Annotated in this window: 45 protein-coding genes; 19 read left to right on the top strand and 26 right to left on the bottom strand. The window is 45.8% G+C overall.

What is annotated here, in order from left to right; all coding sequences use genetic code 11:
- Nucleotides 1-201 precede the first annotated feature (201 nt).
- From AC1DYT_RS21890 to AC1DYT_RS21875, 4 genes are all read right to left on the bottom strand, one after another.
- A complete protein-coding gene (locus tag AC1DYT_RS21890) occupies nt 202-1,392 on the bottom strand; it encodes an AGE family epimerase/isomerase (protein ID WP_477471644.1) in 1,191 nt (396 codons plus the stop codon).
- A 6-nt stretch (nt 1,393-1,398) separates the two neighbouring features.
- Nucleotides 1,399-2,583, bottom strand: a complete 1,185-nt coding sequence (locus AC1DYT_RS21885; RefSeq protein WP_477471643.1) for a glycoside hydrolase family 130 protein — start codon at nt 2,581-2,583, stop codon at nt 1,399-1,401.
- A 15-nt stretch (nt 2,584-2,598) separates the two neighbouring features.
- A complete protein-coding gene (locus tag AC1DYT_RS21880; RefSeq protein WP_477471642.1) occupies nt 2,599-4,446 on the bottom strand; it encodes a sodium:solute symporter family protein in 1,848 nt (615 codons plus the stop codon).
- 256 nt (nt 4,447-4,702) lie between these two features.
- Nucleotides 4,703-5,563 (bottom strand): AraC family transcriptional regulator, encoded by an 861-nt coding sequence (locus AC1DYT_RS21875; protein WP_477471641.1) that lies wholly within the window; start codon nt 5,561-5,563, stop codon nt 4,703-4,705.
- A gap of 584 nt (nt 5,564-6,147) precedes the next feature.
- Between AC1DYT_RS21875 and AC1DYT_RS21870 the strand changes: the two genes are divergently transcribed.
- Genes AC1DYT_RS21870 through AC1DYT_RS21860 form a run of 3 tightly spaced genes read left to right on the top strand, consistent with a single transcriptional unit; the run spans nt 6,148 to nt 8,665 of the window.
- Complete coding sequence (locus tag AC1DYT_RS21870) at nt 6,148-6,876, top strand: MlaE family ABC transporter permease (RefSeq protein WP_477471646.1); 729 nt, start codon at nt 6,148-6,150, stop codon at nt 6,874-6,876.
- Nucleotides 6,877-6,883: 7 nt separating this feature from the next.
- A complete protein-coding gene (locus AC1DYT_RS21865) occupies nt 6,884-7,657 on the top strand; it encodes an ABC transporter ATP-binding protein (protein ID WP_477471640.1) in 774 nt (257 codons plus the stop codon).
- Nucleotides 7,658-7,675: 18 nt separating this feature from the next.
- Nucleotides 7,676-8,665: an MlaD family protein gene (locus AC1DYT_RS21860; RefSeq protein ID WP_477471639.1), complete on the top strand. Its 990-nt coding sequence runs from the start codon at nt 7,676-7,678 to the stop codon at nt 8,663-8,665.
- Nucleotides 8,666-8,886: 221 nt separating this feature from the next.
- On the opposite strand, the gene AC1DYT_RS21855 is transcribed toward AC1DYT_RS21860, so the two are convergent.
- The 9 genes from AC1DYT_RS21855 to AC1DYT_RS21815 form a co-directional block, all read right to left on the bottom strand.
- Complete coding sequence (locus AC1DYT_RS21855; RefSeq protein ID WP_477471638.1) at nt 8,887-9,894, bottom strand: hypothetical protein; 1,008 nt, start codon at nt 9,892-9,894, stop codon at nt 8,887-8,889.
- A 5-nt stretch (nt 9,895-9,899) separates the two neighbouring features.
- Nucleotides 9,900-11,039, bottom strand: coding sequence for an AAA family ATPase (locus AC1DYT_RS21850; protein ID WP_477471637.1), 1,140 nt, complete (start codon nt 11,037-11,039; stop codon nt 9,900-9,902).
- A 2-nt stretch (nt 11,040-11,041) separates the two neighbouring features.
- A complete protein-coding gene (locus AC1DYT_RS21845) occupies nt 11,042-13,135 on the bottom strand; it encodes a winged helix-turn-helix domain-containing protein (protein WP_477471636.1) in 2,094 nt (697 codons plus the stop codon).
- Nucleotides 13,135-14,217, bottom strand: coding sequence for a DNA cytosine methyltransferase (locus AC1DYT_RS21840; RefSeq protein WP_477471635.1), 1,083 nt, complete (start codon nt 14,215-14,217; stop codon nt 13,135-13,137). Before AC1DYT_RS21840 ends, AC1DYT_RS21845 begins: the two co-directional genes overlap by 1 nt.
- On the bottom strand, nt 14,217-15,428 hold the full coding sequence (locus AC1DYT_RS21835) for a DNA cytosine methyltransferase (RefSeq protein WP_477471634.1): 1,212 nt from the start codon (nt 15,426-15,428) through the stop codon (nt 14,217-14,219). The genes AC1DYT_RS21840 and AC1DYT_RS21835 overlap by 1 nt, the downstream gene beginning before the upstream one ends.
- A 6-nt stretch (nt 15,429-15,434) precedes the next feature.
- On the bottom strand, nt 15,435-15,725 hold the full coding sequence (locus tag AC1DYT_RS21830) for a helix-turn-helix domain-containing protein (protein ID WP_477471633.1): 291 nt from the start codon (nt 15,723-15,725) through the stop codon (nt 15,435-15,437).
- A gap of 363 nt (nt 15,726-16,088) precedes the next feature.
- Nucleotides 16,089-17,705 carry a heavy metal translocating P-type ATPase gene (locus AC1DYT_RS21825; protein WP_477471632.1) on the bottom strand — a complete coding sequence of 539 codons (1,617 nt, stop codon included), beginning with the start codon at nt 17,703-17,705 and terminating at the stop codon, nt 16,089-16,091.
- Entirely contained in the window at nt 17,608-18,234 is a 627-nt protein-coding gene (locus AC1DYT_RS21820; RefSeq protein WP_477471631.1) for a hypothetical protein, read from the bottom strand. The genes AC1DYT_RS21825 and AC1DYT_RS21820 overlap by 98 nt, the downstream gene beginning before the upstream one ends.
- Nucleotides 18,235-18,448: 214 nt before the next feature.
- Nucleotides 18,449-19,960, bottom strand: coding sequence for a family 43 glycosylhydrolase (locus tag AC1DYT_RS21815; protein WP_477471630.1), 1,512 nt, complete (start codon nt 19,958-19,960; stop codon nt 18,449-18,451).
- A gap of 376 nt (nt 19,961-20,336) precedes the next feature.
- Between AC1DYT_RS21815 and AC1DYT_RS21810 the strand changes: the two genes are divergently transcribed.
- A complete protein-coding gene (locus AC1DYT_RS21810; protein WP_477471629.1) occupies nt 20,337-20,813 on the top strand; it encodes a DUF4126 family protein in 477 nt (158 codons plus the stop codon).
- A 1-nt stretch (nt 20,814) separates the two neighbouring features.
- On the opposite strand, the gene AC1DYT_RS21805 is transcribed toward AC1DYT_RS21810, so the two are convergent.
- Nucleotides 20,815-21,525 (bottom strand): peptidase associated/transthyretin-like domain-containing protein, encoded by a 711-nt coding sequence (locus AC1DYT_RS21805; protein WP_477471628.1) that lies wholly within the window; start codon nt 21,523-21,525, stop codon nt 20,815-20,817.
- A 225-nt stretch (nt 21,526-21,750) separates the two neighbouring features.
- Here AC1DYT_RS21805 and AC1DYT_RS21800 point away from each other — a divergent pair, with 225 nt between their 5' ends.
- From AC1DYT_RS21800 to AC1DYT_RS21790, 3 genes are read left to right on the top strand one after another with little or no spacing between them, the layout of a single operon-like run.
- Nucleotides 21,751-22,257 (top strand): sigma factor-like helix-turn-helix DNA-binding protein, encoded by a 507-nt coding sequence (locus AC1DYT_RS21800; RefSeq protein WP_477471627.1) that lies wholly within the window; start codon nt 21,751-21,753, stop codon nt 22,255-22,257.
- Nucleotides 22,232-22,387: a hypothetical protein gene (locus AC1DYT_RS21795; protein ID WP_477471626.1), complete on the top strand. Its 156-nt coding sequence runs from the start codon at nt 22,232-22,234 to the stop codon at nt 22,385-22,387. Before AC1DYT_RS21800 ends, AC1DYT_RS21795 begins: the two co-directional genes overlap by 26 nt.
- A 57-nt stretch (nt 22,388-22,444) precedes the next feature.
- The gene (locus AC1DYT_RS21790) at nt 22,445-22,606 is read left to right on the top strand and encodes a hypothetical protein (protein ID WP_477471625.1); all 162 of its coding nucleotides are present in this window, start codon (nt 22,445-22,447) and stop codon (nt 22,604-22,606) included.
- Here AC1DYT_RS21790 and AC1DYT_RS21785 read toward each other — a convergent pair.
- Both AC1DYT_RS21785 and AC1DYT_RS21780 read right to left on the bottom strand, forming a co-directional pair.
- Complete coding sequence (locus tag AC1DYT_RS21785; protein WP_477471624.1) at nt 22,603-24,783, bottom strand: ATP-binding protein; 2,181 nt, start codon at nt 24,781-24,783, stop codon at nt 22,603-22,605. The two genes, AC1DYT_RS21790 and AC1DYT_RS21785, sit on opposite strands and share 4 nt — an antisense overlap.
- 325 nt (nt 24,784-25,108) lie before the next feature.
- On the bottom strand, nt 25,109-26,647 hold the full coding sequence (locus AC1DYT_RS21780) for an alpha-N-arabinofuranosidase (RefSeq protein ID WP_477471623.1): 1,539 nt from the start codon (nt 26,645-26,647) through the stop codon (nt 25,109-25,111).
- 103 nt (nt 26,648-26,750) lie between these two features.
- Between AC1DYT_RS21780 and AC1DYT_RS21775 the strand changes: the two genes are divergently transcribed.
- Nucleotides 26,751-27,143 carry a hypothetical protein gene (locus AC1DYT_RS21775; protein WP_477471622.1) on the top strand — a complete coding sequence of 131 codons (393 nt, stop codon included), beginning with the start codon at nt 26,751-26,753 and terminating at the stop codon, nt 27,141-27,143.
- A 338-nt stretch (nt 27,144-27,481) separates the two neighbouring features.
- Here the strand turns inward: AC1DYT_RS21775 and AC1DYT_RS21770 are convergent, their stop codons facing one another.
- The 4 genes from AC1DYT_RS21770 to AC1DYT_RS21755 all read right to left on the bottom strand — a co-directional run bounded on the left by AC1DYT_RS21770 (nt 27,482) and on the right by AC1DYT_RS21755 (nt 31,627).
- Nucleotides 27,482-28,711, bottom strand: a complete 1,230-nt coding sequence (locus tag AC1DYT_RS21770; protein ID WP_477471621.1) for a multidrug effflux MFS transporter — start codon at nt 28,709-28,711, stop codon at nt 27,482-27,484.
- 351 nt (nt 28,712-29,062) lie between these two features.
- Nucleotides 29,063-29,455, bottom strand: coding sequence for a bactofilin family protein (locus AC1DYT_RS21765; protein WP_477471620.1), 393 nt, complete (start codon nt 29,453-29,455; stop codon nt 29,063-29,065).
- Between the two features lie 141 nt (nt 29,456-29,596).
- On the bottom strand, nt 29,597-30,460 hold the full coding sequence (locus tag AC1DYT_RS21760; protein WP_477471619.1) for a M23 family metallopeptidase: 864 nt from the start codon (nt 30,458-30,460) through the stop codon (nt 29,597-29,599).
- 312 nt (nt 30,461-30,772) lie between these two features.
- Complete coding sequence (locus AC1DYT_RS21755) at nt 30,773-31,627, bottom strand: peptidoglycan DD-metalloendopeptidase family protein (protein WP_477471618.1); 855 nt, start codon at nt 31,625-31,627, stop codon at nt 30,773-30,775.
- A gap of 216 nt (nt 31,628-31,843) precedes the next feature.
- Here AC1DYT_RS21755 and AC1DYT_RS21750 point away from each other — a divergent pair, with 216 nt between their 5' ends.
- The 4 genes from AC1DYT_RS21750 to AC1DYT_RS21735 all read left to right on the top strand — a co-directional run bounded on the left by AC1DYT_RS21750 (nt 31,844) and on the right by AC1DYT_RS21735 (nt 34,435).
- The gene (locus AC1DYT_RS21750) at nt 31,844-32,254 is read left to right on the top strand and encodes a BrxA/BrxB family bacilliredoxin (protein WP_133228932.1); all 411 of its coding nucleotides are present in this window, start codon (nt 31,844-31,846) and stop codon (nt 32,252-32,254) included.
- Nucleotides 32,255-32,372: 118 nt separating this feature from the next.
- On the top strand, nt 32,373-32,957 hold the full coding sequence (locus tag AC1DYT_RS21745; RefSeq protein ID WP_477471617.1) for a Crp/Fnr family transcriptional regulator: 585 nt from the start codon (nt 32,373-32,375) through the stop codon (nt 32,955-32,957).
- Between the two features lie 71 nt (nt 32,958-33,028).
- On the top strand, nt 33,029-33,259 hold the full coding sequence (locus tag AC1DYT_RS21740) for a hypothetical protein (RefSeq protein ID WP_477471616.1): 231 nt from the start codon (nt 33,029-33,031) through the stop codon (nt 33,257-33,259).
- Between the two features lie 204 nt (nt 33,260-33,463).
- Complete coding sequence (locus tag AC1DYT_RS21735) at nt 33,464-34,435, top strand: quinone oxidoreductase family protein (RefSeq protein ID WP_477471615.1); 972 nt, start codon at nt 33,464-33,466, stop codon at nt 34,433-34,435.
- A gap of 66 nt (nt 34,436-34,501) precedes the next feature.
- Here AC1DYT_RS21735 and AC1DYT_RS21730 read toward each other — a convergent pair whose 3' ends face one another.
- The 3 genes from AC1DYT_RS21730 to AC1DYT_RS21720 form a co-directional block, all read right to left on the bottom strand.
- Nucleotides 34,502-37,036, bottom strand: coding sequence for an ABC transporter permease (locus AC1DYT_RS21730; protein WP_477471614.1), 2,535 nt, complete (start codon nt 37,034-37,036; stop codon nt 34,502-34,504).
- A gap of 118 nt (nt 37,037-37,154) precedes the next feature.
- On the bottom strand, nt 37,155-39,560 hold the full coding sequence (locus AC1DYT_RS21725) for an ABC transporter permease (protein ID WP_477471613.1): 2,406 nt from the start codon (nt 39,558-39,560) through the stop codon (nt 37,155-37,157).
- Between the two features lie 187 nt (nt 39,561-39,747).
- The gene (locus tag AC1DYT_RS21720) at nt 39,748-42,129 is read right to left on the bottom strand and encodes an ABC transporter permease (RefSeq protein WP_477471612.1); all 2,382 of its coding nucleotides are present in this window, start codon (nt 42,127-42,129) and stop codon (nt 39,748-39,750) included.
- Nucleotides 42,130-42,467: 338 nt separating this feature from the next.
- Between AC1DYT_RS21720 and AC1DYT_RS21715 the strand changes: the two genes are divergently transcribed.
- From AC1DYT_RS21715 to AC1DYT_RS21685, 7 genes are all read left to right on the top strand, one after another.
- Complete coding sequence (locus AC1DYT_RS21715) at nt 42,468-42,824, top strand: hypothetical protein (protein WP_477457305.1); 357 nt, start codon at nt 42,468-42,470, stop codon at nt 42,822-42,824.
- A gap of 229 nt (nt 42,825-43,053) precedes the next feature.
- Nucleotides 43,054-43,425, top strand: coding sequence for a hypothetical protein (locus AC1DYT_RS21710; protein WP_477471611.1), 372 nt, complete (start codon nt 43,054-43,056; stop codon nt 43,423-43,425).
- A gap of 248 nt (nt 43,426-43,673) precedes the next feature.
- On the top strand, nt 43,674-46,022 hold the full coding sequence (locus AC1DYT_RS21705; protein ID WP_477471610.1) for a TonB-dependent receptor: 2,349 nt from the start codon (nt 43,674-43,676) through the stop codon (nt 46,020-46,022).
- Between the two features lies 1 nt (nt 46,023).
- The gene (locus tag AC1DYT_RS21700; RefSeq protein WP_477471609.1) at nt 46,024-47,469 is read left to right on the top strand and encodes a PepSY domain-containing protein; all 1,446 of its coding nucleotides are present in this window, start codon (nt 46,024-46,026) and stop codon (nt 47,467-47,469) included.
- A 7-nt stretch (nt 47,470-47,476) separates the two neighbouring features.
- The gene (locus AC1DYT_RS21695; RefSeq protein ID WP_477471608.1) at nt 47,477-47,689 is read left to right on the top strand and encodes a heavy metal-binding domain-containing protein; all 213 of its coding nucleotides are present in this window, start codon (nt 47,477-47,479) and stop codon (nt 47,687-47,689) included.
- A gap of 330 nt (nt 47,690-48,019) precedes the next feature.
- Complete coding sequence (gene ahcY, locus AC1DYT_RS21690; RefSeq protein WP_477457310.1) at nt 48,020-49,336, top strand: adenosylhomocysteinase; 1,317 nt, start codon at nt 48,020-48,022, stop codon at nt 49,334-49,336.
- A 260-nt stretch (nt 49,337-49,596) separates the two neighbouring features.
- Nucleotides 49,597-49,875 carry a hypothetical protein gene (locus AC1DYT_RS21685; RefSeq protein WP_477471607.1) on the top strand — a complete coding sequence of 93 codons (279 nt, stop codon included), beginning with the start codon at nt 49,597-49,599 and terminating at the stop codon, nt 49,873-49,875.
- 9 nt (nt 49,876-49,884) lie between these two features.
- Here AC1DYT_RS21685 and AC1DYT_RS21680 read toward each other — a convergent pair whose 3' ends face one another.
- The 3 genes from AC1DYT_RS21680 to AC1DYT_RS21670 form a co-directional block, all read right to left on the bottom strand.
- Nucleotides 49,885-50,751, bottom strand: coding sequence for a hypothetical protein (locus AC1DYT_RS21680; protein ID WP_477471606.1), 867 nt, complete (start codon nt 50,749-50,751; stop codon nt 49,885-49,887).
- Nucleotides 50,752-50,829: 78 nt separating this feature from the next.
- Nucleotides 50,830-51,231 carry a DUF5655 domain-containing protein gene (locus AC1DYT_RS21675; protein ID WP_477471605.1) on the bottom strand — a complete coding sequence of 134 codons (402 nt, stop codon included), beginning with the start codon at nt 51,229-51,231 and terminating at the stop codon, nt 50,830-50,832.
- Between the two features lie 236 nt (nt 51,232-51,467).
- A complete protein-coding gene (locus tag AC1DYT_RS21670; RefSeq protein WP_477471604.1) occupies nt 51,468-53,828 on the bottom strand; it encodes a PAS domain S-box protein in 2,361 nt (786 codons plus the stop codon).
- Between the last annotated feature and the right edge of the window lie 77 nt (nt 53,829-53,905).

Below are 53,905 nucleotides of genomic sequence, written 5' to 3'. Positions count from 1 at the left end.
GTGTTAGGATGTGGACAACGCTCCGCGTTCCCCACATCCTAACACGGCAAACAAACAATAATAGTTTTATCTTTATAAAATACTGTCAACCTTTCTTAGGACAAGACAAACTCGAATTAAACGAATTTTAAGAATGGGCAGAATTTTCTTTGCAATTTGCAAGGGATTCTGTCAATTCGTTTAATTCCTTGAAATTCGAGTTCAGACAATCCTCCTCATCACCTCCAAACAAGCCCTGCTGTTGTGGTAGGGGCATTTCCAGAGGCCGACCTTGTCTTCGGTGGTCATAACGCTGCCATCGGCGTAGATGCCCCAAAACCATTCGCCGTTCTTTTTATCGAGGATATGCTGTTTTACGAATTCCCAGCTGCGGGTGGACAAGTCGAGCCACTTTTCGTCGCCGGTAATTTGGTAGGTATTGTAGAAGCCTACCATGGCTTCCGCCTGTGGCCACCAGTGTTTTTCTTTCACCAAATGCTTTTGCGATGGCTCGTACTCGTACCACAGTCCGCCATCGGCATCCAGGCCTTCTAAAGTGGCTTCGGATATCTGTACGCAGATGAGTTTCAGCTGCTCGATGAGTTCGACGTGGTGGATAGCCTCGGCAGCTTCCAGCAAAAGCCAGGTGGCTTCAATATCGTGCCCGTAAGATACCGTATCAGATTTGGCGTTCCATTCCTCATCAAAAAACAGGATGAGGTGTTTGGTTTCGGCATCGATGATGTAATCGATAAAATTATGCAGCAGGGTTTCTATCTGCGCGCGCAGGCCTTCATCGGGCCAAATGGTGTAAAGCGTGGTGTAGGCCTCCAGTACGTGGAGGTGGGTGTTCATGCTCTTTTTCTCGTTGGCATCCTTGGCGCTCAGGCGCAGGTCGTCAATTGGTTGCCATTCGCGGGTAAAGGCCTCCAGGTAGCCGGTATGCCGGGTATCGTAGCTATTATCCACTAAAACCTGATAGAGTTTTTTGGCCTCGGCCAGTACCTCTTTATCCTTGGTGGCTTTATAAAACTCGCTGAAGGCGTAAATGGTAAAAGCAGATGCGTACACCTGCTTTTTGGTATCTAAAGGCTTGCCCTCATGGTCAACCGTCCAGTAAACGCCGCCATGCTCCAAGTCCATAAACCGATGCACAATGTAGCGGTAGGCAATAGCAGCTATGCCCAAATGCAGGGCGTTTTTACTATGGTTATAAGCGGCTGCGAAACTCCACAATATCCTTGTGTTCAGCACCGAACCTTTGGGCGAACCGGGGATAACCTTATTATCGTTATTTATCCTCCCCCAAAAGCCGCCGTCGGCTTCATCAAGGGTGTTATCCATCCAATAGTTGAGGGTGTTTTCCCGTTCTTTTTCGAGTTCTGCTTTATACGTGCTTAATGTATCGTCCATTACTTATTAAACCAATTCCTTCAGCTTTTTATTGTTGTTGATGATGGTATTCAGCGTATCGACAGATGCTGCCGAACGCAGGCCATCCGCCGGGGTGTTGGTTACATAATCGATAAGCTTATCAACCGTAGTAGTTGCCACGTGCATCCGGGTGTCTGATGAAGCGTAGTAGATAAACACGCTACCATCTTCATCCTTTATCCAGCCGTTGCAGAAAGCAACATTGCTTACATCACCTATGCGCTCTGCGCCTTCGGGGGCTAAAAAGTAGCCTGCGGGTTTATGGGTTACTTTGGTGAGGTCCGCCAAATCGGTCATGAACATATACAACGTATAGCGCAGCCCGGCAGCGGTATTGCGCACGCCATGGGCCAGGTGCAGCCAGCCTTTTTCCGTTTTGATAGGGGTGGGCCCCTGGCCGTTTTTGGCCTCGTAAACGGTATGGTATTGTTTATTGTCGATGATGGTTTCTTCGTCTACCACCGCGTTTTCCATGCTATCGCAAAGCCCGAAACCTATGCCTCCGCCTTTGCCTGCGCTGATGAAGCCATCCTGCGGACGGGTATATAGTGCGTATTTGCCATCAACGAACTCGGGGTGCAGCACCACATTGCGCTGCTGCGGCGAATTGGTTTTCAAATCTGCCAGGCGCTCCCAGGTAAGTAAATCCTTGGTGCGGGCAATGCCGCAGGCAGCAATGGCCAGGCTTTGGTCGTGTGCGGGGGCTGCAGGGTCGCGCCTTTCGGTGCAGAAAAGGCCGTATATCCAGCCGTCTTCGTGCGCGGTCAGTCGCATATCGTATAGGTTGGTATCGGGCTCTTCCGTTTCGGGCATGGTGACGGGGTTTTCCCAAAAGGTAAAATGGCTGATGCCATTGGGGCTTTCGGCTACCGCAAAGAAGGATTTCCGGTCGGCCCCTTCCACGCGCACTACCATCAGGTATTTGCCGTTGATTTTGATGGCACCAGCGTTGAATGCGGCGTTGATGCCGAAGCGCTCCATCAGGTAGGGGTTGGTATCGGGGTTAAGGTCGTACTTCCAGGCTACGGGAGCGTGTGCGGCAGTAAGCACCGGGTTTTTATACCGGTCGAAAACACCGTTGCCCAAACCGTCTATTTCGTTAGGCGTATCTATCAATTGCCGGTAGGCAGCGTTTAGCTGCTCCAGCCTGTTCTTAAAGGCAGGGGTCATAAATATATGTGTGTATTAATATTCCTTTAGTTTGTTCCACCAGGTGCGTTTCAGTATCAGCATCATTACCGCCAAAATGGCTATGGTAATCAGCAGCGGTGAGTGCTGCCCCAGTACCAGGTACATAGGCAATATGGTGAGGCAGCATTGGGCAATAGTGCCTATTACCACGTTGAACATATTGAGCTTGAAGTTTTTATTAGGTTGAAAGGATGGGTCGTTGGCTATGGCTATCTTTTTCACCGGTTCCCAAAAACCCCATGGGCGCACGTTGGTGTAGAAGGATTGCAAAACCGCGGCATCGGTGGGGGGCGCTGCATAGGAACCAACGATGGATCCGGCCAGGGATACACCAAACAGCACCGGGAACCAATTTAACAACTCGTTTTCCGGTATATAACCGTATTTAACGAGTACCGAAAACGCCATGGCCGCCAGGATGCCGGAGAGCATCCCCCAGAAAAAACCGCTGGCATTGAAGCGCCACCAATGCCATTTAAGCACATTGGCTGCGATGTAACCGCCATAAAGGGCAGATACGATCCATTGCAGCACGCTGTTGATATCCTTTACAAAAAAGCCAAGGAAAACACCTAAAGCCACCACAACCACGCCCACCAGGTAGTTCATGCCGATGATTTTTTTGGTGGATGCTGCGGGGTTTACGTATTTGATATAGATATCATTTACGATATAGGCCTGCGCCGCATTCATGGTGCCGCTGAAGGTGCTCATGAACGCGCCCAGCAAACCGGCAAGCAACAGGCCCACCAATCCAACGGGCAAAAAGTTATTGATAACTGCAGGCAGTATGCGCTCGAAATCGATGCCACCTGCGCCATCGGCCAGGTTCATCTGGTGATAATAGATGAGGCCTAAAGCAGTTAGGCTGATGATGAGCGTATAGCGGATAGGTAGCAGGATGACGCTTACGAAACCGTTCATCTTGCTGGCTTCCTCGGGCGAGCGGGTGCTCAATATCTTTTGCATATCGTAGTTGGGCGCTGGGCCGGCCAATGCGGCGAAGAAGCCCTTGAAGGTCATCATCATAAAGAAATAGGCGAACAGCGAGTAGCCGTCGCTCTTGATCTTCACGTTTACCTCTTTGACAATGGTGCTCCAATCCAGCCCCAGGTGCTTGCCGAAGAAAGGCGTGTACCAGCCGTTGGGCACATTCAATTTATGGCTGGCTATTTGTTCAGTAGCGATAACGCCTATCCAGATGCAGGCCACCGTCATGATGCCGTATTTTACCATATCGCCGGTTACGATACTGTGCATGCCGCCAATGATGGAGTAAAACATGGCAAACAGCGTAAAGATGATGCCGTACACATGCGGCACGTATTGTGGCGCGACATCAAAAGGAATGTAACCTTTTATCAGATCCCAGGGGATGAATATCTGGATGAATTTGCCCAGTCCGATGAAGCCATAGGCCATAAAACCCAGGCAGCTGAGTAATGCGAATGCAATTACCACCAAATGCGAGCTGGTTACGCCCGCACCTGTTTTGCCGAAGCGCGTTGCGAGCCATTCCGCACCGGTAGTGGCGTTTGAGCGGCGCAGCCAGCGCGAGAGGTACATCATCAAAAATACCTGGTTGAATACCGGCCACAGCCAGGGAATCCAGATACTCTTCATGCCGTACACAAAGCAGAGGCTTACCATCCACATGGTACCGCTTATATCGAACATATCCGAAGCATCGCTTAAGCCAAGCTTGTACCAGGGCAGCGATTTGCCGCCAAGCATATAGCTGTCCTTATTTTCGCGTGCTTTTTTGCGGTACCACAGACCGATGAAAATGGTACTGAAGAGGTACAGGACAATGATAGAAATATCAATCAGGGACAATCTCATTTATCAAAAAATTTATGCTACAGGAATCCTAAGAATACCACAGAAATTCAAAGAAAAACACCGATTTCTTTCCGATTTTCTCCGATTTTCAAGGTGTTTTCGCGTATTTCCGGTATGGCTAACTGGTTGATGCCAAAAGTAGGCAGTTGCTCATCCCAACCCTAATACTATTTTAACCAAGTATTAGTTTATCACGACAAAATCAAACCAATTCTGTAGCATCAATCTGCACATTTGAAATCTGAAATCCGCACATCTATATAAACACCCTGTTCCCCGTGTATGTTTCCCTGAACTCTTTGGGGATGCAGAATTTCTTGCGTTTGAAGATGCGGTTGAAGTTGGAGATATTGTTGAACCCGCATTTATACGCTATCTCGGCTACGGTGGTGGTGCTTTCTATGAGCATGCGCGAGGCGTGGCCCAGGCGTATCTCATTTAAACTATCGATAAAGGTTTTGCCGGTGCGTTTTTTGATGAAACGGCTGAACGAGGCATCGGGCATGTTGGCTATTTTGGCAACTTCGGCCAGGGTTACTTGTGTATTATAGTTGGCGTTCATGAAATCGAATACCTTCTCTATACGGCGGCTGTTGTAGTTGAACTGCTCGTTGGTGAAGCTGGCATCAGATAAAGTCTTCATATTGCGGCTGATGGAGAGATCGTGCAGGATGCTCATCAGCTCCAGCACCGAATCAAAGCCGTTTTTCTTATCCAGCGACTGCAGCCTGCCACGTATGGCGGCAATGGTTTCGGGCGGGAAGGTGATGCCGCGCTGCGCCCTATCCAGCATGTTCTTCACGAAACTCATCTGGTTGCGCCTCAGGAATTTATCGTCGAACAAATCCTTATGGAACTGTATGGTAACCTCGGTAATGGCCTCGCTTTTGGCCTGATGGGTAAACCAGGCATGGTACAGGTTGGGGCCAATGAGCACCAGTTCCAGGTCGTCGATCACCTCTATGCTGCCGCCAACCACCCGCTTCGCGCCTTTTGCGTTGATGATGAGGTTTAGCTCATATTCCTCATGGTAATGCATAGGGAAATCGAACCTGGTTTTCACCCTGCTGAAAATGGTAAAGCAATCGCTTGGGGTGAGGGGGGTAATCTCACGCATTACATTGTTAGGCATCTCAAAATCTAATTGGTTTTATCCGCAATAATACTGATACGAATTTAACATAATAAAATCAAAATATCTCCAAAAAAGCGTATTTTGAGCTGAAACAGCCATTTTTACCTTCGTAAATTTCCGTGTTTTTATAATAATACACCAAAAAAAGGTACAAAATTCCATCCCTTTTTATAAAAAGAGGCGGGCTATGTTTTGTCCCGCCCGGCCACCCTGTTACATCGCAGCCCGGGATCGTTTTCACAAGTCGGGGTGGATATGCCGGGCGACACGAAACCGAAATGAAGAGCACGGGTCATCGTCCGCCTGCCCTTAATTTCGTCCTTGCACATGTTGTACTTTTATTTCATTTTTACAGGCGTTTACGGCACCGCACCAAACGCCAAAATGGCATCGGTCTGTAATATGTAATAATAACTCCCCTTTAAAACATTTTGCAGCTTTACGCATTCTATATCTTCGTATTAGTTATACCTTTGCCCGCTTAAATGGATACCATAAAAAGTACAATAAAGCCAGTACCGTCCCGCTTTTCCAGAGCGAAGGATGGTATCAGCAATTTCTTCCTGATGCTGTATAATATCTACAGCTTCGTTATCCGCTTTTTTAAGGAAGTTTTGTTGCCTCCATACGATTTGAAGGAAGTTGTTCGCCAGTGTTACGAAACCGGCGTTCGCTCGTTCACCCTCATTACTTTAACCGGGTTTATCGTGGGTGTGATCTTTACCAAGCAAAGCCGGCCTTCGCTTACCGGTTTTGGTGCTACATCGTGGCTGCCATCGCTGGTGTCTATCGCTATCATGAAGGCCCTTGCCCCGCTGGTTACCGCGCTTATTGCTGCGGGTAAGGTGGGCAGCAGCATCGGGGCCGAACTAGGATCTATGCGGGTTACCGAGCAGATAGATGCTATGGAGGTATCGGGCACCAAACCTTTTAAATTTTTGGTGTGTACGCGCGTTATCGCTACCACTATTACCATACCCTTGCTGGCCACCTATGTTGCGTTTATCGCTTTATTGGGCGGTTACCTCAACGTTAGCGCTAACGAGGGCACCACCTATACTACCTTTATGGAGCAGGCCTTCGAGCCGCTTACCTTTGTGGATTTTTGGGCATCGCTAAGCAAGGCTATCGTTTTTGGCTTTACTATTGGTATAGTAGGCTGCTACCAGGGCTTTTATGCCGACAAAGGCACCGAGGGTGTGGGCAAGGCTGCCAATGGCGCGGTGGTTACGGCCATGTTTTTGGTTTTTATAGAGGAAGTTTTAATTGTACAGATAGCGGGCTGGTTCCGCTAATAACCATATGCAGAAGCAAAAGGTAAATATCGACAAGACCAACGAGGTTGTTAAGATACGCGGACTGGAGAAATCCTTCGGCGATTACGACGTACTGCGCGGTATAGACCTGGACCTGTTTCAGGGCGAGAACCTGGTGGTGCTGGGCCGTTCGGGCACAGGCAAATCGGTATTGATCAAGCTGATATCGGGTTTATTGATGCCTGATAAAGGCACCATTGATGTGCTTGGCCACGATGTGGCCAACATCAGCCAGCGCGAACTGGAGGCCCTGCGCATACGCATCGGCTTTTCGTTCCAGAACAGTGCTTTGTACGATAGCATGACCGTGCGTAAGAACCTCGAGTTCCCGCTGGTGCGCAACCGCAAGGGCATTACACGGGCCGAGATTGATAAGAACGTGGAGAGCGTGCTTGATGCCGTTGGCCTCTCGCAAACCATCAACCAGATGCCTTCAGAGCTTTCGGGCGGGCAGCGTAAACGTATAGGCATTGCCCGTACGCTTATCCTCAACCCCGAAATTATGATGTACGATGAACCCACCGCCGGTTTGGACCCCATCACCTGCATCGAAATAAACGACCTGATAAACGAGGTGCAGCAAAACTATAACACCTCATCTATCATCATCACGCACGATTTAACCTGCGCCAAGCAAACGGGCGACCGCGTTGCTATGCTTTTAGACGGGCAGTTCCAACGTGTAGGCACCTTCGAGGAAGTATTTAAAACCGACGACGTAAGGGTGAAACCTTTTTACGATTATAATTTTACAGAATAACATTATCACCATATACCAATGGATGCAGCAGAAAACAGGAAATCAATAACAGTAGGCGTATTCGTATTGCTCGGCGTAGCAGTATTTGTAATAGGCATACTCACGCTGGGCGGCCAGAACAAAAGCTTCGTAAAAAGCATCAACATCAGCGCGGTATTTACCGATGTTGCAGGTTTGAAAAAGGGCAACAACGTGTGGTTCTCGGGCGTAAAGATAGGCACCATCAAAAACGTGCGCTTCACGGGCACCTCGCAGGTTGATGTGGATATGGCCATTGAAGCCAGCACGCAGCAATACATACACCGCAATGCGCTGGCGCACATCAGCAGCGACGGTTTGATAGGCAATAAGATCATTGTGATAGATGGCGGCAGTCCGCAAGCCCCTATAGTGCAGAATGGCGACATACTACAGGCAGCCAAGCTATTATCAACCGACGATATTATGGCCACCCTGCAAAAGAACAACGAGAACCTGCTGGCCATCACCACCGATTTTAAAGCCCTTGGTCACCAGATACTGGCGGGCAAAGGCACCGTTGGTGCACTTTTAGCCGATAGCACCATGGCTATGCAATTACGCGCCGCTATGCGCAACCTGCAAACCACTACGGCAACAGCATCCAAAATGGCAGTTGCGCTCAACACCTTCAGCAACAAAATGAACACCAAAGGCGGCCTTGCCGATAAAATGCTTACCGATACCGTGGCTTACGCCCGCCTGCTGCAATCAATGGATAAACTGAAAGAAGCGGCCAATAACGCCACCATCCTTACCAATAACCTCAACACAGCCAGCAACAAGCTAAACAGCACCGATAACATACTGGGCGTGCTACTAAACGACCCTGCCGGCGCCAAAAAGGTACAAGCCACCATCGACAAGCTACAGCAAAGTTCGGTAAAACTAAACGACGACCTGGAAGCCGTACAAAGCAACTTCCTACTCCGCGGTTTCTTCAAAAAGAGAGAAAAGGCTAAGCAGGATAGTTTGAAGGGGAAATTGTAAAAGAAGGGATTATCCTCATGGGAAATAGCGATGGGTGAATGTCCATCACTTTTTTTTTGCGCTCACTTCACCACAAGATAATTACGAGGCACGAAGCAATCGCCGGGAGGCAGATTGAACATGCAAAGCATGTTGTCGATTGACTGACAACATGCGTAAATGGAAGCTGGCGATGTTTCGATAAGCTATATAAAATTATCGCCTTGAGATGTTACGCTTCATTAATCGTATAAAAATAAGTGCTTATGCTCCTTGGTTAATGAATGATCTCTTAATTCGTTGCGATTTGTATATTTTTTTTGTACCTCACCACTATATTTATAAGCCCCCAAATGATCTCCCGATAAACCTTCACATACTTCAAATGCTCCATTTTCTTCATCAATGCATATCAATAGCTTGGCATTTCCTACACCTGCTTCATACACATCTACATCGTATAAGTTTGAAATGCGTGTATTCTTAACATAGCCGTGCAATTCTAAAATAGCGCCACCTAATCGCATGTAGTTGGCTTTATTGGTTTCATAGTCCATATTCCTAATTTTTAAATTAGAGATTTTTTCTTTCAAAAATGGCTTTTGCAATGCAGGAAATGCCAGTTCACTACTTAACATTGATTTTATAATTGTTTTAGGCTCCCAATTAGTTTTATTGAATTCTTGATAAAAATCTAAGTACTCAATTTTAAATCTTTCAAAATCTTTTCCTAATTGAGGTTCAATTTCATTTATCAGCAAGAAAAAATTAATTATTTCTTGCCCTGTATTGAAATTAGGTATGTTGACCAAGATGTCAATATATTTCGAATCGTAAGGCGATTTTATAACAGCGATGTTGGGACGCTTACTGTACAACGAGATAGGAACTGTTAAAACCGCAACTTTTTGATTTTGCATCATTCTATTTGCTGCTATTGATATACTCGCAGTTGATATATTTTCACTTAAACCTAAAACAAAATCCTGGTGCCTGAAATGATAATAATAAAATTGCTCTGAATTTTCTTCACAATTGTAAACATTTTTAATTGCGGTGAGTAGCCCTTTCTCTAATTGTGTGTCGACATCACTCCATTTCTCAATCCAATTTTTGATGTCATCTAACTTCGAAAAAACTTTAATTTTACTTTTATAAAGCCTGTCTAAATGTTGATTTAAAAAATAGACAATATTCTCAGGAAATTCATCTCGTTCAGTTAAACATCTTTCATTAAAAAAAACAAGCATTATAGTTAATTTGACGGTGTGAAAAGAATCTCATTTAAATCTTTATTGATCTGATCAAAATATCCTCCTAATCCTGCGTCTTGCAGCACACTATCATCAATCCTACCATTTTGATCTACTTTAGCTTCATAAACATATGAAGCAATTTCCCTTTCTTTTTTTTGAAAAAAATAAAACTTCACATCTTGATTCCTTATATAATTTCTATGAAGCGCAACACATATACCGTTTAAAATGTGATCGCTGTGCGACTCGATAAAAACTTGCACCCCTAAGCCTGCAACCATAGCTATTAATCTACCAATTGCAGACTGACCTTGAGGATGGACGTGTGATTCGGGGTTTTCTATAATTAAAATATCTCCTGCTCGAGCGCTTAACAAAGCCACTATTACTGAAAGGGTATATGTTATGCCGAATCCAACATTTGTAGCAGTAAATTCATTACTGGCACCATCATTTGTCTCAAACTCATACCCTAGTTTCATGGCGTTAACTCCTGCAAGTTTTTGCATCTTCACTTTGGTGCCTGGGCTGATTTCATTCAGCCATGCGGAGACTTGGGCTTCTAAAGTATTTGTATTAGTATTCGGGTATATTAATGCGCTATGTATCTCCTCCGAACCGTAATATTCCAAATAGTGAGGCATAAATTCTCCATTTTTACCTAAACTCCTATTCTTCACTACCTGCAAATCAGATCTTTCATATTGATTCCTGACTAACCTTTCTGCATTCAAATATTGAAAATTAGTACTACTAAAAAGCGATATCGAATCTAAATTCTGTGGCGTCATCTCTGTATCATAAGGCAATATATCGGAGTCGGCCGAATATTCAAATTTCCATTGATAATTAGCTTGTGTTTGTTTTTCCCGGATTAGCAATTCGAAAATAATTTGATCCGTTTCGGCATTCTGAAAAAGAGCGTCTTTACCAGTTCCTATTTCCACTAACTCCCCATTTAACGCTAATCCATTTTTATTCAGAGTACCCTTTACATAAGATTGTCTTAACAATAATAACGCTTGAATTATTGACGACTTGCCCATTCCATTTAATCCGGTCAATAAATTTAAATTCGAACATTCGATATTAATTTCTTGGAGTGATTTAAAGTTTTGAATGGAGATATTTGAGATCATAGCTATAATATTGTCGTTTTTATGATGTTATTTATTTCATCGAATCTCTTTTTAACTTTTACCCTGTCGCTGGTTCCAGATGTTATAGCAAGATTGAAATCTTGATTTTTGTTAAGCAATTCGATAAAATTGTTTATCAGTGTGTTTTTTCTGTCAACTAAAGTTTTAATTTCGGATTCTTGCAAACGGCTTATCAACACTGACCAAACTTCAAATAAGGCCTTATTTATAGGCTTGCGTTTGTCCGTTTTGTTGTAACGTTTTCTGAACGCATCTTCACCAAATAATTTGAAAGCGGTTTGCATGGCAATATTAAATTGCACGGCAATTTCTTCAAGTCTGCTTTGCGACATATTGTTAATTGTATCCATTGCTGAATTAAGGAAAGAATCCATGTCTGATTTATATTCCTCTAATGGGAATATATAAAAAGCAAGAAAACGTGTCACAAATTCTCGATCAAGCATTCGGTCTTCGGAGATTGAAAATGTCGTGGCTATTTTAAAAGAACGCATATCAGCAAGTCTTCTAATAAAATCTGCGGACCTGCCTTGATTTAAGGCATTTCTAATTTCTTGTGACGTAAGTGTTAAACCGCCAGTATTAATCCGTTTAAAGACATTGAATTTAAGTACTTTGGGGGTGCCTTGTGCTATTATATAAGAAGTAATTTCAAACTCTTCGATTCTCCTTTGTAAATACGGCGGTAACTCATTAAACTTCTTTCCGTTAAACTGGCTTAGGAACTCCATTTTTTGTAAGCCGAATGTTCGTTTGTTTACATAATTATCTAATGAACTTAGACGTTGTAATCCATCCACTACAAGCCAATTATTATCGTCCGAACCATCGAAGTAAAAAGCTGGCAATGGAAACTTAACTAAAATTGATTCAATTAATCTGCTTTGTTTTATTATATCCCATAAACCTGCTTTTCTTTGAAAACTTGTATTTAAATTGATTTCTCCTCTATACAGTCTTTTCAAAATTAAATCCATAGACATGGTTCGAGTCTTAATATCTACTAGATTGGGATCAAAAGGATGTTCGATTTCGTTGTTCTCTTCATTTTTTTCTATTTCTATGTCATCTTCCCCCTCAACATTATTTAAAAAACTTATAATAAGTTCGTTAGTGACATCTCTTTCAGTGGTTATTTTTTTTATTTCCTCTTTATTAACGAACATGATATTTTGTCCGGCCTCTGTAAGCATCCAAATTGATCGCTTCGGACTTTCTATTAATCCTGCTCGTTTTAAATAATTTCTCGCCCAAGCCAAACGATACCCCAATTCTGTTCTATATCCCTCATCAGCATTATGAACAGTTTGACGAGCGGTATCTGTTAATTCAAAAATATCTGCTGCCTCCTCTTCCATTTCGCTCACACTGGCAATACCCTCGTGATTTTTTAAAATATCTATTATTACTTGAAACAGATCATCGAACTTAGGAATGCCATCACCTATTAATGAAAACAAATCGTCTTTTAATGTCGAGACGTTTCTTTCGTTAGTAAGGGGCTCTGGGTTTTCAATTATTCTTTTATGTAGATTGTCTTTGTTGTTTAGGTAATATAAAAACCATTCCGGTTTAAAGCAACATGCAATTTGACCAATAGAAGTTCTATGTTGTGCAAATCCAGTTTTAATAGATTGTGCTATAACCCTCACATCAATAAAACAATTAAAAGCACGGCCTTCATTATACCCCCAATCTTCTGTATCCCAAGCGCAAATGATTGTTTCCGAAGATTCGGAACTTTTATATAATGCTAATATTAGCTTAAATGTATTAGCAGACGATGTCGCTTTAAATCCTCTTCTGTCAAGTGCAGCAGAAAATTGTGCCCTTTTTTCATAGGGCCTGTTTTCTCTTCCCCCAAAAGTTACTTTTTTTAAATAAGTATGTAAGAAAGTTTGTTTTGAGTCAATAAAAACCTTAAATAAATAATACCCTCCTTGACCCTGACCTACTTCAGCTGGGTTCCAATTATTATCAATAAGAATTTTTTCAAATTCATTAAACTCATTAAAACGGGTAAAAGGCTCACCAGCTTCAATTCCTCCCTTTGAATTTGCTTCGTAACGATTCATTAAAATGTCTCTAAATTATTTTTGTCTACCACTAATTTATTTTGCGCTTGACTAAAATATTGTTTTTTTATTTGATTTGCTATTACATAAGCTAATAATGGTGGTACTGCATTGCCAACCTGCCGCCATTGATCTTTAAAGGAGCCTAACATAACATAATCATCTTCAAATGATTGAATCCTTTTTATCTCTTGTATTCGCAAAAATCTATTTTTCCAATGAAAAGGCCCCATGTTATTAGAATGGCTTGCCTGAATAGTCCAAGACGGCCGATCAGGAGAAAGTTTCAACAAAAATGACCAATACCTTGACCGCCATTTAAAAATCGGTTCCGTATGGCCCCTTTCTTCTGTGAAAAAAAGATAGTTATCCCCAGGAGGAACAAGCCTTAACAAGTCTTTATGCTTTGAACCAGCTTGCATATTTACATCTTCGGCAAGGTCAAAATCAATATCAGATAATACGTCTCCACACGTTACCCAACTTGCCGTTTTGTCAACTGCTTTATTTGGGTCTGAATGTGTTTGATCAGGAAATACAAAGTCTGCCATCTTGCGTTTAACACCAACACAAATAAATCGTTGCCTTTGTTGTGGAACGCCATAGTCGGCAGAATTAATAACCCTATGAAAAATTTTGTATCCAAGTCGTTGCGCTTCGGATGCTACAAACTCTAAGGCGGTTTTATGTGGACTAAACACAAACCCATGGACGTTTTCAAACAAGAAAAATTTGGGGTCTAATTCTTCAACTGTACGAAAATAATTTGATACAGTCATAAATCCATCCTCGTCGTCCATACCTCTTCCTTTTTCCTTTCTGTAAAATCTCGACTTAGAGAAAGGTGGGCACGGCGGCCCACCTACCAAACCATCAATTGTTCCGTGTTTTTGTTTTACAGAACTAAAATCAATTTTTTCGATGGTATCACATACTACCTCGGCACCAGGATAATTTATTTTTAACGACTCGCATGCCATACTCCAGATATCAGTCGCAAATACAGTTTCAAAGCCTGCTTTTTCGAATCCCGCATCTATACCCCCTACTCCTGAAAAAATACTTACTATTTTTAGACTCATTAAATATTGGCAATTAAGTATTCTACCATCGCTTTTCCAAGTAAACAAGGGACAGCATTACCAATCTGTTTTTGAATTGACCTTCTTGAGCCGACAAATTGATAATCCTCGGGGAAGGTTTGTAATGCGGCTATTTCTGATACCCGTAATCTTCTACCGGACCAATGGAAAGGACCAACCCATGGTCCAGGCTGTGCGGAGATCGTCCATGATGGCTGGTCGGGGTGTAATTTTAAAAGAAAACTCCAAAATCGAGTGCCGGCGGTAAAAGGGGGATTGGGGTAATTTTCTCTTGAGGTTAGTGCGATATAATTCTTTCCTGGCGGCACTGCCATAAGTTCCCTTGAGTACGTTTTTCCTAGCGTAACTTCCTCTTTTTCGAACAGGCTTGGACCGTCGAATTTATTGATCCAACTAAAAGCACTTTCATACGGAAGAAGATCCCTGTTTAAATCGATATCCTCTTTATTTCCATTTGTTTTTTTGGGTGCCCCTACCATAGCCTTTTTGCTGGCTATAAAAAACACCCTTTTTCTTTTTTGAGGAACGCCATATTCAATAGCATTTGCTTTAACAACATTTAATTGATACCCCATTTTGTCAATAGTTTCTATGAGGTCCTCAACAGCAATCTTATTTGTCGGGTGTAGAATGCTTTCAACATTTTCCAACAAGAAACCATCCGGTTTAATATCGTCAATCAACGTTAAATAATTCCCTATCATGTTTCTGGGGTCGGCATTTGCTTTTCGCCGTTCATGGGTAACCCAATAACCCGCTTTTGAAAATGGTTGACATGGCGGACCACCCACAAGAATTAATTTTTCAGGATTGTTAGCCTTAATTATATTATGGTAGTCATCTGCCGTAACATTTCTTATGTCGTTGTGTATATGCTCGGCATGGCTAAAATATTTATTTGCACTAATGGTAGAAACGCTATCCTTGTCAAAATCCAGGCTTGATATAATTTTTGCGCCAGCCAATTGGGTTCCTATATCTAAACCACCAGCACCAGAAAATAGCCCGATTGCATTAATTTTTGAACCTTGTATTTCCTCAACCTTATCATTTACACTAAAACCCCTTGAACTCGAAATTAATTCATTCGATTTTTTATCCGTATTCAGGAAATGACCTTCAGTTGCCAGGGATGGTTTTTCCTCGTCTATTGACAAAACCGTCTCTTCTAATTCACTAATATTACCCATCTATGCCTAATTGTTTTTCTTTGTTTTATAATCCAGCTTGATTATTTCTTCTGCTTGCTTCAATGCACCAAGAGCAATATCTTCACCTTTTATCTCCAAAATGAGCTTTTCGGAAAGCCAGATTGTTAATAATTCATTTTGATTTGCCTTAAAGTATTCTGAAAGTTTTACTACTTGCGCCCTCGTTGCATTGCGCTGTCCTCGTTCTATTTTGCTTAGAATTGCCTGATCTATATTTATACCTAAGGCAACAACTTTTAAAGGCAATTTATTGTCACCTCGTAATTTTCTTATCATGCTGCCTAGGTTTTGCATATAGAATTGACAGATTTTGTCAAATCTATTAATCATCTGCATTTGTAACAAAATTAATTATTCAAGTTATCAACAATTACCCGGTTTGTATAATTGAGTAGATTTTAAACTACAAAATATCGTTATGAAGTGTGAACTTTTAAACGGTAGTTTACCCGCCTATAAAGGCTTCCTCCGCTAAATGCAACTGTTTGTAAATCGTCCACGCTTACCTAACCCCAATGCCAGGGCCGCAAGCTTAGCCGCTTGGCATTTTCTTTCATCAAGTTTAGGCACTTGCCGATGCGGGGGCCTTAGCCCCTATGTTTTCTCCACCGCTTTATTTCTGAGGCGAACCTGCGAATGTTACTTCCTCCCGTTTTGATAAACCAGTAACCGCAAGCCATTAAATACAACAACCAGGGTTGAGCCCTCGTGCCCGATAACCGCCGGGCCTATGCCTGATATGCCCAATATGGTTAACGGAATTAATACAGCCACCATCCCTAAGCTGATGAACAGGTTTTGCTTAATAATGCGGCGCGACTGGCGGCTCAGGCCAATTGCGAACGGCAGGTTGTCCAACCTATCGGCCATTAAAGCGATATCAGCTGTTTCTAAAGCAACATCTGAACCGGCTGCCCCCATGGCAATGCCCACAGTGCTTTTTGCCATTGCAGGCGCATCGTTTACGCCGTCGCCAACCATGGCAACTCTTTTTTCTTTTTTTATCAAATCCTGAACGGCTTTCACTTTTTGCTCGGGAAGCAAGCCGCCCATGGCATCGGTGATGCCTATTTGTTTGGCTACGGCTTCGGCTACCTGCTGGTTATCGCCCGTTAGCATAATCATCCGCTTAATGCCAAGGTCCTTCAGTTCTGCCAGGGTTTTCTTTGCTTCCTTACGGGGTACATCCATCAGTGATATTAAGCCAACGATTTCGCCATCCTGCTCTATCAACATGGTTGTATTGCCTTCTTTTTCCAGCTTTTCAACCTGGGCATGCACGTCTTCCGAAAGTTTCTTAAAGAGGCTGCGGTTACCGATTACGATTTTTTTGCCATCCACCGTAGCTTTTACCCCATGCCCGGTAACCGCCTGTAAGTTTTTGGCCGATGGAATATCTTTCTGTTTTAATCTTTCTAAACCGCCCTTAACTATGGCCGCAGCTAAGGGGTGGTCGCTGAGTTTTTCAACAGCAATTGCAATCTCTAAAACTTCATCTTCGGAAAGCCTGGCTAATGCCATCACTCCGGTTAATTGCGGTTTACCCTCAGTTAATGTCCCGGTTTTATCGAAAGCTATGGCGGTTAAGCCGCCCAATTCTTCTAATGGCCCGCCACCCTTTATAAGCACACCACCTCTTGCTGCGCGGGCGATGGCACTTAATACCGCACTTGGTGTCGAAATAGCTAATGCACATGGGCTGGCCGCAACCAAAACCGCCATTGCCCGGTAAAAGCTTTTACTAAAGGGTTCATCAATAACCAAATAAGCAAAAAGTAAGAGCACTACCAAAATGAGTACCGCAGGAACGTAGAATTTTTGCAGCTTATCGGTAAACAGTTGCGTGGGCGATTTTTGCGCTTCGGTGTCGTTTACCAATTTTACCAATCTTGATAACGTTGAATCGGCGGCGAGTTTGGTTACTTTAACTTCCAGTACATGGCTGCCGTTTATCGTACCGGCGAATACCGTGTTCTCCGCTTTAAGTGTTTTATCATTGTAATCCTTGTCGGCGTTAGCCACCGGGGACTTATCTACCGGTACACTTTCCCCTGTAATCGGTGCCTGATTCACGCTGCTTTCTCCTTTTATTACGGCCCCATCTGCAGAAATCTTGCTGTTTGGCTTGATGATGATGATGTCGCCCAGAACCAGTTCTTCAATCGATACTTCGGTTTCTTTTCCATCCCGGCGCACTATCGCCATTTTCGGTGCGAGGTCGGCCAAGGCTGCAATGGATTTGGTAGCTTTCTCCATGGCGTAGTGCTCCAGCGAATGCCCGCGCCATTTTCGGTGCGAGGTCGGCCAAGGCTGCAATGGATTTGGTAGCTTTCTCCATGGCGTAGTGCTCCAGCGAATGCCCGAAACTGAACAGAAATAATAACAGCGCCCCCTCTGCCCATTGGCCTAAAAATGCAGCACCAATAGCGGCAACCAACATTAAAAAGTCGATTTCAAACTGCCCTTTGCTAATTGCTTCATAAGCTTCTTTTGTAGTAAAGAACCCACCGAAGAAATAGCCGGTACCGTAGAGTATAGTGCTGGTTAGTGGCGGCAGGGAGTGAACGAACGAAAGCCCGAAACCTAACGCCAGGAAGGCACCGGATAGCGCCGCAAATATGAGTTCGGTGTTCTTGCCGAATATGCCGCCGTGTTCATGGTCATGACCGGCTTCGTTTTCTTCATGGTTATGATTGTGCTTTTCTTCTTTATCTTTTGGGGTAGATATATCAACCCTCGGTTGTTTTTTTGCCGATGCGGCCGTATGTTGTGGTTGTTTTTTCATAGGGTGGTTGTACTCTTTGCCGTATTCACCGTTTTGGCCAGCACAAAGAAAGTCGTTTTAACGACGATTTTGTTGAGCGTTCCTTTATAGTGGTCACTTCCGTAAGGCCAACATCTGATACCTCCCCGGCTAAGTACACTTGTTCAAATACAATTTCATTTCCATCCTGTTTCTTTAGCCGGAAATATAGTTTCGTGTTCCCGAGAGTCTCAGCTTATTTGATGGGTTCATAAATAAAATTTTTAAATCTTACTGTACCCTCCCCAATTGAACAAAGCCCGAGCCGCAAACTGATAAACCCACCCAGCACATTATGGTTATAACTGGAAACTTCTACCGAATTTTCTATTTTGATCCACTCTTTTCCATCACGACTGTAGTACATGTCTACCGTGCTGTTAATGTTTTTAAGGCGAAGGAATACCTTTCTTTTTATGACTGAACGAACAGTTGGGAACTGCCAGCCTCTTAGGTTGGCCAGGATATTCTCTTTATCTGCCAGTATACCCGAATAGATTTTGTCATTATAAAACAAAACCAGGCCTCCCACCGCATCTCCTTCCATTTCCAATTCAACCTGCGTTGTGTAAGAATGACTGTAGGGGATACATAATAATGGTGAACAATCGGCAACCGAACTCCCTTTTGCCGTAACGGTTAACTGACGATCTTCTAAATGAAATCTGCTGGTATCGTAGCCACCCCAGAATTGCCATTGCGGTTGTAGTTCCTTACTGCTAAAATTGTCATTTAATGAAATTGAACTGGTTGATTGTGCTTGAACGATTTTATTAGCAGGTTTGCCCGCTTTGGTGTTATGGGGTATTCTATACCAGCCATCGGCGGTCCATTCAACAGGTTCCAGCAACGTTTGCCTGCCCATATTATAAAAACCTTTTTCATAAGCATGATACACCATCCACCACTGCCCGTTTGCATCCTCAAACAAGGTGCCGTGCCCTTTCGACCACCACTTTTCCGACTGGTCGTTCGTCCTGATGATGGGGTTATAGGGAGAATTTTCCCATGGTCCGAAAGGTGATTTTGAACGTGCCGATACCACCATATGACTGGTAGCCGGGCCTGCCGTGCCGCCTTCAGCTACAGTTAGGTAATAATAATCTCCTCGTTTAGCCATTTTGGGGCCTTCCATGCAAAAACATTCGATAGACCACTCGGCTGGTATTTTCCACCCGTCGTATACATGCTTGATCTCTCCGGCAACAGAAAGTCCATCGTCTGATAGGGGGACATATCCACCGTTATTGAAGTACAAATAACGTTTGCCTGCTGCATCCACAAAATGGCCCGGATCGATATAATTCATCTTCAACTCAACCGGTTCACTCCACGGCCCCTCAATTGATGGAGCGGTTACAACATAGTTTGTATTATTTGCAGGAAAATAGATGTAGAATTTGTTCTTATACTTCACCAGATCAGGCGCCCAAACAGAACCGACATATTTATGCAGGGCATGGGTGACCGGTTTCCAATGAATGAGATCGGTTGAATGCCAAATTAACAGGCCCGGATAATATTCAAAAGATGAATGGACCATATAATAGTCTTTGCCATCCCGCAAAATACTGGGATCGGCATAATCTCCGGCGAAAATGGGGTTCAGATAACTTACAGGACTTCTATGGCCGCGTTTATTCTGCGCGTACGCAGTCAGCGAAAAAAAGGTTAAAGCAAATATCAAAAACCTAAAATATATCTTCATCTCTTTAAATTGAAAAGTCTTACTGTTAACTGTTATTAAACGGATGGTTTTATAAAGTTCAATTTTGGATTGAACTGTTCTGCTTGTTGAATAGATTGCCGTTGATAATAATTGTGCAATATACACTTAAATAATGTTCAACAATTAGGGAATTCAATCGGCAGCTCACGGTATTACAAGGGCCGATCTGGCAGTATGGCTGGTGGGCCAACTGGATAGTGAAACTTATATAAGGCAGCCTGTTGTAGTTGTGAATGATTAATCGATAATTGATCCTGTCCGCTTAGTTCTGCCCATCCGGGCGTCCTCCGCCTGTATGCAACTAGGCGGCTTGCACTTATTCCAAACTATAACCCATCCCCCTTGTTGTAACATCATGAAAACACCTAATGTAATATGGCAAACTGTGGGGCTGGGCGCTGTTGCGGGTATGCGCGCTACTATTGCGCCCATGCTGGCTAGTCATTATTTAAGCAATCACCCCAATCCGGCCCTGTCGAGCTCTGCGCTGCGGTTTATACAAATGCCGGTTACTGCCGTTATTACCAAGCTGCTTTCTGTTGCCGAAATTGCCGGCGATAAACTGCCTACTGCGCCGGATAGGATTGGCATGCCGCAGCTACTGGGGCGCGTGGTATCGGGCGCGTTCGTGGGTGCAACCATATTCAAGGCCAACCGGCAAAGCGTTATAGATGGTATGCTGTTAGGCGGCGCATCGGCCTTAGCGGCCACTTTCGCCAGTTTTTACCTGCGCAAGTATGCCGATAAAATACCTCATGTAAAAGACCCGGTTGTTGGCGCGGTAGAAGATGTGGTGGCCCTTGGTACGGGCTTGTCTATCTTGAAGGGATAATTTAATTATTCAAAGTAGCTGGCTTCCGCTTATCGGGCGGCAGCGCCTGGTATTGCTTGTAGCTATCGCTCATGTAAGTTATCATATTAAAGTCCTTACGGTCGAAGACTTTCACGCTGGGGGTGTATAGGCTGATGAAGTTATCCAGTTCCTCGCCCTTAAGGGGTACGTATTGACCTACAGTTGCGGGCACAAAGAGCTCATGGATGCGGTCCATCATATCAAAATCATGCAGTTTTTTGGCCAGTTTAGCTTTATCGCGCTCGCCTTTTTTCCAGTAATGCACGCGAAAAACCGCGCCACCATCTAAGTTGCCCATGCGGTCGCGGTGGTAAACCATCGTCTGGCCATGGTATTCCTTATCGTAATCTTTGAACTTCTTCGCCAAATCGGTAGTGGTGATATCTACCTGCTTAAGCTGTATGTTCTGAGGCAACATAAATATTTCGGAATTGCCAAGGCTGGTAACCACTGCGGTATCGTTATAGTAGCCAAAGCTTTTGAATAAAACCAGGTCGCCAAGTTTGGCGGGGATCGAAAAGTTACCCTTTTTGTCTGATAGCGTATTCTGCTTATTGTTGAGGTTCTCTATCCAGATATTGCCGAGACCTACGCGTGTTTTATCCTCAAACACGCGCCCCTTGAATGTGCCCTGGGCCAACGCAGCCGAATAGGATAACAGGAGGGCAAAAATCAGCAGATATTTAGGCATGGCTTAAAAGTATAAAAAAAGGTAGCATGCTGATAATGAGTGCCGGGGATTTAACTAAATTTAACAGTTGAACATTGCGGAACACGGGCTTACACTGTCTGAATTATTATAGAAAGAAATTTTTTTAACCCCAGATTTGTATTTAAACAGTATATTTATTGGCATAAAAACCTAATATCCTTTCATTTTTGATTACGCTTATACGCATTTATACCCGACCCCATTTTGGAGAAGAACTTAACTAACCACGGCTCGGCTTTGCCAAATGGCGTACAAACCCGGCAAGATTTGTATAACAGCTACGGAAGTATGCTGCTTGGTTTCCTTTTTGAGGTCACAAAGAGCAAACCCATTGCCGAACAATGCCTGGTAGATATTTTCAACGGCTTGCAGTTTACCGATATACAGGCCATTACCAAACCCGGCGTAAATACCTTTTGCCAGTTGCAGATAATAGCGCGTAAAAAGCTGACTTCCTTTTTAGAAACCGTTGTTGAATGTGCCGACCAGGCCGCAAAACCTAATGCCTTGCCCGAACAGCGCAATAAGTTTACAGATTTGATGGAGCCCGAGCAACGCCAGGTATTTTGCGGCATCCATTATCATGGCAAAAGCACCGGCACGCTGGCAGTCGAACTGAATAAGTCGGAGGAAGCCATCAGGCAGATACTAAAAGAATCGTTCAACGTTATCAGGAACCAGCGCAATGATACAGCAGCAGTATATAGATAGTGGTATTTTAGAGGCCTTTGTTACAGGCACGGCCACCGAAGCTGAGGTGAGCGAACTGATGTACATGAGAGCCCAATACCCCAAGGTGAACTTTGCCCTGCAACAGCTGGAATATACCCATCTGCGTTAAGTTTTCGTAAACCTTTTACAACATGATAAGTTATTCTTTGATAAGGAGAATAACATTATGGCATCATCAACAGAAAAAGCTGGCAACAAAAGTAACGGCGCAATTAACCCAGCAGCCTCAAAACAAAAAGAATTGAAAACCGAAGGACCCCTAAGCGAAAAAGACGAGGTGAAAAAAGCAGAGCGCGCACTGGGCAAGGCCATTAAAAAGAACGCTTAGCTATTTACCATCACCGGCTCGCCGCTAAGGGCGGCTGCAACGTTATCAATAAGGTTACGTTCTGAGAATGGTTTCAGCACCACGCCGGTAATACCTACGGATAGGTACTTATCCCGGTCTTCTTTCAATACATTGGCCGTAAGCGCCAATATAGGTAGCGACGCTTTCTGCGGGTTGCCGTTTGCACGCACCAGTTGCGAAAATTCTATTCCGCCCATTTCAGGCATCTCGATATCGGTAAGGATGATGTCGTACGTATGGTCTTCAAAAAGCTGCAGGGCCTCGCGGCCATCGCAGGCTACATCGAAGATAAGGCCCCATTTTTTAAGGATGGTGCTTACCAGCAGCACGTTCAGCTTATTATCCTCGGCCACCAATACACGCTTGCCTGCAACCAATTCCCTGGGGTTAACTGTGCTTTGCGTTTCTGTTGCTTTGCAGGCGTCCGTAGCGTTTAACTGCATGGGTAACTTAAAACTGAATATAGAGCCCTTGCCAACATTACTGGTTACATTGATACTGCCGCCCTGTAGCTCTACTATTTTTTTTACGATGGCCAACCCCAGGCCGGTGCCCGGCGTGTTGGTTGCTTTTTGTGCCGATGACACCTGCGAAAACTCATCGAATATAAATGGCAGGTTGTCTTTATCGATACCCAAACCGGTATCGCGCACGTACACGTTCAGTACGTTGAAGCCGGGCTGCCGCCCATCGGTAATGAAAGCATTGATAAATACCGAGCCGCGGGGGGTGAACTTGATGGCATTGCTCACCAAATTCATAACCACCTGCTTCAGGCGGAAACAGTCGCCCTGTAAGCAAACATCCTTGTCGAAATCAATCTGGTGGTTAAGTACGATGCCTTTTTTCCCGGCTTGCACCTGCATGCTGTTAACCACGCCGGCAATGGCTTCATAAGGCTTAAAGGGTGCTGCCTCAAAGTTCATCTTGCCGGTTTCGTACTTGCTAAAATCCAGTATCTCGTTCACCACATCCAGCAGCATTTCCGATGAACTGCGGATGGCATTGATTTGCTCTTTTTGCGGCTCGTTCATTTCGCTTTGGGTAAGCTGTTCAGAAAAACCGATAATGGAGTTGAGCGGCGTGCGTATCTCATGGCTCATGCTGGCCATAAAACGGCTCTTCGATAAAGCGTAGTTCTCGGCTTTTTCGGTGTAAATCAACATTTCCTCCTCGTTCTTGAATATCTTCCAGATGTTGTACAGGATTATCGCCACCACCAGGGTAAGCAGGATAAACATCAGGCCCGACAGCTTCCTCAGCTCGTACAACACCGTAGAAACGTTGCTGTTCACATCCTGTTTGCTGGCGGTTATGTACTGTTGCTCGGCTACTTTATATTTCTTCAGGCTGCTGATGATCTGGCTAATGAGGCGGTTGTTTATCTCCAGCATCTCCAGTTCGTTCTTGCGCAGGTTGTTGTTGGCCTCGTAAAGCTTGCTGTAATAATTGTTGTACACGCGGGCCACTTTTGGCGTAGGCGTCATGGTGGTAATGGTGGTATCGGTAGTTCGCTGTACCAGCAGGGGGGCCATTTTGGCTTCTTGCTGCTTTTCTTTTTTACCGAACAAACGGCCTAAGAAGCCCTTTTTCTTTACCGGAGCCGACGCTGTAAGCAAGGGGCGTATGGTATCTACGTGTATCTCGGTTTTTACGCGCTTCACCACAGGCTGCATCAGGTATTTGTTATCGGCATTGCCTAAACCTGTGTTAATTTTGCGTGCCGACCTCAGCAAACTATCGGTAAGTGCCATCAAGCGGATGTAGCTGTCTGTCTTTAATGATTTCTCGCTGATGAGCCTGCCCAGCTCTGCATCCTGCGCAAGGCTGGAGGTAGCTCTGTTGCGGTGATTAATGGTATCAATAATACTGTGGATGCTGTTTATTTGCTTGTTGAACCGTACGAAGTAATCTTTTTTGGAGGTGAGGGCATACATGCGGCCGCTGTTATCGGCACTGTAAAGCTCTACAATGCAGCTATCTATCAGGGCCGAGTTTTCGCGGGCACTGATCATCTGCTGGAAACTACTGCGTATCTTTTCGGCTTTGTTGTAATGCAGGTACAAGTAAAAAGCACTGCCCGAAAGGACGACGATAAGCATTACAATAAGGCAGTAGCGTAATAGGGGGACTTTTTTTACACCGGCAATCATCATTCAGGTCTAAGTAATTTTTTTTAATAGCAAACGGCTTTATTTGTGATAGTTGAAATAGGCGTTAGCTTTGTGTTTTTTTTACACTTAGTGCAATGGTGATGCCACAGTCGGGTTTATTCCTTTTAAGAGTTGTTTTTAAACTACCGATAGCTATTTTTTCGTTTAAGGTAATTTTTTAAATGTGAAGTGTAGGAAATTGTGGGCAGGGTACATGTAAAATGCCCTATTTACAACAAACCCTACTGTTTGCTTGTTAAAGCTAACAGTAGGGCATTATACAGTGGACTGACAGCGTCGCCGGGTAACGGCGCCGCGCTTCAACCCCTTAGTTCAGTTCCAGCGTTACTATCGATTTAGATGGCAGCGTAACTACCAGCTTATCATCGTCTTTTTTGGCGCCGGTGAAATTTTTCAAGGTTAATTTATTGGGCTGCTCGAAGGTGTTTACATCGGTAATATTGGCCGAGGTAAGGATGGTGCCTTTCACGTTGGTCCATACGATATCCTTAAGCGCGGTGCTTATGGTAACGGTGTTGTGCAGATCCAGGTTTACTAAGGAGATGTGAATTTTACCGTTAGCATCCTGCGAAGCAGAAACGTTTACGGCAGCTATTTTTTTGCCATCCACCTCATAATCGGGCGAGTTGAGTTTGATGTTGAGGTATTTGGCATCCTGGTGCACCTGGTACATATCAAATATGTGGTAGGTAGGGGTGAGGATCATCTTCTCTTTTTGGGTGAGGATAAGCGCCTGCAATACGTTTACGGTTTGGGCCAGTTCGGCCATTTTCACCCTATCGCAGTGGTTGTTGAATATGTTCAGCGTGGTACCTGCTATCAGTGCATCGCGCAGGCTGTTCTGTTGGTACAGGACACCGGCGCTGGGGCCTGGTTCAGGGTCGGTCCAAATACCCCACTCATCAACTACAAGGGCCACTTTTTTATCCGGATCGTATTTATCCATTATGGCGGCATGTTTGGTAACCAGGTCGTCCATATGTATGCAGTTTACCATGGTGTTAAAGTACTCGGCTTCGCTAAAGCTGGTTGCCGAGCCCTTTTTGCCCCAGTTGCCTGTAGGGAGAGTGTAATAATGCATAGATACGCCCCACATCATATTGTTAGGGATGTTTTTCATAAGGGTTTCGGTCCAGTGGTAATCATCAGAGTTGGCGCCGCTGGCAATTTTCTTCAATTTCGCACCGGGGTAATCCTTAGCGAAGGACGCATAACGCCTAAACTCGTTGGCGTAGTATTCGGCAGTCATGTTTCCGCCGCAGCCCCAGTTTTCGTTGCCTACGCCCCAAAAAGATACTTTATAAGAATCGGCCTGGCCGTTTGCCTTACGTTGCTGTACTACTGTGCTGGTACTGTTGCTGTTAAGGTACTCTATCCATTTGCTCATCTCATCTACCGTACCGCTGCCCAGGTTGCCGGCAATGTATGGCTCGGTACCCAGCAGTTTGGCAAGTTCTAAAAATTCGTGCGTGCCAAAGCTGTTATCTTCGGTAACGCCACCCCAGTTGGTGTTTACCATGCGGGGGCGGTTTGCGGCGGGGCCAATGCCATCGCGCCAGTGGTATTCATCGGCAAAGCAGCCGCCCGGCCAGCGCAGGTTGGGTATTTTTATTTTTTTTAGGGCGGCTACCAGGTCAAGCCGTATCCTACCCTGCTTTTTCACGGGCAGGTTTTTATCTACCCAAAAACCATCGTAAATGCCACGGCCCAGGTGCTCTGCAAATTGACCGTAAATGTGCCTGCTGATGATTTCCTTAGAATCGTTGGAGATGGTGATGCTGCCGTTGCTTTGGGCAAACGCAGCCGACTGCCCCGCCATAAATAGCAAGAGTAAGTACTTCTTCATAATTGGTTATAATTAATAAGTGTTGTTTTAACAATTATAAAAGTAGGTATTTTTTTGGCTTATGCAAACGGATTGCGATAAATTTGGTGAATCATCTCATAACATGAAAAAATACGCCATCGCGATAGCTCTGATTCCTGTACTTTTTGCCGCTTGCAAGCCCGGGCTAAGTCCCGAACGCCTGTACGGCAAATGGAATTACATACGGGTAGAGAAACCCGCATCGCCCGGCGATAGCGTAACCCGCTTTGTTATTGCAGACGAAAAGCCTAGCATCGTTTTTAATAAAGACAATACCTTGCAGATATACTGGAGCGGCAAGGTGCTTTCGCAAGGGAAGTTTACTACCGCAGGGCAGGATATAAAATATACCGAGGACCTGGGCGAGGGCAAAACCCGCGATTTCCCTTTTTCGGTAAACGAATTATCGGATAAGAAGATCATCTTTGAAACGCTGGGAGCGGATGGTTCGAGGGTGACGGCGGTTAGGGAGTAGGCAGTGGCAGTTTGTAGTGGCAGTAGCAGTAACAGTTTGCAGTTAATTTCTGAACTCGAATTTTAGCGGAATTTTAAGAATTGCCAGAATCATCCCCGTCGGGATAAAGCAAAATTCTGAATATTCGTTAATTCGTTTAATTCGAGTTCAGACAATCGGTGAAATCAACCTAAATCAGCGTCTCCCGCATGCAAATCACCCAGGCAAATCGTCATTGCAAATCTGAGACGCAAAATATTGCGTCTCTACGGTGAAAAATCAAAGGAATTCTGTGGAATCAATACAATCGGTGCAATCGGCTCAAAAAATCGTGTAAATAGCTCAATCAATAAATCGTGTTAATGTGCCGCTACCACGCCGCCGCTTTGCTTAGCCTCCACTTTGGTTTTGATAAACCGCCTGCCAATTAACAATAAGCACAAAGCCATTGCGCTGGATACGATGATGACCGATGCCATGGGCACGGCCGATTTGGCTTTGAACAGGCTTATGCCAACCGATACTGCCGAGCCGATGGCCATTTGCGATGCGCCTAACAGGGAGGAAGCCACGCCTGCGTTCTTCTCGAAAGGTGCCAGCGCTAACGCCGATGTATTGGGGCTAAGGAGGCCCACGCAGCACAGTATGCTGAATATCATGATGATGGTACCCACCAGGCCCAGCCAGCCTTGCAGCGCGCCAATTAAAAACACCACAGCTATGCCTACCATGGCTATCATTACCGCGTTTACGATCTGTTCGCTTTTGTATTTCTTTACCAGCATACTGTTTACCTGGCTGGAGCCGATGAACCCGACGGAAAGCAGGGCGAATATCCAGATGTAGGTTTTGGCGCTCACCTTAAATACCTCCATAAAAACAATGGGCGATGCTGCGATATAGGCGAACAGGCCCGAAAATGCCAGAGCACCGCAAAAGCTATAAGTGTAAAATTGCGGCGTTTTCAGTACACCCCAAAAGCTGTTGATAATAGGCAAAGGCGCAAGCGAATAGGATGGATCTGGCGGGTAGCTCTCGGGCAGCAGGAATATCACGGCAAGGCTTATCAGCACCGCTATTACAGCAAGGATAAGGAATATTACGTGCCAGCCCAGCGTTGCGCTCACAGAACCACCCACCGTAGGTGCAATAAGCGGCGATGCGCCCAGCACCAGTATCAATAATGCAAAAACCTTAGCATTATCTTTCACCGGGAACAGATCGCGTACCATAGTCATTGAGGCTACGGCAGCCGCGCAACTACCTATGGCCTGCACAAAACGCAGCCCGATGAGCATCTCGATGCTGCCCGCAAAATAGCAGCCGATGGATGCGATGATGTATAATGCCAGCCCGAAATACAGCGGCCGTTTGCGGCCAAACCTATCCAGCAATGGCCCGTAAAGCAACTGCCCGGCCGATATACCGATGAAGAAACTGGCGAGCGAGAGCGCCACGTTCTCGGTAGTGGTGTGCAGCGATTTGGCGATGGCCGGGAAGCTGGACAAGTACATGTCTATAGAGAAAGGCCCCAATGCCGTTAGCGCACCCAATATCAGTATCAGCAGGAAATAGCGTTGCTTGGTCATGCCCGTAAATAACGCGCTTTAATTTGAGATGCAGGAAAGCGGAGGTAAATTATTGCATTAAAGTGAACCGCTGATTTTTCGCGAAGTATTAATTTTTTATTTAGTGCTCAAGATGGCTACGCCGTTTTAATGATTAAATGATGTCGCTGATGATTGAGCCTTGATTTTTAGGATGAAGGGGGTTATAGGATACCTTGCATCGTCAGGCAATCCTAAAATCCTTTCATCATGGTTCAGATAGATTGGCATTGCCTGCTGTCTGAACCTTGATTTACTTGATGAAGGGATGAAAGGATTTTGAAAATCCATCATGGCAATCCTTAAATCCCAATAATCATGGTTCAGACTGAATTACGCTGCTTTCTCGCCAATAGTTTTGCCGGCAACAATCGGGGCCATGCTCAGGCTGCCGTTGTGTACACCGCCCACTTCAACCTGCAGCGTAGCGGTTTTTATATCGCCTGCAATATTACCCGTGCTGCGGATCTCTAAAGATGATGCGGTTATATTGCCGGTAACTTTGCCATAAACCACAATTTCTTTGGTAATAATATTGCCTTTAACCACGCCTTTTTCGCCAAGGATGAGGCCTTCATCAACCGTGATGTTGCCGTTTACGGTGCCATCTATACGGGCAAAAGCGGGGGCTTTAAGGTTGCCGTCTAATACCGCGCCTTCGCTGATGAGGGTTGATATTGCCTGGAGGTCCAGCGCTACTTTTTCTTTTTTACTGAAGATTGCCATGGGGGGAAGTGATTGATTGGGTGAGTGGAGAGTGGTTAATATTGAGTGAATGGTTGATTAGGTGAGTGGTGAATGGTTTATAGCCGGTGAATGTTAGTTGCAAAACCACTCACCACTTAACTATTCACCACTCTCCACTCACTACTTATTCAGCGTTAAAAAATTAATAGGATTTATGGGTTTGCCGTTTTTGCGTACCTCGTAGTGCAGGTGCGTGCCGGTAGAGTGGCCGGTAGAGCCTATCTCGCCTACTTTTTCGCCTACGGTTATCTGCTGCCCTACTTTTACCGTAATGCGCGACAAGTGCCCGTACAGGGTTTGGAAATTGTTGCCGTGGTCTATCCTTACGCAGTTACCATAACCGCCGTACCAGCCTGCAAAAACAACTTTGCCGTTGGCGGTGCTTTTGGCCTCATCGCCACGGGCACCTTTAAAATCAACGCCGGGGTGGAACTCTGCACTGGCCGAGTTGAATGGGTCGCTGCGGTAGCCGAAGAACGAGGTGAATGAGCTTATTTTGGGGTATCCCATTGGGGTAAAGGCAACGTTGCCCACCAATTGGTTAAGATAATCGTTATAAAGGCTGTACACCTCTTTGTCCGATAGTTTTTTGCCTTCGGCATTGCCATCACCGCCTGTGCCATTGGTGCTGAAGCCCTTTAGGCCGCGGCGGCGCAGGTAATCGTTTATGGTTTTAAGTTTGCCTTCTATTTGTTGGATGTAGCCTTGTGCAGAATGTTGTTCGCCCGCTTTTTGCAGGTTTGCAGGTATCTCGCCCTTTAGTTTCACTATCTGCGATAGCAGCGCCATCTTCTCCTGTTCCTGCCGGGTATTTTGGGCTTTTAGGTAGAAGATAAAGCCCGCCAGCATTACAAATATGGCACCTACTGCGGCTGCATAATGTTTTATTCTTTTTAAATGTTTGGTTTTTACCTGCAACGACTGTGGGTTTCCATTGCGGTTCAAAATCATAATAGTACTTACATCAGATGGCTTTGGGTTCATCAGGTTAATTAATTGGGACTGCAAAATATGAAACAGAATCCAATTAATCAAATTAACATTACGTTAACTTGTACAGCTACAATTAATTATAAACAATTTCTTGCGTAGAAATTATCTTGCATAAAAAAGGCGGTGAGCTTTACAGTTGGCGGTTGCCAGTTTTCAGTTGGCAGTGTGCAACGCGAAACTGGCAAAGATGCATGTTAGCAATTTTACCTAAAAGTAGGTAGCGGCTTAAGCAAAGTTCCGCCTGTAACAACAGCGCTTTTACAGCAATCAAAAGATACTGCAAACCGGTAACTGCCAACTGGGTTACATATTCAAGCTTAAATATTGCTTCGGATTAACGGGGTGGCCGTTCTTGCGTATCTCGTAATGCAGGTGCGGGCCGGTAGAGCGGCCGGTTGAGCCAACCCTGCCAATTACATCGCCCACGGTAACGCGCTGACCTTCGTGCACGTTGATTTTTGATAGGTGGCCGTACCAGGTCTCCAGTCCGTTAACGTGCCTGATGCGCACGCAATTGCCGTAGCCGCCTGCTTTGGCTGCATATATTACGTTGCCGCTGGCGGTGCATTTTACGGCATCGCCTTTATTGCCTTTAAAATCTAAACCCGGGTGGAACTCGCTGTTGCCAAAATCGAAGGGATTACCGCGGTAACCGAAAAACGAAGTGAAGGAGCTTAAGCGTGGGTAACCCATTGGCATGTAGGCTATGTTGTTCACCAGCTTATCCAGGTAGGTATTAAACTCGCTGTACATTTTGGTGTCGCTTTTGGCTTTATTGCTACTCAGGTTAACGGTTTTGAAGCCGATGCTGTGCAGCCCGCGTTTGCTCAGGTACGTATTGATGTTTTTAAGCTTGGATTGTATGCTTTCGATATAGCTAACGGCCTGGCTGCGGTTGCCGTCTTTTTCGGAGTTTGCCAGCATAGCTTCTTCGGTGGTTTTGTCTACCTCGGTTTGCAATGCGGCAATTTGCGAGTGCAGGCGGGTGTTCTCATGAGCCTGCTCGGCCACCTGGCTGTTCAGTTTCATAATGGCGGTCATCAATACCATTACCATAATGATGCCTGCCGCAATTGCTAGTTTTAAGCTGTTGAAGTGCTTTACTCTTACTTGTACAACCCTGGGTTGGGTTTGATTTTTTTGCGTAAATATGCCCATTACCTAAACGTTCTGTTTTTAAGTTTTTTCTTTAGTTTATTAATCAGGGATCAGCGTTAACCGATTCCGCAATATAATGATTAAATTTAATTGCGGCGCAACATGAACTAATTATAACCCGAACGTCAATTAATCGGGTTTATTCTTTGTACTTATACCTTTTGTTAAATGATTTGGTATTTTTGTGTATAAATTAAGAATTAAGCTAACATACATATGTACCCGGAATATTTAGTTGCCCCGATGCGGGAAGAATTGACCAGAGTTGGTTTTGAAGAATTGAAGGATGCAGATGCAGTAAACCAGGCTATAAAAAGCGAAGGTACTGTATTTGTGATGGTTAACTCGGTTTGCGGCTGCGCTGCTGCCAACGCGCGCCCTGCTGCACGCATGGCAAGCGCCAACGAAAAACACCCCGACCGCCTGGTTACCGTTTTTGCCGGCATGGAGCGTGAAGCTGTTGATGCTGCCCGTAACCTGATGCTGCCTTACCCGCCGTCATCGCCATCGATGGCGTTGTTTAAAGATGGCAAGCTGGTACACATTATAGAGCGCCACCAGATAGAAGGCCGCCCGGCACAAATGATTGCTGATAACCTGATTGGCGCGTTTGAAGAATACTGCTAAGTTTCAGAGTCAAGATAAAAGAAAGGTTCGGTGCAAAACGCCGGACCTTTTTCTTTTTGGTCGAATTTTTAAATCCTGGTTCTTATTTCTTGTATCTTGACTCTATTAAAATAAAACCATGCTTTTCCAGTTCAAAGATCAGTTTCCGCAATTAAAACTTCACCTGGATAAGTACCTTCAATACCAGGAAAGGTTGGAACTTCCGGCAAAAACCATACTGTTAGAAGAAGGGAAGGTTTCGCATAGGTATATTTTTGTGGAAAAGGGTTGCCTCAGGCTCTACTTCAACAACAATGGCGATGATAAAACCGTGCAGTTCTTCTTCGAGAACGAGGGACTGAGCTCGCTTGAAAGTTTCGTGAATAATACGCCCAGTATGTTCACCATCGAAACCATCGAGCCATCGGTGGTGTATGTAATGCAGCAGAGACACGTGGGCAAATTGATGGAGGAGTTGAGTAACGAGCCCGGCTTTATGCAAATGATGTTACAAATATTTGCCCGCAGGCAAACGCATTACATCAACGAATTTGTTTCCTTTATCCGCGATACGCCCGAACAACGCTACCAAAACCTGCTTGCCGATAGGCCGCATATTGTACAGCGCGTACCACAGCATTATATTGCCTCGTACCTGGGCGTGAGTACCGTGCATTTAAGCCGCATCAAAAGCAAATTGGCAAAGTGTAAGCCGCATTTCTGAATTTACATAGCATAACCGGCAGAACTATTATAAAAAAGAAATCGTAAATTTGTTAGAAGGAGGGCCACACAATGGATAATGAAAACATCAAAACAGATATGGAAGAGCAAGTCCCCTTTTCTAAGATTAAGTCCTATTCTGTTTCAGAAATTATGGCCGGCGGAGGTCCCGAAGCTTTTGCTACGAAACTTGGAAAAGACACTAAAAGCCTTATCGCCCGTTTAAAAGAATTGCCCAAAGAAGCCTTTCTTACCGAAGAGGAAGCCGAAATAGCATTAGAAATGTTGAGGAATAGTAAATAACTTATTATTCGACACGGACATTCCGGTTCATCTCTCAAAAATAAAATTACTTCATTATTTACCACCGATAACGATTTCGATCACCTCAACGGAGTTTTCTTCGATGTGGTTAAGGTCAAGCCATCATCGCTCAAAACTTGATAACATATGTTATCGTCCGCTGCCTGCTTTCCACCCTAATTTTGGGTAAACAAAACAAAAGATATGAAAGCAGCAGTGATGTACCTTGAAGGGGGCTTACCCCGATACGCCGACTTCCCCGAACCCACCATACAAAACGACGATGAGCTTTTAGTTACGGTAAAAGCAGTTGCCATTAAGCATTTCGATAAAGGCCGTGCAGGCGGAACGCATTATTCCTCGGCCGGGCCGACAACCGGCGGCAAAGTTATTGGCGGCGATGGCGTTTGCCTGCTTACCAATGGCACCCGCGTTTATGGCATGGGCGTTAGCGGGATGCTGGCAGAAAAAGCTGTTATCTATAAAAGCCGTATTGTACCAATCCCCGCCGGTTTAGATGATGCTGTCGCTGCCGCCCTGCCCAACGCCGTCATCGGCGCAGCAATGGCCCTAAAGTTTAAAGCGGATATACAACCCGGCGATGTAGTGCTGATAAACGGCGCGACAGGGTTTACCGGACAAGTAGCCGTTCAAATTGCTAAACACTACGGGGCTGCCAAAGTAATAGCAACCGGCCGGAACACCGCTTCGCTTGATAAATTGCTTACGCTTGGCGCAGATGAGGTCGTTATTATTGCGCAGGATGACGAACATTTCAAAGCGCAGCTAAAGGAAATCCACGCCCATACACCAATAGACGTTATTATAGATTATTTGTGGGGGCATACCGCCGAAATGATTTTGGAATGCCTGAAGGGTGATGGCTCGTTTACAAACAGGATAAGGTACGTATCTGTGGGTGCTATGATGGGCGACCTTATCCAGCTCTCCGCGGCAAATCTGCGCAGCGTAAACATCCAGCTAGGCGGCTCGGGTCTCGGCGCATGGACAAAACAACAGGTTGGCATGCTCTTTTCAGAAATCCTCCCGGAGATGTTCCAATTGGCCGCCGAAGGCAAGCTTAGCATCCTAACTCAATCCGTTAAGTTGGAAGACATAGCCGAATTATGGAACCTCGATGTGCCCAATGGGCAGCGACTGGTGGTTGTTATATAAGTTTGTAGTTTCGAGTCCGAAAGAAGGAGTATTGACTTCTATGCGTGCGGACTTACGGACCTCCGACTATTCGCTCCGCAAACTCTTCACCGGGTTTACTAAGGCTGCCTTTATAGATTGGAAACTAACGGTAACCGCAGCAATCAATATCATCAAGCCGCCCGATAAGGCAAACATCCACCACTCGATAGTTGTGTGGTAGACAAAGCCCTGCAACCAGCCCGACATAAAATACCAGGCTATTGGCGCGGCCACAAACAGGGCAATTACTACCGGCAGTAAAAAGTCTGATAGCATAAGGGTAAATAAGGATTGAACACCAGCACCCAATATCTTGCGGATGCCAATTTCCCTGGTGCGTTGCTCGGCAGTAAATATGGCTAATCCCAACAGCCCGAGACAGGATATAAAGATGGCTATCACCGCGAAATAGTTGGATAGCTTGTTTACTACCTGTTCGCTCTTATACAGCTTTGCGTATTCATCATCTGAAAATTGGTAGGAAAATGTAAAATCGGGATTCAGTTCTTTACAGATCGATTCGAGGCTCGTCAGTACTTTTTTGGTGTCGCCTGCTTTAATACGTAACAATATGGTCCCCCACTTTTGGTTATCGGCCAGCCGGATAACGAGTGGCTCTATACTTTGGTGCATAGAGTTAAAGTGAAAATCTTTTAAAAGGCCTATTATCTTACCGGCGCGGCTGCCCATTGCTAAAGGCTTCCCAACAGGTTTGCTGTATCCTATCTTTTTTGCAGCCGCCTCGTTAATCAAGTAGTTGGCCGAATCGGCAAATTGTTTTGAGAAATCCCGCCCGTCCAATAGCTCCAGTTTCATGGTTTTAACAAAATCATAATCTACCATTGCATCCGAAAAAGGCGAATTGCCAGGCGCTTTTCCCGGCCAGGAAATATCTCCTTTAGTATGCCCAATCACGGTAGGCGATTCCTTCATTTTAGTGATAGCCTGTATCCCGGGTAAACTACCCGCTTCATCTTTAAAAAGCTCGTACTTTTTTATCAGCTCGCCTTCCAAGGGTATATATACCAGGTTCTCGCGGTCGTAGCCAAGGTTTTTCGACTGCACAAACTCCATCTGCCGCGATACAACAACCGCACCCACAATGAGAATAAGCGACATGGCAAACTGAAAGATCACAAGCGCTTTGCGAAAATATGCTGCAGAAGGTTTTATTTTATACCCGGCTTTTAATGTACGCACCGGGTTAAGAGCCGAAAGAAATAACGCCGGGTAGCTACCCGCTACGGCACCCGTTATTGCAACCAGGCCAACCAATGTGAGCCAAAAAAGAGGCTGGTTATAAGGAAGCGATATCTGCTTGCCGCTGATGCCGTTGAAGGCTGGCAACAATGCGATAACGATAACCAGCGATAATAGCACCCCTATAAAGGTTACCAATAGCGCTTCGCTCAAAAATTGCTTTACCAGGCTTGCTCTCGCCGCGCCGATAACTTTTCTTACGCCTACCTCTTTTGCCCGCTTAACAGACCGTGCTGTAGCCAGGTTCATAAAGTTTACGCAGGCTATTAGCAAAATGGCAATTGCTACAATGGTAAATAGTTGCACATAGGTTATCCTGCCACCATCCAGCTGCCCGTTTTTAAACAACGAGTGAAGATATTTTTCGGTATATGGCTGTAGCAGCAACTCTGGTTGCGCACCTGCGTCGCCTACCTTGAATTGTTTTATAAATGCTTTGATCTTGGCACCTACCGCCACCGGGTCGGCATCTGCGCGTAGCTGTACAAAAGTATAAGGGCTGCTGCTCCCCCAAGTTGCTGCCCATGCGTTTTCAGTGATAAAATCTTTCCATCCCTTTAAAAAATCAAACTGCTGCGAGGAGTTGGCTGGCAGGTTCTCAAAAACAGCGGTAATAGTTAAGTTATCCTTATTTTCATAACGGATGGTTTTACCGATGGCATCTGCTGGCGACCCGTAAAAAGCTTCCGCCATTTTGCGGGAGATAGCTAAGCTACCGGGTTTGCTCAAAGCATTTTCGGGCCTCCCCTCCAAAAGTTTATAGCTAAACATTTGAAAGAAGTCGGCACCGGCATAGCTGCCATCCATTTTTAATACGTTATTGCCGGCTTCAAACGTAATGGGGTGGTTTTGTTCCAGCCCGCTGGCGTACAATACCTCGGGGACCTGTTTTTTTAGTTCTTCCGCTAATGGCCCTTGCGTAAAGTAGCCGGCCTCTGCAATGCCATCATTAATTTGGCGTTCATAAACCTGGTACAATTCTTTTCCGTTTTTATGAAAACCATCCACACTATATTCATCCCATATCCATAAGCCAATCAGCATAGCCAGAGCCATACCCACGGCCAGCCCGCTAATATTTATAAAAGAGAACGCTTTATTGTTAGCGAGGTTGCGCCAGGCAACTTTTAAATAGTTTTTGATCATACCTTCATTTATTATTGAATAGCTATCACTTGCCCGTATGCCAGGCCTGGCGTCATTTTGCTGGTTGCGATTGATTTTATTGCGTATTTTATCAAATAGCGCAGCGCTATTGTCGCGCTCTGCTTTACTACCGCTCAGCCACCAATCTTCAAGGTTGCTTAATTTATTAGCCATAGCGGAATCATGCCTAAGCAAATCAGACAGTTCTTTAAGTTCTTCTTCTGATGCTTCACCCGCCAGCTTTCTGGCTATAAGGTTTCAAATATGATCCTTAAGCTCCATGTTTAACCGTCTATTCGCTTCTCAAACTCTTCACCGGGTTGCTCAATGCTGCTTTGATGCTCTGGTAGCTTACCGTAAGCATGGTTATGCCAATAGCGCCGACGGCAGTGGCTGCAAATATCCACCAGGAAAGGTCGGCGCGGTACTTATAATTTTGGAGCCAGCCGCCCATAAAATAATAGGCTACAGGTATAGCAAACATCAGCGAGATACAAACCAGCGCAATGAAATCTTTCGACATTAGTTGCCATAAACTGAATACCGATGCGCCAAGCACTTTGCGCACGCCGATTTCTTTGGTGCGCTGTTCGGCCATAAACGATGCCATGCCGAATAAACCCATACAACTGATGAAGATAGCCAGCAACGTAAAAAAGCCGGCCAGTTTGCCTACACGCTCTTCGCTGGAGAATTTACGGGCATACTCTTCGTCGGTAAATTTATAATCGAATGGGCTGGCGGGGTTGTATTGCTTAAACACCTGTTCAACCTTGGCCAGTGCATCGTGCGTGCTCATTTTAGGATTCAGGCGAACATCCACCAAATCGCCGCCACCGCCCGACAAAGAAAACAGTGTGGTTTTTACAGGTTCGTATGGCGACGACATCACCAAATCCTTCACCACGCCAATAACATGGTATTTGTAATCGCCGCTTTTTACAGTAGCGCCTACGGGGTGCTTCAGGTTCATGAATTTCACCGATGCCTCGTTGAGGATAAGGGCAGATGAGTCGGCTTTATTATCCCGCGAGAAATCGCGCCCGTCTATTACGTGCCATTGGGCAACTTTGCCAAACTCGGGGCTTATCCTGATGAAGGCGAAATCGTCCTGCAAGTCGGGTGCTTTTCCTTCCCAATCGAAACCGCTGCTGTTAGAGTACACATCTGTAAGCGGGCTGCCCGATTCGGCTATTTCAATAATAGCGCCGCTTGCCAGCAAATCGTTACGTACAGCGGTGAAGTTTTTGTGGATGTCATCCGTTTTCATGCTCATTTGCACCACGCCCGTACGTTCGTAGCCTACAGGGCGGTTTTTGGTAAACTGCACCTGCCTGAATACGATGAGCGTACCGATAATTAGCGTAGCCGATACAAAAAATTGCAGCACCACCAACACTTTGCGTGGCAAGGCAGCATATTTGCCGGCCTTGAACGTGCCCTTTAACACCTTAACCGGCTGGAAAGACGACAGGTAGAATGCCGGGTAGCTGCCGGCAATAATACCCGTAAGTAGGGTAAAGCCAATACCCAACAACCAAAACACAGGGTTGCCCCAAAGTACCTTCATGTCTTTACCGGCAACCTGGTTAAACCAGGGTAGTGTTACCCACACCAGCAGGATGCACAGCACGAAGGCAAATGCCACCACCATTAACGATTCGCTGAAGAATTGGGCTATCAATTGCGCCCTTACCGAGCCGACCGCTTTGCGGATGCCTACTTCTTTAGCGCGCTTTTCTGAGCGGGCGGTGCTCAAATTCATAAAATTGATACAGGCCAGCAACAGCACAAACACGCCGATGATGCCAAACAGCCAAACAAACTGTATGGCGCCGCCCGTGTTTTTGCCGTCTTTAAATTCGCTGTAGAGGTGCCATTTATTCATAGGGTGCAAAAACACCTGCGGGTTAAAAGAGGCACCTACCTTATCGCCTTGCGCGGCGATGTTCTTCTTTTTCAAATCCTTTATGCGAGCATCTGCTTTGGTAATATCCGCGCCCGGGTTTAGCTGCGCAAATAGCTGGAAGGAGTTGTTGCCCCATTGTGTTGCTGCGCGTTTAAGCCATTCCTCTGTCTGCAAGTAAAGCTCCCAGGGTAAAATATAAGTAAGCTCATTGAACTCGGTGTTGCGGGGCAGGTCTTCATATACGCCGGTAACGGTTACGTCTTTTTTATTATCTATTCTGATGGTTTTGCCCAGTGGTTCATCGCCACCAAACATGGCGGTTGCCACCTTTTGCGATATCACGATAGATAGCGGGTCTTGTAAACCCTTGCGCGTGCCTTTCAGCATTTTCAGCGTGAGCATGTCGGGTGCTTCGGGCTGCATGTAACTGCCCGTCATGCTCAGCTTTTTATCGCCAACGGTAAGGATGTGCTCAAAGTTCCAGCTCGACAGCACCATGTACTTAAAGTCGCGGTTGGGGCCGGTATAATCGCTGCGCAACATAGTGCCCAATGGTATAGGAATGGCCACCTGGCTAAACGTAGTGCCATTTATGGCCTGGTGTTGCATTACCTTCACTACCCGGTTATAGTTATCGTGGTATTTATCGTACGATAGTTCGTCCCATATCCAAAGGCCAATGAGCATAGCCACGGCCATACCTACCGATAGCCCCGACACGTTGATGAACGTATGCGTTTTGTTTTTGATGAGGTTGCGCCAGGCAACTTTAAGATAATTCCTTATCATTTTTTTTGGATTACACCGATTAATATGATTACACCGATTTTATTTTTTTGATTCCACCGATTCCTTTTATTTTCTTGTCTCTTGTCTCTTGTCTCTTGTCTCTTGATTCTTGACTCTTGACCCTTGACCCTTGACCCTTGCCTCTTGCCTCTTGACTCTTGATTCTTGCCTCTTAACTCTAACCTCTTTACTCCGATTTCAAACTCTTCACCGGGTTCATAAGGGCTGCTTTGATGGTTTGGATGCTCACCGTAAGCAAGGTGATGGCTATTGCGCCGGCACCCGTCAATACGAACGACCAGCCGGAAATGGCCGAGCGGTACTCGAAATTCTGTAGCCAGTTGTGCATCAGGTACCAGGCTATGGGCGTTGCGATGAGCAGCGATGCGGTAACCAATATTACAAAATCTGTCGATAACAGCCGCCAAAGGTTGAAAACGGAAGCGCCCAGTACCTTGCGCACGCCGATTTCTTTTACGCGCTGCTCGGCCATGAATGATGCCATACCGAACAGGCCCAGGCAGCTGATGAATATGGCCAGGCTGGCGAAGAATGCCGCCAGTTTACCTATACGCTGCTCGTTGCCGAATTTTTTAGCGTATGCCTCATCCACGAAGCTGTACTGGAAAGGCTGCTCGGGGTTGAACTGCTTGAACACCGTTTCTATTTTGCCTACGGCTGCGTTCGCGCTTACTTTTGGGTTAATTTTCAGTACCACTGCGCTGCCTGCGCCACTGTTCAGGAAAAACACGCCGGGCCTTACGGGGGCGTAAGGCGAGTTCACTACAATATCGTTTATCACGCCAATAATTTTATAGGTATTGCCATAAAAAGTGATGCTTTCGTTGGTAGCGTTTTTCATGCCCATGAATTTGGCTGCCGCCTGGTTTATGACCACGGCTAAGGAATCGGATGGGTAGGCATCAGAAAAATCGCGCCCGGCTTTAAATTGCCAGCCCACGGTTCCGCCATAACCGGTAGACACCCCCGCTTGCAGGAAATCTACGCTGAGATTGGGGTCTTTAGCTTTCCACTCTATAGCGCTGGTACTGCCGGCCATGCCCGTTGGCGATACATCGCCCTCGGCCATAGACACCACGGTGCCTGTCTTCAATAATTCATCCTTTACGGATGCGATGCTTTTATGGATAGCATCTCCGCCAACCTGCACAGCCAACAGGCCATCGCGGGTGTAGCCCACGGGGCGGTCCTTGGCAAACTGTATCTGGCGGAACACTACGATGGTGCCGATAATAAGCGTAACCGATACCGTAAACTGCAATACCACCAGCGCCTTACGCGGGATAGCTGCTAAACGCCCCACCCTGAACGAACCCTTTAACACCTTTACGGGCTGGAACGATGATAAGTAAAAAGCCGGGTAACTGCCCGCTATGAGGCCTGTAAGCAAGCTGAAGCCCAAAGTAAGCGCCCAAAATGCCGGGGCCGACCATAAGATGCTCATTTGCTTATCGGCAACCTCATTGAAAAACGGCAGGCTGAATTGTACCAGCAAAATGGCGACCCCAAAGGCAAAAGCCACGCACAGCAACGATTCGGCGAAGAACTGGTAGATAAGCTGCGCCCGCAACGAGCCTATAGCCTTGCGGATACCTACTTCTTTAGCCCGTTTCTCTGACCGTGCGGTACTTAAATTCATGAAATTGATGCAGGCCAGCAGCAAAACGAACAGGCCGATGATGCCGAACATCCATACATATTGTATGCGGCCGCCGGTATTGATGCCATTCTTGAATTCATCGTACAGGTGCCACTGACTCATGGCCTGTAAAAACAAGGCGGGTTTCTTTTTGGCGAGTACTGCGCTCACGTTGCGCAGTTTTTCGTCGCGTATTTTTAACGATGCTGATGCCATACTGGCATTAGGGGCCATTTGCACCCATACGGTACAAAAATTTGGCCGCCAGGGCTCCTTCATCGATTTCATGTCTTGCGCAACGTACATCATTTGCCATGGGGCAATGAAACCTACATTGGCCAGCGTGGCATTCTGGGGTATATCCTGGTAAACGCCGGCTACCCGTGCATTAAGCTGATTATCTATCTTGAGGGTTTGGCCAATAGGGTCGGCATCGGCAAAGTAAGCCTTGGCTGTTGCTGCGGATATGATGATGGATGATGGATCGGCCAATGCTTTGCGGTTGCCTTTAAGCATCTCCAGCGTAAACATTTCGGGGCCATCGGGTTCCATAAAAACGCCGACGCGGTTTGTTTTTTTTGCATCGAGGGCCAGCAGGTGGTCGCCCCAGCCTGCGGCCATTACCACGTGCTTAAAGTCGCTGCTGTAGTTTTTGCGTAGCTCGGCGGCTAAGGGGTAGGGCAGGCCATCCCAGGTTTGTACCTCGCCATTATTGGTAACGTTTTGTTTTACCTGCGCAATGCTGGCGTAATTCTGGTGGTTTTTATTGAAGGAGAGCTCGTCCCATATCCAAAGGCCTATCAGCATGGCAACAGCCATCCCAACAGACAGCCCGGCAATATTGATGAACGAATGCACCTTATTTTTGATAAGGTTGCGCCAGGCAACTTTTAAATAGTTCTTTATCATATTTTTTTGATTACACCGATTTAGAATTGATTCCACCGATTTACACCGATTTCTTTTTTTGATTTCACCGATTTATCTACCCTTTCTTAGCAAGCAAGCTTGCTAAGAGTATTGTATAAGATGTATGCCAATTTTGCAATTATTTGTTAGTCAGTAACTTGTGATGGTAATGAGTTATCCGATTGTTCGATAACGGACGGTGGGGTGTCCGCTTATATGGCGGCTGTGCCGGGCCGTCGGCAAATCTTAACAAACGGTGTTAAAAATTAATATTGAGGTAGTATTTGTTTTTTAATAAAAACCCTACATTTAGGTATTCAAACAATTAAAAACTAATTATGAAAAGGAAGATTTTTACTACGGCTTTATTATCGTGCTGCTTTATGATAGCCATGGCGGCCTTTGCCGACCTGAACGGCAAGTGGACAGGCACCCTTAATACGCCCGATGGACAGGCACTTGATATTAGCTACAACTTTAAGGTAGATGGCGAAAAACTTACCGGCACCGCTTCTTCGCCTGCAGGTGATGTTACTGTTGACGATGGCAAAATAAAAGGCGACGATTTTACCTTTAAAGTAAACGTAAACGGTACCGACTACCCGCACAGCGGCAAAGTATATGCAGATTCGGTTGCCATGAACATAGATTTTGGTGGTAACAACGCCCATTTTGTTTTAAAACACGCTAAGTAATTATAAACCTAAAACCAATAGAACCCTGCCCCAAAAAGGCGGGGTTTTTTGTTGGGGTGAGCCAGGGGTATTAAAAAAACGTCATGCCGAACTTGTTTCGGTACCCCACACGGCAGGTAGCCATTATGCAAAATGGCAATGCAAGATCGCTACTTTTATGATGGGGTGTTGAAATAAATTCAACATGACGACAAATTTTTAAAGTTCGAACCCGTACCTTTGCGGCCAAATGCTGCAACGTATAACCGCATATTTGCTAATCGTATCACTGGTAACAGTGAACTTTACGCGGCTGTTCGTTTACGCGGGTTTCGAGCTTAACCGCAATTATATTGCTGCCAAGCTTTGCGAAAACCGAGATAAACCCTGGATGCATTGTAATGGCAAGTGCTACTTTATGAAAAAGATAAAGCTGGCCGAAGACAACAAAGCAGCCGGCGAACGCACAGCGCAAAAGAACCTTTTCCAGGAAGCGGGATTTAACGAGCCAGAGCAGGTTAAGTTCCATTCCGTTTTGTTGGCGGTTATTGCAAGCCCCGAGCTTCCTATAAGCCTGCCCACCCAAATCCGCCCTATCTTCCAGCCTCCGCGGCTTTCATAAATTCCATCTAAGTTTTCTCGATACAGCTTTTTGATGATGGCGTTCGCCGTTGTTATTATCATGCATTTGAATTTCTGCATGGGCTGTATATTTTTTTAAACGCCATTAGCTCAAGCATTGGGAAGGTTAGTTCACGCAAAGCCGCTAAGGCGCAAAGGGTTTTAAGCTATTCTTTGCGGCTTTGCGCCTTTGCGAGAAACCAACTCTCCATTTAGCCATGGCCTAATAGGTGCAACTTATACGTTTTTATGAAACCATCTACTTTACTATATATTCTGTTTTCTTTCATCTCTGCGGCAGCCTCCGCACAATCTACCGTAACAGGCCGCGTGGTGGATGCCCGCACCCACGAAGCAATTCCCTACGTCACTATCGAGAGCGCTACAGAGCCCACCTATCGCTTTGCCGCCGATGCCTGGGGCAATTTCGTTTTCGATTTCCCCTCGAACAAAACCATGCGCTTTGCTGCGGTTGGCTATACCCCGCGCATGTTCACTTTTGCGCAAATGAAAAATGGTATTATTATCGAATTTGAACCAACTACCGTTGGCTTGCAGCAGGTGGTGGTATCTGCCAGTCGCGCCCGGCAGGCGCGCGAGGATGCGCCTATCGCCATCAGCAAGATAAACGCCACCCAGATACATGATACCAAAGCCACCGCGCTTTACCAGCTGCTGAATAAAACAGCAGGCGTTTACATGGTAGACCTTGGCAACGAGCAGCATACCATGGCCATTCGCCAGCCCATTACCTACAATGCGCTTTATTTATATATGGAAGATGGCCTGCCTATACGCCCTACGGGTATCTTCAACCACAATTCGCTTTATGAGATAAACATGAGCGGCGTAAAAGATATCGAGGTAATCAAAGGCCCGGCATCTTCGCTTTATGGCAGTAATGCTATCGGTGGCGCGGTAAACTTCATTACCCAGGGTGCACCTGCAGATTATGCCGCGAACGTGTCGGTACAGGGTGATAGCTACCACTACCGCCGCGTGGATGCTGATGGTGGTTTTACGCAGGGCAGGTTCGGCTTGTATGCCGGTGGCTACATCGCCCATCAAAAAGATAGCTGGCAGGATTACTCGAATTTCGACAAATACTCCGGCAATTTTAAAACCACTTACGACTTCGATTTGGCTACGAAACTAACTACAGCACTTAGCTACAACTACCTCAACACCCAAACACCCGGCAGTTTAGATAGTGCTCATTTCTACAACCGCAGCTACGGTGCCAACCAGCGTTTTACCTACCGCAAGGTTGATGCCCTGCGCGCAAACACCAAACTGGAGCACAAATGGTCCGACTGGAGCAACACCTCGCTCACGCTGTTTTACCGCCACAATTCAACCGCGCAACTACCAAGCTATTTTATATCTGATTTGCGCGATAACGCGGGCAATTACCTCAGCTCTAACGGGCAAGAGAACGACCAGCGGTTCCATAGTTTTGGCTTGCTGGCGCAGCATCGTACGGATTTTAGTTTCCTGCATTCGCGGCTCATAGCGGGGCTTTATGTAGATAACAGCCCTAGCAGCTACTACGCCAAATACCTGGAAATACAAAAAGATGTAGCCAATAATTACTATACCGGCTTTACCAATACGGGCCGACTTATAGATGATTACCGCATCAAGCTTTTCAACACGGCTGCCTATGCGCAATATGAAATTAAACCGGTGGCCGACTTGCGCGTGGTGATGGGGCTGCGGTACGATCGTATCCACTACGCGTTCAGCAACAACATCCCGGCGGGCAATACCAAATACAAGCAGCAGGAGACTAACAATTTCAATATCCTGGCGCCCAAACTGGGTCTTACGTACAACTTCGGAAACAATAAAGGTATTTATGCCAACTACAGTGTGGGTTTCCAGCCACCGGAGACGGGCGACCTGTACAGCTCGCGCCAGCTGGTGCAACTAAAGCAAGCCACCTTCAATAACTACGAGGCGGGCGGCTGGCTTGCCCTGTTCGATAAAAAGATGTACCTGGAAGCAAGCCTTTACGATTTGGAGGGCCGTAACGAAATCATCAACCAGTTACTGCCCGATAACACCACCCAAAACCAAAATGCAGGCGCAACCCGCCACCGCGGTATCGAGTATTCGGTAGCTTTTGTACCTGTGAAGGAACTGAGCTTCCGCTTTAGTGGAACCAATGCAAGGCATACGTATGTAGATTACAGCGAGGTGAGCACCAATTACGCCACCGGCGTAAGCACCGTTACCAGCTATAATGGCAAGCGTATGAATAACGCCCCCGCCTGGATAGCCAACAGCGAATTGACCTATAAACCGGCATACCTTAACGGTTTGAGGTTATCGGCAGAGTGGCAGCACATCAACCAATATTTTACCAACCCGGCCAATACCAAAACGTATTCGGGGTATGATATCTTCAATGTAAGGCTAGGTTACGATGTGAAAGCTGGTACTTTAAATGGCGCAGGCATATGGCTTAATGCGCTGAACGTTACCAATAAACTTTACGCCACCACCGTAACCAGCAACCAATACGGCGATACCTATAATGCCGCGCCACCCCGCATATTTACCCTTGGCATCAGTTACGCTATAGCAAAACATTAACATGGCAACAGCAAAACAAAACTTTTATAAATGGCACCGCATACTGGGTTTGATAGCCCTGGTGCCGGTAATCGGCTGGACGTTGAGTGGCCTCTCGCATCCTTTCATGTCCAACTGGTTCAGGCCCACCATAGCCCAGGAGGTTTTTAAACCTTTGCCGCAAAGCGGGATGAAGCCCACGCTATCCATTAAGGAGGTGCTGGATAAAAACCATATCGCCCGCTTCCGCAATTTTGGGCTGATAAGTTTAGAGAGGCAAAGCTTTTACCAGGTAATGGGCAAGGATAGCACCGTTACTTACTATTCGGCAAACACCGGCGAGGAATACAAAGGTGGCGACCAGGCCTACGCCAGATACCTCGCCCGGTATTTTACGCAGGATACGGTATCAAAAATCAAAAGTGTCACCCTGCAAAAAACCTTCGACGGCCATTACCAGCCCATCAACCACCTGCTGCCGGTTTGGAAAGTCTCGTTCGATAGGCCCGATGGGATGGATGTGTACGTAGAAACCATGCAAAGCCGCATGGGTACTTTCAATAACAATACCCGTAAGGCCATGCTGGTGTTTTTTGAACAGCTGCATACCTGGGAGTTTTTGGCAGATTTAGGCGGCGACCAGTTCCGGCTGGTGGTTCTATTGATTGTGGTGAGCATCATGTTCCTTTCACTACTGAGCGGATTAACGGTTTATGGCTTGTTTTGGAAGAAGTTCAAAACGGCGCAACAGAACCGCAGGCAGTCCGGCAGGGAGGACACCCGTTTTGTACACCGTTTCCACAGGCAACTGGGGCTTATCGTTTCCTTCGTGATGTTCACCTTCACCATCAGCGCAGCGTTTCATATCATCGTAAAACTACACAACATCGCCCCTAAAGAAAAGGCTTATGAGCAACTGATCAGCACTGCGGACTTAGCCGCTTCCAATTTGCATTTGCCTGTTGCAGATAGCACTATCGTAAAAACGGGCATCGTAAAGTTTTACGGCAACACTTATTACCAGGTAAGCACCACTACAAAGGACATCCTTTATTTTAACGTGGCCGATGGGAAAGAATTAACGGATGGCGATCAGGATTATGCAAGGTATCTGACGGGTTTCTACCGAACGACGTCTTTCAATATCAAATTTGCCAAAGGCAGGCTAAAAACCACCCAAATACGCCAGTTCGATAACGAATACGGCTTCATCAATAAACGCCTGCCCGTGCAAAAGGTGGAGCACCCTGCCGGCGAAAACTGGTACCTGGAAACCACTACATCGCAACTGGCAGAAAAAGTTACAGGGATAGACCGTGCAGAAGGCTTTTCCTTCATATTTTTACACAAGTATTTCGGTATGACCTGGGCGGGTAAAAACATCCGCGATGTAGTGAGCATGCTGGCCGCATTGGGCGTGCTGGTAGTATCGCTATTCGGCTTTGCCGCTTTTATAAAAAACAAATAAACCAATTATGAAGATACGTTTCGTACTATTCGCATTAACCGGCCTGCTGGCCTTTGCCGCCTGCAGCACCGCACCAAAAAAGGATGCCAAAGCCGCAGCAACAGAAAAGCCCAAAGGCAAATACTATTGCACCATGCACCCCGATATCACCTCAGATAAACCCGGTACCTGCAGCAAATGCGGCATGGACCTGGTGGAGCGGGACACGACGAAGAAGTAACAGGATTTAGCGATTAATGGATTAGACAGGATTTTTTTCTGAACCATGATGAGTAGGATTGAAGGATTGCCCTGATGCATTTCAAAATCCTTTCATCCTATAATCTGGCAAATCATGGTTCAGACAGCAGGCAATGCCTCAATTATTTGAACCATGATGAAAGGATTAAAAGATTGTCTTGATGCATTTTCAAAATCAAGCCATCCTTTAATCAAGTAAATCAAGGTTCAGACAGAAGCAGCGGTCCCGGTTATCCTATGGCAACAAAACCGCTATGCCTTTCTTTAACGCGATTATATTATTTACTTTTGAAGAAAAAACAGAAAAGCTATGTCGACATTAGAGACCACATACGTAAAAAGCAAAGTGAAGGACCCTTCACTGGCCGCCTGGGGCCGTAAAGAAATTGAATTGGCCGAGGCAGAAATGCCGGGTTTAATGGCATTACGCGCCGAGTACGGAGAAGCACAAATATTAAAAGGTGCACGTATTGCTGGCTGTCTGCACATGACTATCCAGACTGCGGTATTGATCGAAACCCTGCAAGCGCTGGGTGCCGAAGTTACCTGGTCTAGCTGTAATATATTCTCTACCCAGGATCACGCTGCTGCTGCTATTGCTGCTGCGGGTACTTCTGTTTACGCCTGGAAAGGTATGAACGAAACCGAATTCGACTGGTGTATAGAACAAACCCTTTTCTTCGGCGAAGATCGCCAGCCATTGAACATGATCCTTGATGACGGTGGCGATTTAACCAATATGGTTTTCGATCGTTATCCTGAACTGGCTAAAGGCATCCAGGGTTTATCTGAAGAAACCACTACTGGTGTTCACCGTTTATACGAGCGTATGAAAGCCGGTACTTTATTAGTGCCTGCAATCAACATCAACGATTCGGTTACCAAATCGAAATTCGATAACAAATACGGCTGCCGCGAATCGTTAGTTGACGCCATCCGCCGCGCTACCGACGTAATGATGGCCGGTAAAGTAGGTGTTGTTTGCGGTTATGGCGACGTAGGTAAAGGTTCGGCCGACAGCTTGCGCAACGCCGGTGTACGCGTTATCGTTACCGAAATTGACCCTATCTGCGCTTTACAGGCAGCTATGGAAGGTTTCGAAGTGAAAAAACTTTCTACCGCTATTGCCGAAGCTGATATCGTTGTTACTGCAACAGGTAACAAAAACATCGTACGCGAGCAGCACTTCCGTGCCTTGAAAGATAAAGCTATCGTTTGTAACATCGGCCACTTTGATAACGAGATTGACATGGCCTGGTTAAACGGTGCTTATGGCGACAGCAAAATCGAAATCAAACCACAGGTTGATAAATACACCATCGACGGTAAAGACGTTATCGTATTAGCCGAAGGCCGTTTGGTAAACCTTGGTTGCGCTACCGGCCACCCAAGCTTTGTAATGAGCAACTCATTCACCAACCAAACTTTGGCCCAGATAGAGCTTTGGACAAACGCTGATGCTTACAAAAACGAAGTTTATACCTTGCCTAAACACCTCGACGAAAAAGTTGCCCGTTTACACCTTGCAAAAATTGGTGTTGAACTGGAAGTTTTAGACCAGGACCAGGCCGAGTACATTGGTGTTACGGTTGAAGGTCCATTTAAACCGGAGTATTACCGTTACTAAGAAGAAGAGTCAGGACTTTTAGAGTCAGGAATCAAGATAAGAAAAGGGATGTGGCGATAGGCTACATCCCTTTTTCATTTCCCAACGTCATGCCGAAATTTTTTCGGTATCCCATCATAAAAGTAACCGATATGCTAAGCAGATTTGCATTGCCGCGAACTCTGCAGATGGGGTCCTGAAACAAGTTCAGGATGACGTCTTTTTTTTAAGAAAAGGGGTGTGACGGGAACCGCATCCCTTTTTTGGTATATTAGCCTGATATGTTTTTGTTAATACCCATCGGCATTTTAGCAGTATGCTTATTTTTAAGCAAGGCATCGCACAGCAAGCGGATTTGGAAGTTCTGCTGGATAAATATATTGGTGCTATTGGGCTATGGCTTACCAGGTTGGTGGTATGTTTTTAAATATTTAGCCGGTGGCGAGAGCTTTGGGCCGACAATCGTGTTTTTCACCATCATATTCGCGCATATCGTATTCCTTTTAATAGCCACTGTTGTAATGACGATGGCAAAAGCATCAAAAGATCAAGGGGGATAACATTCAACCTTATTGCTTCTTCTTGTACCGCACCGTCATCAATTCGCCGGTTAGGGTAAAATAGCGTTCTATGCTTTCGTCGGATAAGGCAGTTATTGTTTTTGTGCGCTCTTCTCTTATTACTGCTTCATCCCGATCACCGGTTGTAGTGCCTGTTTTTTTGGTGAATTGTTCCCGGTCTTTCAATACAAATGCTTTTGTAGAGTCGGCCAATTTATTTGCTGCCAGCAGGGCATTCAGCAGGCTATCGCCGCGATTGGTGCTCAATATATTCAACACCACGGCAGCATTGTGCTTGCCTGTAGGCGTGCCGTTTGCAATGATATTAAAGAGATTGTCTTCCGCATCTTTTACACTCATCAGGTTGTACAGGAAAATACTGGCATCAATGGCGCTAAGGTCTATAGCATGCTGGGTAAGGTACACATGCATTTTTGGGGTGCTTATTAATTTTTCGGCAAGCGGGCCGATATCTTTCCCTTTATTTCCCAGAAAAAAACTCACTTGTAGATATGGCTCCCCCTGTATGTCATTAAGGTCGGTTTTTTTCACCGCCGCCAGCACCACATCTAAATATTCTTGTTTTTCATCGAGCGTAAGTATCAGGGTGGCTGCATCGAAGCAAAAGTAGGGGTCGTTTTGTTCGGCCAGCACCATATCTTTAAGGCACGGGAGCGCAATAGCGGGGTCGGTTTTTGCCAGTTCCCAAAATTTATCAAGCTGCGCCGATTTTGCCTCCGTTTGTTTCTTGTTTAATGAAGACGGCTTAAAGCCATAGTATTCTTTTTTCAACGCGGCCAGTTTTTCGCACAACGATTGCGCCTGGCAGGCTAATGATGAAAATATAAGTAGTAATGCGATGAAGATGCGGCCCATGTATGCGGTAAGGTTTAAGTTTTAAATATAGGATTTAAATGTATTCAACGGCGGGGATTTTTTCAACCTGCGGAATGCTCACAACAATTCATACGATTCCCTTATCCAGCTAAAAAGCTGCGGGCGTAATTCCCCCACATCGCTCATGCGGATGTTGTTCTGAAACCTGCCTGCGGTGGCTATGCTTTTGAATATGGGCGGACCTTCCATTTTTTCGGTGGAGTAAAATTTAATATCCAGCACCTTTTGCATGGGGCGGATTACGAAGAAGGTTTGCCTGTGTACAAAGGTGATACAGTTGGGGGTGGTGCCTACCAAAACGTCGGGCCAGTCGGCAACTTCGGCTAAAAGTTTATCAAACAACAATAGCAACTCGGGAGACTTACCTTTAAAGAGGTCGTCCAAACTCACCTTGGCGCAGTAATGCCTTTGGCTTTCGCTGGTTAACTCGCGTTCGCATTTGGGGCAGGTGTAGGGCATGGGATAAATTTACTACTTATCGTGTTAACCTGCAACGTTAGAGAAGGAAGGGCACGCAAAGGCGCGAAGGCGCAAAGATTCGTTGGAGTTTTCGAAATCCACCAGCGTTGTGCATAATTCTGTGGAATTTCACAGAATTTATTAAGATTAATCTGCGATGTTGCAGGAGGACACGCAAAGCCGCTAAGTTTAGAGTTTTACCTTTGCGTTCTTAGCGTCTTTGCGCGACAAAAAAACTACAGCACTATCGTAAACTTAGTCCCCACGTTGGGCTCGCTGTCTACGGTGATTTTCCCGCCGAAGGTTTCTATCTGGGTTTTGGTCATGAAGAGGCCCACGCCCTTGCTATCGTAGCCTTTGTGGAACACGCTGTTCAGTTTGAACATGTTTTGGCCGTGACGGCCAAGGTCTATCCCCAGCCCGTTATCGCTGAATTCCAGCACCACGCGACCGTTTTCGGTTTTCGAACTTATAGAAATTTCTGGCGGTACGCCGGGCTTGCTGTACTTGAGCGAGTTGCTCACCATATTATAAAAGATGCTCTCGAGGTACATTCTCGGAAACATCATCATAGGTACCTGCAGGCTGGTGGTTATTTTGGCCTTTGTGGCTACTATCTGACCCTTTAGCATGGCATCGGTAACGGTAACCATCTCGGGCAGGAAGCATTGGTCGTACGCCATGTTTTTGTTGTTGCGTACTTCCAGCACCTTCATCAGTTCGTCGAGCGTATCGTTAAGGGTAAAGCTGCTGGTTTTCAGCATACCAAAAAGCGTATCTTTCTCTTCGGCCGTTTCCTCCTCCTCTATCATTTTCAGCAGCATTTCTATACTGGCGGCGGGGCCGCGCAGGTTGTGGGCTATGATGCGGTTGAAATCTTCAAACTGGCTTATCCTGTTTTCCAGGTTAAGCGCACGTTTGTATTCGTCTATATCGGTACATGAGCCAAACCATTTTACTATTTCGCCTTTGTCGTTCTTCATCGGTAGCGCGCGTGATAAATGCCAGCGATAGGCACCATCGGTTATGCGCTTAAAACGTACTTCAGATTGGTATGGCGTACCGCTGGCCAGGCAGTTTGCCCACAAAAGGTAGTCTTTTTCGATATCGTCGGGATGCAAAACAGCGGGCCATCCAAATTTGGCGGTTTCGTCCAGCGTAAGGCCGGTATAGTCAAACCAGTAGCGGTTGTAATAATCCAGGCTGCCATCGGGGTTAGATGTCCAGATAATCTCCGGTATCGAATCGGCCAGGAACCTGTACTCCTGTATATCCTGTATGGTTTTATCCTGCTTCTGTACCAGGGCCACTTGTTCTTTCAATTCTTTGTTCAGTTTTTTTTGGCTGCTGACGGCCTGCATCAGGGCAATTTCCACGTGTTTATGGTCGTCTATATCCTGAAAGGTGCCCCATAAGCGCTTGCAAACGCCGTCTTCAAAAACCACATTACCAATAACGCGAACCCAGATTTCTTTCCCATGGGCATTGGTTATTTGCAGATCCAGGTTCCACGGGGTGCCCTTGCTTATGGCATTATTTATGGCCGCGGTTAGCATTTCGCGGCTTTCGCCGGGTTTGTAAAATTCCAGAGCGCCGGTCAGGCTGGGCTCATAATCGGCCGGCATGCCGTGTATATCCCTGGTAACGGATGTCCAGTGCAGTTTTTGCTTGCGCAAATCAAGCTCCCAGCCGCCTACCCGTGCTACTTTGTTGGTACGTTCCAGCATATCGCGGGTTCGGTCCAATGTTTTCTCGAGCTTTAGTTTTTCGGTAACATCGCGGCCTATGCCGAATATATTGCCCGTGACGGGCTCTGGGGTAGATGTCCATTGTATAGTTTTATACTGCCCCGTTATGGTTTTAAAACGTTGCAGGAAGTTGACAGTAGGCTCGCCCTCGCCCAGCCTTTCCATCTGTAGGGCGGTGCCTGCTACATCGTCGGGATGGATAAATTCAAAAGTAGAGGTGTTCAACAGGTAGTCTTCGCTCCAGCCCAAAACGCGGGTAAAAGCGGGGTTAACCTTTTTAAAGTACCCATCATCGCCACCCACAAAAACCAGGTCGTTAGAGAGGTTGAATATCTTCTGAAAATTCACCAGTTCCTGTTTATGGCGGCGCTCTACAATAAGGTCTATCACTTCGCCGGCCAGTAATTGGAGGGCGCGTTTTTGCTTATCGCTAAGGTGGCGTTCCTTCCGGTCTATTACGCAAAGGGTACCCAGCGCGTGCCCTTCGGGGTCTACCAGGGGGTAGCCGGCATAAAAACGAATATTGGGCGGGCCAGTTACCACGCTGTTGTGCTCAAAGCGGGCATCCAGGGTAGCATCGGGCACTTCCATCAATACACTATCCATAATGGCGTAGCGGCAAAAAGAAATCTCGCGCGGGGTTTCGCGCATATCAAGGCCCAGTGCCGATTTAAACCACTGGCGCTTCTCGTCTATCAGCGATATCAGCGAGATAGGCACATCGCATACCATAGCCGCCAACTCCGTAATACGGTCGAATTCATATTCGCTTAGCGTATCTAAAATCTCGTACCGGCTTAACGCTTTCAGGCGTTCTTGCTCGTTGGCTGGAACAGGGCTATGGGTCACTGGGGTATTGGATGTTTTGGTATTACGAATATATCAAATTATTACTTTCATAAAAGCATGAATTACAGCAGATAATG

The organism is Mucilaginibacter sp. P1_D10 (assembly GCF_056406215.1).
The sequence above is the reverse complement of the archived record's forward strand: the minus strand, read 5'-3'. Positions and strand labels throughout refer to the sequence as shown.

Bases quoted from the DNA above. Each gene is read 5' to 3' on its own strand.
- AC1DYT_RS21845 (WP_477471636.1), bottom strand. From the start codon at position 13,135: ATGAATCGTTACGAAGCAAATTCAAAGGGAGGAATTGAAGCTGGTGAG.
- AC1DYT_RS21825 (WP_477471632.1), bottom strand. From the start codon at position 17,705: ATGGAGAAAGCTACCAAATCCATTGCAGCCTTGGCCGACCTCGCACCG.
- AC1DYT_RS21735 (WP_477471615.1), top strand. From the start codon at position 33,464: ATGAAAGCAGCAGTGATGTACCTTGAAGGGGGCTTACCCCGATACGCC.
- AC1DYT_RS21855 (WP_477471638.1), bottom strand. From the start codon at position 9,894: ATGCTTGTTTTTTTTAATGAAAGATGTTTAACTGAACGAGATGAATTT.
- AC1DYT_RS21780 (WP_477471623.1), bottom strand. From the start codon at position 26,647: ATGAAGAAGTACTTACTCTTGCTATTTATGGCGGGGCAGTCGGCTGCG.
- AC1DYT_RS21885 (WP_477471643.1), bottom strand. From the start codon at position 2,583: ATGACCCCTGCCTTTAAGAACAGGCTGGAGCAGCTAAACGCTGCCTAC.
- AC1DYT_RS21870 (WP_477471646.1), top strand. From the start codon at position 6,148: ATGCTGTATAATATCTACAGCTTCGTTATCCGCTTTTTTAAGGAAGTT.
- AC1DYT_RS21700 (WP_477471609.1), top strand. From the start codon at position 46,024: ATGGCAACAGCAAAACAAAACTTTTATAAATGGCACCGCATACTGGGT.
- AC1DYT_RS21890 (WP_477471644.1), bottom strand. From the start codon at position 1,392: ATGGACGATACATTAAGCACGTATAAAGCAGAACTCGAAAAAGAACGG.
- AC1DYT_RS21695 (WP_477471608.1), top strand. From the start codon at position 47,477: ATGAAGATACGTTTCGTACTATTCGCATTAACCGGCCTGCTGGCCTTT.
- AC1DYT_RS21755 (WP_477471618.1), bottom strand. From the start codon at position 31,627: ATGGGCATATTTACGCAAAAAAATCAAACCCAACCCAGGGTTGTACAA.
- AC1DYT_RS21775 (WP_477471622.1), top strand. From the start codon at position 26,751: ATGAAAAAATACGCCATCGCGATAGCTCTGATTCCTGTACTTTTTGCC.
- AC1DYT_RS21750 (WP_133228932.1), top strand. From the start codon at position 31,844: ATGTACCCGGAATATTTAGTTGCCCCGATGCGGGAAGAATTGACCAGA.
- AC1DYT_RS21795 (WP_477471626.1), top strand. From the start codon at position 22,232: ATGATACAGCAGCAGTATATAGATAGTGGTATTTTAGAGGCCTTTGTT.
- AC1DYT_RS21815 (WP_477471630.1), bottom strand. From the start codon at position 19,960: ATGAAGATATATTTTAGGTTTTTGATATTTGCTTTAACCTTTTTTTCG.
- AC1DYT_RS21830 (WP_477471633.1), bottom strand. From the start codon at position 15,725: ATGATAAGAAAATTACGAGGTGACAATAAATTGCCTTTAAAAGTTGTT.
- AC1DYT_RS21770 (WP_477471621.1), bottom strand. From the start codon at position 28,711: ATGACCAAGCAACGCTATTTCCTGCTGATACTGATATTGGGTGCGCTA.
- AC1DYT_RS21705 (WP_477471610.1), top strand. From the start codon at position 43,674: ATGAAACCATCTACTTTACTATATATTCTGTTTTCTTTCATCTCTGCG.
- AC1DYT_RS21805 (WP_477471628.1), bottom strand. From the start codon at position 21,525: ATGCCTAAATATCTGCTGATTTTTGCCCTCCTGTTATCCTATTCGGCT.
- AC1DYT_RS21785 (WP_477471624.1), bottom strand. From the start codon at position 24,783: ATGATGATTGCCGGTGTAAAAAAAGTCCCCCTATTACGCTACTGCCTT.
- AC1DYT_RS21760 (WP_477471619.1), bottom strand. From the start codon at position 30,460: ATGAACCCAAAGCCATCTGATGTAAGTACTATTATGATTTTGAACCGC.
- AC1DYT_RS21835 (WP_477471634.1), bottom strand. From the start codon at position 15,428: ATGGGTAATATTAGTGAATTAGAAGAGACGGTTTTGTCAATAGACGAG.
- AC1DYT_RS21860 (WP_477471639.1), top strand. From the start codon at position 7,676: ATGGATGCAGCAGAAAACAGGAAATCAATAACAGTAGGCGTATTCGTA.
- AC1DYT_RS21720 (WP_477471612.1), bottom strand. From the start codon at position 42,129: ATGATAAAGAACTATTTAAAAGTTGCCTGGCGCAACCTTATCAAAAAT.
- ahcY (WP_477457310.1), top strand. From the start codon at position 48,020: ATGTCGACATTAGAGACCACATACGTAAAAAGCAAAGTGAAGGACCCT.
- AC1DYT_RS21725 (WP_477471613.1), bottom strand. From the start codon at position 39,560: ATGATAAGGAATTATCTTAAAGTTGCCTGGCGCAACCTCATCAAAAAC.
- AC1DYT_RS21675 (WP_477471605.1), bottom strand. From the start codon at position 51,231: ATGCCCTACACCTGCCCCAAATGCGAACGCGAGTTAACCAGCGAAAGC.
- AC1DYT_RS21840 (WP_477471635.1), bottom strand. From the start codon at position 14,217: ATGAGTCTAAAAATAGTAAGTATTTTTTCAGGAGTAGGGGGTATAGAT.
- AC1DYT_RS21765 (WP_477471620.1), bottom strand. From the start codon at position 29,455: ATGGCAATCTTCAGTAAAAAAGAAAAAGTAGCGCTGGACCTCCAGGCA.
- AC1DYT_RS21810 (WP_477471629.1), top strand. From the start codon at position 20,337: ATGAAAACACCTAATGTAATATGGCAAACTGTGGGGCTGGGCGCTGTT.
- AC1DYT_RS21790 (WP_477471625.1), top strand. From the start codon at position 22,445: ATGGCATCATCAACAGAAAAAGCTGGCAACAAAAGTAACGGCGCAATT.
- AC1DYT_RS21865 (WP_477471640.1), top strand. From the start codon at position 6,884: ATGCAGAAGCAAAAGGTAAATATCGACAAGACCAACGAGGTTGTTAAG.
- AC1DYT_RS21820 (WP_477471631.1), bottom strand. From the start codon at position 18,234: ATGAAAAAACAACCACAACATACGGCCGCATCGGCAAAAAAACAACCG.
- AC1DYT_RS21685 (WP_477471607.1), top strand. From the start codon at position 49,597: ATGTTTTTGTTAATACCCATCGGCATTTTAGCAGTATGCTTATTTTTA.
- AC1DYT_RS21715 (WP_477457305.1), top strand. From the start codon at position 42,468: ATGAAAAGGAAGATTTTTACTACGGCTTTATTATCGTGCTGCTTTATG.
- AC1DYT_RS21740 (WP_477471616.1), top strand. From the start codon at position 33,029: ATGGATAATGAAAACATCAAAACAGATATGGAAGAGCAAGTCCCCTTT.
- AC1DYT_RS21730 (WP_477471614.1), bottom strand. From the start codon at position 37,036: ATGGCTAATAAATTAAGCAACCTTGAAGATTGGTGGCTGAGCGGTAGT.
- AC1DYT_RS21875 (WP_477471641.1), bottom strand. From the start codon at position 5,563: ATGCGTGAGATTACCCCCCTCACCCCAAGCGATTGCTTTACCATTTTC.
- AC1DYT_RS21880 (WP_477471642.1), bottom strand. From the start codon at position 4,446: ATGAGATTGTCCCTGATTGATATTTCTATCATTGTCCTGTACCTCTTC.
- AC1DYT_RS21850 (WP_477471637.1), bottom strand. From the start codon at position 11,039: ATGATCTCAAATATCTCCATTCAAAACTTTAAATCACTCCAAGAAATT.
- AC1DYT_RS21710 (WP_477471611.1), top strand. From the start codon at position 43,054: ATGCTGCAACGTATAACCGCATATTTGCTAATCGTATCACTGGTAACA.
- AC1DYT_RS21680 (WP_477471606.1), bottom strand. From the start codon at position 50,751: ATGGGCCGCATCTTCATCGCATTACTACTTATATTTTCATCATTAGCC.
- AC1DYT_RS21745 (WP_477471617.1), top strand. From the start codon at position 32,373: ATGCTTTTCCAGTTCAAAGATCAGTTTCCGCAATTAAAACTTCACCTG.